At 72.6% G+C, this 42,366-nt stretch carries 32 protein-coding genes and 1 pseudogene (1 of these 33 running past the window's edge); 17 read left to right on the forward strand and 16 right to left on the reverse strand.

Annotated features, from left to right (window positions below):
* The 4 genes from AB0G84_RS26605 to msrB all read left to right on the forward strand — a co-directional run.
* Window positions 1-1,222, forward strand: the 3' portion of a protein-coding gene (locus AB0G84_RS26605; protein WP_361325709.1) for a sensor histidine kinase. 11 nt of this gene lie to the left of the window's left edge; 1,222 of the gene's 1,233 nt are visible here — the last part of the coding sequence; the start codon falls outside the window, past its left edge; the stop codon is at window positions 1,220-1,222.
* Complete coding sequence (locus AB0G84_RS26610) at window positions 1,219-1,851, forward strand: response regulator transcription factor (RefSeq protein WP_361325712.1); 633 nt, start codon at window positions 1,219-1,221, stop codon at window positions 1,849-1,851. The genes AB0G84_RS26605 and AB0G84_RS26610 overlap by 4 nt, the downstream gene beginning before the upstream one ends.
* A 170-nt stretch (window positions 1,852-2,021) precedes the next feature.
* Window positions 2,022-3,419 (forward strand): UDP-N-acetylmuramate--L-alanine ligase, encoded by a 1,398-nt coding sequence (gene murC / locus AB0G84_RS26615; protein ID WP_361325715.1) that lies wholly within the window; start codon window positions 2,022-2,024, stop codon window positions 3,417-3,419.
* 17 nt (window positions 3,420-3,436) lie between these two features.
* Window positions 3,437-3,844 carry a peptide-methionine (R)-S-oxide reductase MsrB gene (msrB, locus tag AB0G84_RS26620; RefSeq protein ID WP_361325718.1) on the forward strand — a complete coding sequence of 136 codons (408 nt, stop codon included), beginning with the start codon at window positions 3,437-3,439 and terminating at the stop codon, window positions 3,842-3,844.
* Window positions 3,845-3,970: 126 nt separating this feature from the next.
* Here msrB and AB0G84_RS26625 read toward each other — a convergent pair whose 3' ends face one another.
* A complete protein-coding gene (locus AB0G84_RS26625) occupies window positions 3,971-5,398 on the reverse strand; it encodes an amino acid permease (protein ID WP_361325721.1) in 1,428 nt (475 codons plus the stop codon).
* Window positions 5,399-5,542: 144 nt separating this feature from the next.
* Window positions 5,543-6,808, reverse strand: coding sequence for an ArgE/DapE family deacylase (locus tag AB0G84_RS26630; RefSeq protein ID WP_361325808.1), 1,266 nt, complete (start codon window positions 6,806-6,808; stop codon window positions 5,543-5,545).
* Window positions 6,809-6,988: 180 nt separating this feature from the next.
* Between AB0G84_RS26630 and AB0G84_RS26635 the strand changes: the two genes are divergently transcribed.
* Window positions 6,989-7,426 carry an Lrp/AsnC family transcriptional regulator gene (locus AB0G84_RS26635; protein ID WP_361325724.1) on the forward strand — a complete coding sequence of 146 codons (438 nt, stop codon included), beginning with the start codon at window positions 6,989-6,991 and terminating at the stop codon, window positions 7,424-7,426.
* A gap of 272 nt (window positions 7,427-7,698) precedes the next feature.
* On the opposite strand, the gene AB0G84_RS26640 is transcribed toward AB0G84_RS26635, so the two are convergent.
* The 5 genes from AB0G84_RS26640 to treZ all read right to left on the reverse strand — a co-directional run bounded on the left by AB0G84_RS26640 (window position 7,699) and on the right by treZ (window position 14,500).
* Window positions 7,699-8,976, reverse strand: coding sequence for an NPCBM/NEW2 domain-containing protein (locus tag AB0G84_RS26640; RefSeq protein ID WP_361325727.1), 1,278 nt, complete (start codon window positions 8,974-8,976; stop codon window positions 7,699-7,701).
* A 346-nt stretch (window positions 8,977-9,322) separates the two neighbouring features.
* On the reverse strand, window positions 9,323-9,982 hold the full coding sequence (locus AB0G84_RS26645; RefSeq protein ID WP_361325730.1) for a 4'-phosphopantetheinyl transferase superfamily protein: 660 nt from the start codon (window positions 9,980-9,982) through the stop codon (window positions 9,323-9,325).
* Window positions 9,979-10,884 carry a metallophosphoesterase gene (locus AB0G84_RS26650; RefSeq protein ID WP_361325811.1) on the reverse strand — a complete coding sequence of 302 codons (906 nt, stop codon included), beginning with the start codon at window positions 10,882-10,884 and terminating at the stop codon, window positions 9,979-9,981. The genes AB0G84_RS26645 and AB0G84_RS26650 overlap by 4 nt, the downstream gene beginning before the upstream one ends.
* 113 nt (window positions 10,885-10,997) lie before the next feature.
* A complete protein-coding gene (locus tag AB0G84_RS26655) occupies window positions 10,998-12,593 on the reverse strand; it encodes a PucR family transcriptional regulator (protein WP_361325733.1) in 1,596 nt (531 codons plus the stop codon).
* A 122-nt stretch (window positions 12,594-12,715) separates the two neighbouring features.
* On the reverse strand, window positions 12,716-14,500 hold the full coding sequence (gene treZ, locus AB0G84_RS26660; protein ID WP_361325736.1) for a malto-oligosyltrehalose trehalohydrolase: 1,785 nt from the start codon (window positions 14,498-14,500) through the stop codon (window positions 12,716-12,718).
* A 208-nt stretch (window positions 14,501-14,708) separates the two neighbouring features.
* Between treZ and AB0G84_RS26665 the strand changes: the two genes are divergently transcribed.
* Window positions 14,709-15,254 (forward strand): DUF1707 and FHA domain-containing protein, encoded by a 546-nt coding sequence (locus AB0G84_RS26665; RefSeq protein WP_361325739.1) that lies wholly within the window; start codon window positions 14,709-14,711, stop codon window positions 15,252-15,254.
* On the opposite strand, the gene AB0G84_RS26670 is transcribed toward AB0G84_RS26665, so the two are convergent.
* Window positions 15,233-17,320, reverse strand: a complete 2,088-nt coding sequence (locus AB0G84_RS26670; RefSeq protein WP_361325742.1) for a GTP-binding protein — start codon at window positions 17,318-17,320, stop codon at window positions 15,233-15,235. The two genes, AB0G84_RS26665 and AB0G84_RS26670, sit on opposite strands and share 22 nt — an antisense overlap.
* A gap of 173 nt (window positions 17,321-17,493) precedes the next feature.
* Window positions 17,494-18,897, reverse strand: coding sequence for a dihydrolipoyl dehydrogenase (gene lpdA / locus AB0G84_RS26675; protein ID WP_361325745.1), 1,404 nt, complete (start codon window positions 18,895-18,897; stop codon window positions 17,494-17,496).
* 97 nt (window positions 18,898-18,994) lie between these two features.
* Here lpdA and AB0G84_RS26680 point away from each other — a divergent pair, with 97 nt between their 5' ends.
* Window positions 18,995-19,885 carry a LysR family transcriptional regulator gene (locus AB0G84_RS26680; RefSeq protein WP_361325748.1) on the forward strand — a complete coding sequence of 297 codons (891 nt, stop codon included), beginning with the start codon at window positions 18,995-18,997 and terminating at the stop codon, window positions 19,883-19,885.
* A 6-nt stretch (window positions 19,886-19,891) separates the two neighbouring features.
* Here the strand turns inward: AB0G84_RS26680 and treY are convergent, their stop codons facing one another.
* Window positions 19,892-22,459 (reverse strand): malto-oligosyltrehalose synthase, encoded by a 2,568-nt coding sequence (gene treY, locus AB0G84_RS26685; protein WP_361325751.1) that lies wholly within the window; start codon window positions 22,457-22,459, stop codon window positions 19,892-19,894.
* Window positions 22,460-22,616: 157 nt separating this feature from the next.
* Complete coding sequence (gene glgX / locus AB0G84_RS26690; protein ID WP_361325754.1) at window positions 22,617-24,941, reverse strand: glycogen debranching protein GlgX; 2,325 nt, start codon at window positions 24,939-24,941, stop codon at window positions 22,617-22,619.
* 782 nt (window positions 24,942-25,723) lie between these two features.
* Here glgX and AB0G84_RS26695 point away from each other — a divergent pair.
* Window positions 25,724-26,974 (forward strand): SAV2148 family HEPN domain-containing protein, encoded by a 1,251-nt coding sequence (locus tag AB0G84_RS26695; RefSeq protein WP_361325757.1) that lies wholly within the window; start codon window positions 25,724-25,726, stop codon window positions 26,972-26,974.
* A 14-nt stretch (window positions 26,975-26,988) separates the two neighbouring features.
* Here AB0G84_RS26695 and AB0G84_RS26700 read toward each other — a convergent pair whose 3' ends face one another.
* Window positions 26,989-27,801, reverse strand: a complete 813-nt coding sequence (locus AB0G84_RS26700; protein ID WP_361325760.1) for an SDR family NAD(P)-dependent oxidoreductase — start codon at window positions 27,799-27,801, stop codon at window positions 26,989-26,991.
* A 199-nt stretch (window positions 27,802-28,000) separates the two neighbouring features.
* On the opposite strand from AB0G84_RS26700, the gene AB0G84_RS26705 reads away from it, so the two are divergent.
* Window positions 28,001-28,720, forward strand: a complete 720-nt coding sequence (locus AB0G84_RS26705) for an exonuclease domain-containing protein (protein ID WP_361325763.1) — start codon at window positions 28,001-28,003, stop codon at window positions 28,718-28,720.
* A gap of 71 nt (window positions 28,721-28,791) precedes the next feature.
* Here AB0G84_RS26705 and AB0G84_RS26710 read toward each other — a convergent pair whose 3' ends face one another.
* The gene (locus AB0G84_RS26710; protein ID WP_361325766.1) at window positions 28,792-29,682 is read right to left on the reverse strand and encodes an aminoglycoside phosphotransferase family protein; all 891 of its coding nucleotides are present in this window, start codon (window positions 29,680-29,682) and stop codon (window positions 28,792-28,794) included.
* 454 nt (window positions 29,683-30,136) lie between these two features.
* On the opposite strand from AB0G84_RS26710, the gene AB0G84_RS26715 reads away from it, so the two are divergent.
* The 4 genes from AB0G84_RS26715 (at window position 30,137) to AB0G84_RS26730 (ending at window position 35,202) form a co-directional block, all read left to right on the forward strand.
* Window positions 30,137-31,345 (forward strand): S8 family peptidase, encoded by a 1,209-nt coding sequence (locus AB0G84_RS26715; protein WP_361325769.1) that lies wholly within the window; start codon window positions 30,137-30,139, stop codon window positions 31,343-31,345.
* A 136-nt stretch (window positions 31,346-31,481) separates the two neighbouring features.
* Complete coding sequence (locus tag AB0G84_RS26720) at window positions 31,482-32,102, forward strand: TetR/AcrR family transcriptional regulator (RefSeq protein WP_361325771.1); 621 nt, start codon at window positions 31,482-31,484, stop codon at window positions 32,100-32,102.
* Window positions 32,099-33,541, forward strand: a complete 1,443-nt coding sequence (locus tag AB0G84_RS26725) for an MFS transporter (protein WP_361325774.1) — start codon at window positions 32,099-32,101, stop codon at window positions 33,539-33,541. Before AB0G84_RS26720 ends, AB0G84_RS26725 begins: the two co-directional genes overlap by 4 nt.
* Window positions 33,542-34,623: 1,082 nt before the next feature.
* The gene (locus AB0G84_RS26730; protein WP_361325776.1) at window positions 34,624-35,202 is read left to right on the forward strand and encodes a CAP domain-containing protein; all 579 of its coding nucleotides are present in this window, start codon (window positions 34,624-34,626) and stop codon (window positions 35,200-35,202) included.
* A 297-nt stretch (window positions 35,203-35,499) separates the two neighbouring features.
* Here the strand turns inward: AB0G84_RS26730 and AB0G84_RS26735 are convergent, their stop codons facing one another.
* A complete protein-coding gene (locus tag AB0G84_RS26735) occupies window positions 35,500-35,802 on the reverse strand; it encodes a hypothetical protein (protein ID WP_361325779.1) in 303 nt (100 codons plus the stop codon).
* A gap of 152 nt (window positions 35,803-35,954) precedes the next feature.
* Here AB0G84_RS26735 and AB0G84_RS26740 point away from each other — a divergent pair, with 152 nt between their 5' ends.
* Window positions 35,955-37,049 (forward strand): M20 family metallopeptidase, encoded by a 1,095-nt coding sequence (locus AB0G84_RS26740; RefSeq protein ID WP_361325814.1) that lies wholly within the window; start codon window positions 35,955-35,957, stop codon window positions 37,047-37,049.
* A gap of 157 nt (window positions 37,050-37,206) precedes the next feature.
* Window positions 37,207-37,713, forward strand: a complete 507-nt coding sequence (locus tag AB0G84_RS26745; RefSeq protein ID WP_361325781.1) for a DinB family protein — start codon at window positions 37,207-37,209, stop codon at window positions 37,711-37,713.
* Between the two features lie 145 nt (window positions 37,714-37,858).
* Here AB0G84_RS26745 and AB0G84_RS26750 read toward each other — a convergent pair.
* Window positions 37,859-38,095 (reverse strand): annotated as a pseudogene (locus tag AB0G84_RS26750) (transposase); the annotation flags it as partial.
* A complete protein-coding gene (locus tag AB0G84_RS26755; protein ID WP_361325784.1) occupies window positions 38,022-39,455 on the reverse strand; it encodes an MFS transporter in 1,434 nt (477 codons plus the stop codon). The pseudogene AB0G84_RS26750 and the gene AB0G84_RS26755, both read right to left, overlap by 74 nt.
* Window positions 39,456-39,731: 276 nt before the next feature.
* On the opposite strand from AB0G84_RS26755, the gene AB0G84_RS26760 reads away from it, so the two are divergent.
* Both AB0G84_RS26760 and AB0G84_RS26765 read left to right on the forward strand, forming a co-directional pair.
* The gene (locus tag AB0G84_RS26760) at window positions 39,732-40,742 is read left to right on the forward strand and encodes a hypothetical protein (RefSeq protein ID WP_361325786.1); all 1,011 of its coding nucleotides are present in this window, start codon (window positions 39,732-39,734) and stop codon (window positions 40,740-40,742) included.
* A gap of 268 nt (window positions 40,743-41,010) precedes the next feature.
* Window positions 41,011-42,084: a glycosyltransferase family 2 protein gene (locus AB0G84_RS26765; protein WP_361325789.1), complete on the forward strand. Its 1,074-nt coding sequence runs from the start codon at window positions 41,011-41,013 to the stop codon at window positions 42,082-42,084.
* Window positions 42,085-42,366: the final 282 nt, after the last annotated feature.

Raw genomic sequence — 42,366 nt, forward strand, 5'->3', positions numbered from 1 at the left:
AGCCAAGACCGCCCACACCCTCACCCCCGTCCTGCGGGCCCTGCGCAGCTGTCTGCACCTGATGGTGGCCGCACTGCTGGCACTGGCCTGCGTGCGCGCGGTCGCCGACCACGCCACCGCGGCCCCGGCCGTGATCGCCGCCGCGGCCGCGCTGTTCGCGGTGTACGTGACCGGCCCCCGGCTGCCCCGCCTCCGCACCTCCACCGGTGCCGCCGCCCTCTGGCTGAGCGCCGTCGCCCTGCTCTGGCTGGTGCTGCTCGCCCTGACCCCGGACGGCGTCTGGCTGGCCTTCCCGCTCTTCTTCGTCCAGATGCACCTGCTGCCGTTGCGCGGGGCGCTGCCCGCCGTCGCGGCCACCACCCTCGCCGCCATCGCCGGCTTCGGGTGGCACACCCACACCCTCAGCGTGGGCATGGCGCTCGGCCCCGTCCTCGGCGCCGCCGTCGCGGTCGCCGTTGTCCTCGGCTATGAGGCGCTCTACCGGGAGAGCGAACAGCGTCGCCGCCTCATCGAGGAGCTCACCGCGGCCCGCAGCGAGCTGGCCGCTGCCGAGCACGCCGCCGGGGTGCTGGCCGAGCGGGAACGGCTGGCCCGCGAGATCCACGACACCCTCGCCCAGGGCCTGTCCAGCATCCAGCTGCTGCTGCGGGCCGCCGAGCGCGCCCTGCCCGAGCGGCCCGGGCCGGCGCTGGGACACGTCCGGCAGGCCCGGACGGCCGCCGTCGACAACCTCGCCGAGGCGCGCCGCTTCGTCCGGGCCCTCAGCCCGCCCGACCTGGAGTCGGGGTCACTGCCCGCCGCGCTGGAGCGGTTGTGCGCCAGCACCGCCCGCACCTCCGGCCTCGCCGTGCACTGCCAGGTCTCCGGCGCGCCCACCGCCCTGCCCACCCCGCACGAGGTGGCCCTGCTGCGGATCGCCCAGTCCGCGCTCGCCAACACCGTCCAGCACGCCGGTGCCGCCCGCGTCGAGCTGACCCTCAGCTACATGGACACCGAGGTCGCCCTGGACGTCGTCGACGACGGCACCGGCTTCGTACCGGCCGAGGTGCCCGCACCGGGCTCCGCGCCCGCCGGCGGCGGCTTCGGCCTCGCCGCGATGCGGGCCCGGGCCCGGGCACTCCAGGGCACCCTCGCCGTGGAGTCCGGCCCCGGGGAGGGCACCGCCGTCGCCGTCACCCTGCCCTGTGCCGCAGCGCCGGCCGTCCCGGAGACCGCCCCATGACCGACACCCCCATCCGGTTGCTGCTCGCCGACGACCACCCCGTCGTCCGCGCCGGGCTGCGCGCCGTCCTGGAGACCGAGCCGGACTTCGCGGTGGTTGCCGATGTCGCCACCGCCGAGGGCGCCGTCGAGCTGGCCGCCGCGCACGCACCGGACGTGGTGCTCATGGACCTCCAGTTCGGCGGGATGCTGGGCTCCGAGGCCACCGCCGCGATCACCGCCCGCTCCGGCGCCCCGCGCGTGCTGGTCCTGACCACGTACGACACCGACGCCGACATCCTCGCCGCGATCGAGGCCGGCGCCACCGGCTACCTGCTCAAGGACGCCCCGCCGGAGGAACTGGCCGCCGCGGTGCGCACCGCCGCCGCCGGCAAGTCCGCGCTGGCGCCGACCATCGCGCTGCGCCTGATGGACCGGATGCGGGCCCCGGCCACCGCGCTCTCCCGGCGCGAGACCGAGGTCCTCCAGCTCGTCGCCGACGGCCTTTCCAACGCCGCGATCAGCAAGCGGCTCTTCCTGAGCCAGGCGACCGTCAAATCCCACCTTGTCCACATCTACGCCAAGCTGGGGGTGGACTCCCGTACGTCCGCGGTCGCCGCCGCAACCGCCCGGGGGCTGATCCGTCGCTGAGCCGGCCCACCGGCGGACGGGGAGGGCACAGGGACGGCCCGGCGGCCCGTGGAATCGAGCCGTGGCCCGGCGCTGTCGGTGCCGGGTGCGAGAATCATCGACAGCACGACCGGCGCGGCCGTACGACCCGCGCCACCGCTCGCGATGATCGACGATCAGGGAGACGCACCATGGCACCCGCCATCCCAGCCTCGATGGACCGGCCGCACTTCATCGGCATCGGTGGAGCCGGCATGTCGGGCATCGCCAAGATCCTCGCGCAGCGCGGCGCCCGGGTGGCGGGCAGCGACGCCAAGGACTCCGCGACCGCCCAGGCCCTGCGCGACCAGGGCGCCACCGTCCACATCGGGCACGCCGCCGAGCACCTCGCCGCGGACGCCACCAGCGTGGTGGTCTCCTCCGCGATCCGCCAGGACAACCCCGAGCTGGCCGCCGCCCACGAGCGCGGCATCCCGGTCGTGCACCGCTCCGACGCCCTCGCCTCCCTCATGGAGGGCCTGCGCCCCATCGCGGTGGCGGGCACCCACGGCAAGACGACCACCACCTCCATGCTCGCCGTCTCCCTCGGCGCCCTCGGCCTGAAGCCCTCGTACGCCATCGGCGGTGACCTGGACGCCCCGGGCTCCAACGCCGAGCACGGCGTCGGCGAGATCTTCGTCGCCGAAGCCGACGAGAGCGACCGCAGCTTCCACAAGTACGCCCCCGAGGTCGCCATCGTCCTCAACGTCGAGCTGGACCACCACGCCAACTACGCCTCGATGGACGAGATCTACGAGTCCTTCGAGACCTTCGTCGGCCGGATCCGTCCCGGCGGCACCCTGGTGATCTCCGCCGACCACCCCGGCGCCCGCGAGCTGACTGCCCGGATCTCCGGCCGCTACGACATCGAGATCGTCACCTACGGCGAGGCCAAGGACGCCGACGTCCGCATCCTCAAGGTCACCCCCCGCGGCCTGACCAGCGATGTCACGGTCACGCTCACCAGCGGCAAGATCCTCACCTTCACCGTCTCCGTCCCCGGCCGGCACTACGCGAGCAACGCCGTCGCCGCGCTGGCCGCCGGGGTCGCCGTGGACCTGCCGCCGCACAACCTCGCCTCCGCGCTCGGCAAGTACACCGGCGTCAAGCGCCGCCTCCAGCTCAAGGGCGAGGCGGCCGGCGTCCAGGTCATCGACTCCTACGCCCACCACCCCACGGAGATGACCGCCGACCTGGAGGCCATCCGCGGCGCCGCGGAGGACGCCCGCGTACTGGTGGTCTTCCAGCCGCACCTGTTCTCCCGCACCCAGGAGCTGGGCACCGAGATGGGCCAGGCGCTGGCCCTCGCCGACGCTTCCGTTGTGCTGGACATCTACCCGGCCCGCGAGGACCCGATCCCGGGCGTCACCAGTGCCCTGATCATCGACGCCGCCCGCGCCGCCGGCGCCGAGGTCACCCCCGAGAGCGACCAGGCCGCCGTCCCGGACGTGCTCGCCGGAATGGTCCGGCCCGGTGACCTTGTTCTCACCATGGGCGCGGGCGATGTGACCGACCTCGGCCCCGCCATCCTGGCCCGCCTGGGCCGCTGAGCTGAGGAGGCACCCCCATGCCGTACGAGATCGACAAGCCCGACGAGCAGTGGCGCGCCGAGCTGAGCCCCGCGGAGTACCAGGTACTCCGCCAGGCCGGCACCGAACCCGCCTTCGTCGGTGAATACACCGACACCAAGACCGCCGGCGTCTACTCCTGCCGCGCCTGCGGCGCCGAACTCTTCCGCTCCGACACCAAGTTCGAGAGCCACTGCGGCTGGCCGTCCTTCTACGACCCCAAGGACTCCGACGCGGTGGAGCTGGTGGCCGACCGTTCCCACGGGATGGTGCGCACGGAAGTGCGGTGTGCGCGATGTGGCTCGCATCTCGGGCACGTCTTCGAGGGGGAGGGCTATCCGACCCCTACGGACCAGCGGTACTGCATCAACTCGATCTCGTTGCGCTTGGTTCCGGACGAGGGGTGAGGGGCGGGTTCGCCAGCGTTCTGCGCATCCGGTAACTCGCGAAGTCGTGGGGTTCCGCCCCTTGCCCTTGCGGAAACCGCCCGCCGGTAGCCACCGCGGGTGGGGCAGGGCCGCCTCCCCCCGTCCCTATCGGCGGGCGGGAGCCGGCTGCGGGGCGCGCCGCTTGGTGGCTTGGTAGCCGATCGTGAGAATCGTGCACCACACGGCCCATACGTACAGTCCGAGGCGGGTGTCGCTGGAGGTGGCCATCAGCACGACCACGAAGACCAGCGCGGCGAGGGCGATCCAGTTGGTGACCGGGGCGCCGGGCATCCGGAAGTCAACGGCGGGCAGGAGCCCGGCGCGTGCCTTGGACCGGTAGCGCAGGTGCGCGATGAGGATCACGGCCCAGGTCCACAGGCCGGCGCAGGCGCTGACCGAGGTGACGTAGACGAACGCCTTGTCCGGGGAGACGACGTTGACGACGACGCCGATGCCCATGACGAGGGTGGACAGCACCAGTGCGGGCAGCGGGAGGTGGCGGCTGGTGAGGTTCCTCATGGCTTTGGGGGCCTCGCCGTTGACGGCCAGTCCGCGGACCATCCGGCTGGCGGAGTAGATGCCGGAGTTGCAGGAGGACAGGGCGGCGGTGAGGACGACGAAGTTCATGATCCCGGCGGCCCCGGGGATGCCGACCTGGGCGAGGACCTGGACGAAGGGGCTGACCCCGGGGGTGTACCGGGTCCAGCTGAGGACGGAGAGCAGGATGATCAGCGCGCCGATGTAGAAGACGGCGATACGGACCGGAAGGGTGTTGATCGCCTTGCGGAGCGTCTGCTTGGGGTTCTCCGCCTCGCCGGCGGTGAGGCCGATGAGCTCGATGCCCAGGTAGGCGAAGACGACGCCCTGCATGGCGGCCATGGTCTTCCAGGCACCGTGTGGCGCGAAGCCGCCGTCGGCCCACAGGTGCCGGACCGAGGCGTCCTGCCCGAGGGAGGAGAAGCCGAAGGTCAGTACGCCGACGCCGATCACGATCAGGGCGGTGATCGCCACGACCTTGATGGTGGCGAACCAGAACTCCAGCTCGCCGAAGAGCGTGACGGAGACCAGGTTCGCCACGAACAGCACGGTCAGGGCCCCCGCGGCCGTGGCCCAGACCGGGACGGCGGGCCACCAGTAGGCGATGTAGTGGCCGGCCGCGGTCACCTCGGCCATGCACGCGGCGACCCATGCGGCCCAGTACGACCAGCCGGTGATGAAGCCCGCGAACGGGCCGCAGAACTCGCGTGCGTAGTCCGCGAAACTGCCTGACGTGGGGCGGTAGGTGAGGAGTTCCCCCAGCGCCCGCATGACGAAGAAGATGACGATGCCCGCAGCGGCGTAACACGCCACCAGGCTCGGCCCGACCTCGGCGATACCGGTGCTGGAGCCGTAGAAGAGCCCGGTGCCGATCGCGCCTCCGATGGCCATCATTTGGATCTGACGGGCGCTGAGTCCCCGTCGGTAGCCCTCGTCGGGCGCTTCCGCGTCGGCGTCGCCGCCGAGACGGGGTGGTGCGGTCTTCGCTGAGGTCATGGTGGTGCCCTTTCGCTCCACGGCTCGATGCTCCACGTGCCGGTCCTGCTCCGGTGCGGCCGACTCCGCCGGCCCTCTCGCGGCCACCGTCCCGCCCGAGGGAGATGGCCCCAACACCTGCTCTGGGCAGGTGTGTTGTGCGTCCTATGCGGTGCCGACGGTGCGCAGTACGGCGAGTACGAGGGTGCGGGTCACCGCGACGATCTCGGGTAGCGAGACCTGCTCCCCGGGGCTGTGCGCCAGGCGCACGTCGCCGGGCCCGAACTGCAAGGTGGGGATGTCCGCGGCGGCGTACAGACGCAGGTCGCTTCCGTAGGGCGCGCCGCGCTCGCGCAGCCGCGGCCCGCCGACCGCGTCGGCGTGTGCGTCCCGGACCAGAGCCCCGAGCGGATGGCCGCTCGGCAGCCGGCCGCTCGCGAACCGGCCGCCGGGCCAGCTCACGGTCGCCGGGTGAGCGCGCAGCCACGGATCGTCCGCGCACGCCTCGGCCACGCAGCTCTCGAAGTCGGCCACCGCCTCGGCCGGATCCTCGCCGAGCCGGACGCCCAGCCTGCCCTCGGCGACGAGGCGGTCCGGCACGCTGCTCGCCCAGTCACCCGCGCGGAGCGTGCCGACGGAGAGCGCGTAGGGGATCCTGTACTCCGCCATCAACGGGTCGGCCGCTGTGTTGCGCCGGGCTTCCAGTCGGGCCAGCGCCCGATGGAGCGGCAGGTATGCGTCGATGGCGCTGACGCCGGCGTCGCGGGTGCTCGCGTGCGTGGCCCGGCCCGGGACCTCGATGCGGAAGGTCAGCGCTCCGGCGTTCGCGGTCACCAGCGTGCCGCCGGTCGGTTCGGTGATGAGGCAGGCGTCACCGGTGTGTCCGCGTTGGAGGGTGGCGAAGGCGCCGAGCCCGCCGTCCTCTTCGCCGACCACGCAGTGGGCAGCCACCCGGCCGCGCAGCCTGGCCCCGCTCGCGCGGATCGCCGCCAGGGCGGCGAGGTTGGCGACCAGTCCGGCTTTCATGTCGCAGGCGCCACGGGCATGGACGACGTTCCCGGCCACGCGCGGGACGAAGGGGTCGCCGTCCCACTGCCGGAGGTCGCCGGGCGGTACGACGTCGACGTGCCCCTGAAGGATCATGGCCGGTCCGTCACCGCCGTCCGACGTGGTCGCCACCAGCCCCCACGCTTCGTCGCGCGGTGCCTCGGTGCCGGGAAAGCCGGGCTGGGCACGCAGCGTGGGCAGGTCCATGGACCACAGATCGACGTCGAGACCGAGCCGGTCCAGATGTCGCGCCAAGCGGTGCTGTAGGTCGGACTCGGCGGCGCTCCCGGTCACGCTGGGGATCGCGAGCAGTTCCAGGAGCATCCGGGCGAGGGCGGCCTCATCGATCGCCGCCAGAGCGGCGGACTCCTCGGCACTGAGCACTGCGGTCAATGGTCACTCCCGACACATCGCGGCTGAGCGGATGGGTCCGGATGCTATGTTCGGGCCATTGGCGCAATCAATTGCTATAACTTGTCTGCTGAGCTCGTTTTCTTGCTCAATTTAAGCTGCTGTGGCGTTTTCTTGCGGCGCAGTGCGTGCTCCTCCCGCGGAGGTAACGGCGTGGACGCCATCGACGAAGAGATCATCCGCTGCGTGCTGCGGAACGCGCGGAGTACCTATGCCGAGATCGGTGAAGCGGCCGGGCTCTCCGCGCCGGCGGCCAAGCGGCGGCTCGACCGCCTCGTTGCCACGGGGGCGATCCGCGGGTTCACCGCCCTCATCGACACCCAGGCGCTGGGCTGGCGGACCGAGGCCTTCGTCGAGGTGTACTGCAAGGGCAATCCCACCCCCGCCGAACTGCAGCGGGCCCTGGAGGGGATCCCGGAGGTCGTCGAGGCGTGCACCGTCTCCGGTGCTGCGGATGCGATGCTGCACATGCTCGCCCGGGACATCGCGCACCTGGAGCAGGCCATTCAGCGGCTCCGTGAGGCCCCCGTCATCGACCGCACCGAGAGCGTGATCGTGCTGTCCCGCCTGCTCGACAGGCCCCGGCTGTGAGCGGCTGCGGCCCTGCCAGGGGAACCCACACGTCCGGCCACGGGCGAGGTCCTCGGTCGGAGCCTCGCTCTCGCTGCGGCTGAGCCCTGACGTGGGCTGAGCGTCGGTGCTGCGCTGCCGGGAAAGCGGCCCGGCAGCACCTGAGTTGCGCCTGGTGTGGTTTCCGAGGGGTGTTCAGTCCGGCCGCGATGCCGTCCAGGAGGCGGTCAAGGCCGGACTCCAAGCGGGACTCTTCGTCGTCGCGGGGCGGGGCGGCGCCGGTCGGCGTCACCTCACCGGCACGTGATGCGGGGCGCGCCCCAGACGGCGTGGTCGGAGTTGTTGCCGTTGCCGCCGTCGGTGACCACCAGCCGCAGTGTGGTGGCGCCGGTCAGGTCGGCGGTGAGGCGCTGGGCGGGTTGGCCGACCGTCACCAGTCCGCTGTCGGCGGCCTTGCTGCCGTCCCGGAAGATCTGGAACACCACGGAGCCGTTCGCGCCCACCTCGTCGTCGATGCCCACGTCCACGCCGAGGGCGGAGCAGCTGCCGTCGAGTTGGTAGGTGACCTCGCTGGAGGCGTGGACCCCCAGGCCGTCGGGGTACTGGACGCCCTGGATGCTGAGGGGATTGCCGTACGTGCTGCGATCGACCATCACCTGACCCCAGCCGTTCGCACTGGAGATGAACGGCCGGGCGCTCAACGGGGTGGTGCGGGCGGGCGAGGGCCTGCTCTTGGGGCCCTGATGCGTGGGGCGGGAGGACTTCTTCGGTGACGAGGGCCGGGGACTCGGCCGCTTCGACGCGGGGGTGCGGGTGGCGTCCGGTGTGCTCGACGCGGAGCTGGAGGCGCTCGCCGAGCTGCTGCGGGAAGCCGTCGGCGGCTGGTTCGGAGTGGGGGCCGACGGGAGGCCGGACCGTGCGGTGCGGGCGGTCGAGTCGTCGTGGTCTCCCCGGCCGAGCAGGGGGCCGACGGATATGGCAGCGCCGGCCAGGGCGGCGACGGCGACGGCGAGCACGACGAGGCGCGCCGGTGAGAGACGCGAGGGGCGGTCCCGGCGCTCCTCGGCGGACGGGGCCGACCCCACGGGCCATACGGCGGCCGTCCGGTCGCCGTCGGTGGAGGCGGAGGTCCCTCCGGCCTCGGAGGAGCCGGGTCCCTCCCCGGGTTGGGCGGCCAGCCAGGACGGGAAGTCGTCGTGCAGCTCGGTGCGTCGGGAACTGTGATGCCAGGCATCGGCGGTGTGGCGTACCGCCGTCAGCAGGGCGTCCCGCCAGGCCGCATCGGGGCCCTCTCCCGGGCCGGGGGAGTGCAGGACGCCGGCGATGGCCTCGGCCGCCAGATCCGCCGCGGCCTGGGAGGACCGGCAGCAGTCACGGGCGTAGGCCAGTACGGCGGCGTAGTGCCGGCGGTGGAACTCGTTGAGGGCTTCCTCGGCCGCGCTGCCCGGGGCCGGCGCGCCCGAGGGATCGGCCGGCGGCCGGCCGCCGGGCCGGGCCGCCGCACGGATGCGCCGCACCAGTTCGGTATCGGACGGTGCTGTCCCACCGACGGTGTCGAAGTGCTCTTGCATGAGTGGGCTACCGACCCTTCAGCGTCCTGACGATGGATGGGGGCGTGGACGGCTCCGGCGGCCGGCCCGTCGTCGCCTCCGACCGGCCCGGAAGAAACGGATGGTGATGCGGCGTGACGTGGCAGGACATCCGCGAGATGTGATCTTGCCATGCTCCGGCGGCCGCTGACGCCTTGTGTGGCGAGGCGGATAACACTAGGGCGGCCCGACCCCACGAGGGCCGCCCGCCAGCACGAGGGCCGCCCGATCCCGGCGGGCCGGCGGTGGCGGAAGGGGCCACGGAAGGGGGCCCGGTACCGCGGTCCCCCCCCCGTGGTCCCCCGCGGCTCGTCCGGGCCCCGCCGCCTCACGCCGGTACGGCGATGCCCGTCACCACCAGCCCCGCCTCGACCAGCCAGCCCCCGGTGAACTCGGTGACCTCGGTGCCGTCGACGACGGGGCCGGGGACGAGGAGGCGGGCGGTGAAGGTGGCGTTGGTGGGGTCGAGGGTGAGGAGGGCCTCCTCGAAGCCCAGCCAGCGCCGGGTGAGCGGGTACCACGCCTTGTAGACCGATTCCTTGGCGCTGAAGACCAGCCGCTCCCAGCTGATGTCGGGCTGAAGCGCAGTCAGGCCGCGGAGCTGGGCGCGCTCCTCGGGGAGCGTGACGAGGTCGACGACGCCCGGGTCCTCGATCGGCTCATTGGGCTCCGCGTCCAGTCCGACGGTCAGCACGTCCCGCCGGCGGGCCACCGCCACGGCACGGTAGCCGGCGCAGTGCGTCATCGCGCCGACCACGCCGTCCGGCCACTGCGGCGCCCGGTCACGGCCCGGGAGCAGCGGTGCGGGGGCGATGCCCAGCCGGGACAGTGCCTGGCGGGCGCAGCCGCGTACGGTGCCGAACTCCAGCTGGCGCTTGGGCACGGCGTCGGCCACCAGCGCGCGCTCCTCGGGGAACATCTCCGACAGCGGTGCGTCCTGGAAGGCCTCGGCCGTGACGACCGGCGCGGGCAGCAACTTGTCGATCATGCCTGGGCCCCGGAGGCCCCGGAGGTGACGGCGGCCGGTGCGGGGAGGATCCGTACCGGGCGGCCCGGCGTGGCCTGGCGGCGCTGCCACTCCCGCGGATAGCCGAGCGACACCTCCTGGTGGGGGACGCCGTCGCAGATCAGCAGCCGGGGAATGTGCAGATGGCCGTAGACCACGGTGGCGGCACGGAACCGGCGCGGCCAGTCGGCGGTGGCCTCCGTACCGCACCACAGGGCGAACTCCGGGTACCACAGCGGGTCGGTGGGCTCGCGCACCACCGGCCAGTGGTTGATCAGGACGGTCGGCAGGTCCTCCGGCAGGGCGGCGAGCCGGGCCTCGGTGGCCTCCACCCGCGCCCGGCACCAGGCCTCCCGGGTCGGATAGGGGTCCGGGTGCAGATGGAACTCGTCGGTGCACACCACACCCGCCTTCTCGGCGTTGGCGAGCGCGGCCTCCTTGGTGTGCAGACCCGGCAGCCGGAAGGTGTAGTCGTAGAGGAGGAAGAGCGGTGCGATGACGGCCGGGCCGCCGACGCCCTCCCAGACCGGATAGGGGTCCTCGGGGGTGAGCACGCCCAACTCCCGGCAGATCTGCACCAGATGCTCATAGCGTGCCACTCCGCGCAGCTGCACCGGGTCGTCCGCCGGCGTCCACAGCTCGTGGTTGCCCGGTACCCACACCACCTTGGCGAACCGGCTGCTGAGCAGGGAGAGCACCCAGCGGATGTCGGAGACGTACTCACCGATGTCACCGGCCACCAGCAGCCAGTCGTCGTCGGACTCCGGTTTGAGCCGCTCGACGATGTCACGGTTCTCTTTGTAGCGCACATGCAGATCGCTGACGGCCACCAAGGTGCCCCGGCCGCCACCGGGTGCCGAGCCGGGTGCGGGGGCGACGGGCACGGGGGCGGGGGCGGTGGAGCCGGGCGGGAGGGTGCGGATCTCGTAAGTCACCTTCGCAGTAAAGACGGTGCGCGGGTGAGAGTGAAGCGCGGGCTCGCGGTACGGAACGTCCGTCACCGGGCTGGTCGTGCCGGCGGCGGCGCGGGCGGCCCACCGGCCGCCCCGGTCGCGGCGCCGCCGCGGCGGATACGGGTGGCCAGCCACAGGTCGAAGCGGTCGTCGGGGTCGTCGAGGCGGCGGCCGGTGAGGTCCATGGCCCGGTCCAGGCGGTTGCGCACGGTGTGCCGGTGGACGCCCAACCGCCGGCTGGTGGCGTCCCAGGCGCCGCCGGACTCCAGCCAGGCGGCCAGCGTGGTGATCAACTCCTCGCCGTGGTCCGCCAGGTCGAGCGGGCCGAGCACGGCGTCGGCGTAGCCGTGCAGCGTACGGGGGTCGCCGAGGCCGAGCAGCAGCCGGCTGGCGGGGCTCTGCCGGGCCTCGGCCGGCTCCCCGCCGGACCGGCTGACGGCGAGCAGACCGGTCGCCTGACGCACCGACACCCGCACCGCTTCGGGGGCGGTGGCCGGGCCGATGCCGGCCGGGCAGCCGGGGGCGAAGCGGGCGAGCACATCGCGGATGTCCAGGTCCTCGCCGACCACCGCCTCGATGAGCCCGCCGGGCGTGCCGCCCGGTGCCGTGGGCGTGACCCGCACCAGGCCACCGGGCATCGCCAGCGCCAGATCGGCGGCCACCTCCTGCGCAGCGGCGTCCTCGGCGCCGCCGTCCCCGGCCCCCGGCTCCACCACCACGCCGCGCACCCGCTCGGCCGTCAGCCCCGCCGCGAGCAGCAGGTCCCGGGCTCGGTCGGCCGTCGGGTCCTCCTCGGCCAGCAGCTCGGAGAGCAGCGCCGACCTGCGGCGGCGCTCCGGCTCATCGCGCAGGTGGCGGCGCTCCAGTTCGAGGGAGAGCAGGGAGACCAGGCCGGGGACGACCGATCGGGCGGCGTCGTCCACCCGGCCGGTGAGCAGCAGCAGGCCGCGCAGCCGACGGGCGCCCAGCGGCTGGACCTCCAGCTGCTGCCCGCCGGCCGCACTGGACGCGCTGCCGCGCAGCCCGCGCGCCGCCACCCGGTCGATCAGGTCCCGCGCCTGCGCCAGCGGCGTCCGCGGCTCCGGCCCGCCCGCGGCGAGCAGCCGGCCCAGCGGGTCCAGCACCGCGGCGCCCACGCCGGTAGCGGCCGTCCACTCCGCCAGCATCGGCCGCAGACCGTCCGCCGCAGCGGCCGCGGTCAGCCGGCGCTGGGTGGCGAAGGCCCGGTGCAGCGCCGCGCGCTGTTCACCGGCCCGGGCGTCGAAGACCGCCTTGGTGACGGCGATGAACGGCACCTCGTCGGGCACCGTCAGCAGCGGCAGCCCCGCCTCCTCGGCCGCTGCCACCAGGGGCCGCGGCGCCTCCTGGTACGGCAGCCCCTGCCCCAACCCCAGCGCCAGACACGCCGCGCCGCCCTCGGCGACGTCCCGGACGTACGCCCGGCAGCCGGCCCGCTCCCTCGGCAGCAACAGGCCGATGGTCATCAGCAGTTCGCCGCCCTGCAGCCACTTGCCCGGCGTCAGCAGGTCCGAGACGGTCGCCGCCTCGATCGTGCGGGCCAGCAGCGGCGGCGGCACGTCGTAGGCGACCGACAGACCGAGGTCGGAGCGGGCCAGCAGATCGGAGAGGCGCAGCGGCATGGACATAGTGTCCATCACAAGGGCGGGGGATGGACGGTCGGGCGAGGCCGGACGGCGGTGTGCGGCAGGTGCGGTGGGGTGCTGCCGGGTGCGGGCGCGCCCGCCAGACCACCGGACGGTCCTCAGGGGCCCAGCACCACCACCGACTCCGGTGGCAGCCGCAGTACGCCGTCCGCACCGGGCAGCCGGGCCTCCGGCCAGCCCGCCAGCACCTGGAGCGCCGGCCCCGCCGTCCCCGCCGGCCCGTCCGCGACCGGGACGGCCGCCGTCGACCGCCCGAGGTTAACCGCCACCCGCACCGGTCCACGGCGCAGCAGCAGCCAGCGGGCGTCCTCGTCGAAGGCCACCTCGGTGTGGCGGGGGTCCGGGTCGGTCAGCGCCGGCAGCTCATGGCGGAGCGTCAGCAGCGTGCGGTGCCAGGCCAGCAGCGAGGTGTGCGGTTCGAGGACCGGCTCGCTCCAGTCCAGCACACAGCGGTCCCGGGTGGCCGGGTCCTGCGGGTCGGGCCACTCGGCGCTCTCGCCCGCCCAGTCGTGCGCGGCGAACTCGCGCCGCCGGCCGGCCCGTACCGCCTCCGCCAGCTCCGGGTCCGTGTGGTCGGTGAAGTACTGCCAGGGCGTGGTCGCCGCCCACTCCTCGCCCATGAAGAGCATCGGGGTGAACGGGGCGCACAGCACCAGCGCGGCGGCGCAGGCGAGCAGCCCGGCGGGCAGGTGCGCGGCGAGCCGGTCGCCGAGCGCCCGGTTGCCGACCTGGTCGTGCGTCTGGGCGTAGGCCAGCAGCCGGTACGCGGGCGTGGTGTGCAGGTCGAGCGGTGCGCCGTGCGCCCGCCCGCGGAAGGTGGAGAAGGTGCCGTCGTGGAAGAACCCGCCGGTCAGCGTCTTGGCGAGGGCGGCCAGCGGGGCCTGTGCGAAGTCGGCGTAGTAGCCCTGGGATTCACCGGTCAGCGCGGTGTGCAGGGCGTGGTGGAAGTCGTCGTTCCACTGGGCGTGCAGGCCCTGGCCGCCGCGCTCCCGGGGCAGGGTGGTGCGCGGGTCGTTGAGGTCGGACTCCGCGATCAGGAACAGCCGCCGGCCCAGCCGGGCGGACAGCCCGTCCACCGCGGCGGAGAGCTTGGCGAGGAAGTGCGGCGAACGGTCGTCGTGCAGCGCGTGCACCGCGTCCAGCCGCAGCCCGTCGAGCCGGTAGTCGCGCAGCCAGGCCAGCGCGCTGCCGATGAAGTAGCCGCGCACCTCGTCCGAGCCCGGGGCGTCGAGGTTGACCGCGGCGCCCCACGGCGTGCGGTGGGTGTCGGTGAAGTACGGCCCGAACGCCGGCAGCGGGTTGCCGGACGGGCCGAGGTGGTTGTGCACCACGTCGAGGACCACCCCCAGCCCCAGGCCGTGCGCCGCGTCCACGAACCGCTTGAGGCCTTCCGGCCCGCCGTACGGCTCGTGCACGGCCCAGGGGGCGATCCCGTCGTAGCCCCACCCATGGGTGCCGGGGAACGGGCAGACCGGCATCAGCTCGACATGGGTGATGCCCAGGTCGACGAGGTGGCGCAGCCGGCCGGCCGCGGCGTCGAAGGTGCCCTCCGGGGTGTAGGTGCCGAGGTGCAGCTCGTAGAGGACCGCGCCGGGCAGCGGCCGGCCCGCCCACGGGTGCCGCCAGCCGAACCGGTCGTGCTCGACGACCGCGGCGGGCCCGCCGGGGCCGTCCGGCAACCGGGCCGCCCGCGGATCGGGCAGCGGCGGACCGCCGTCGAGCCGGAAGGCGTAGCGGTCGCCGTCGACGGCCGGGGCCTCGGCGCGCCACCAGCCGGCCCGTTCGTCGTCCCGCTCCATCGGAATCGGGGGCGCACCGGCACGGTCACCCGCCCACTGCAGGGCGACCTGTCCGGCGCGCGGCGCCCACACCTCGAACAGCACGGCCGTCCCCTTTCGTTCGCGGTCCCGTCGACCCAAGCATGCCCACGCCCCGCCCGACAGCCCGACGGGGCGACACGGGCCGACATCGCGCCATCGAGCCACCCGCGCTGGGCCGTTCCGCCGAGCCGCCGGCCTCCCCAACCGGCCCGAACCGGCCCCGGACCTGCATCGTCTGGACACCGGGTCGCGGTGGCCCGACAATCTCCGCATGACTTCGCTCGAGTTCCCCGCGCGCCCCGCGCGCCCGTCGGACGCGGACCGGGAACGCGCCCTCGATCTGCTGCGCGACGGTGCGGCGCAGGGACGGCTGTCCCAGGACACCTTCTCGCGCCGCCTGGAACTCGTACTCACCGCCCAAGCACACTCCGAACTCGATCTCGCCACCGCCGACTTGGAGAGCCGCGGCAAGGTACAGGGCCTGCTGCTGGGGCTGGTCGGCCGGGCGTCGGCGTTCCACCTGCGGGTGCGCCGCGCCTGGCGCATGGAGCGGCTGCCCAAGCTGCTGCTGCCGGAGCCGGGCCCGCTTCCCCTGCTGATAGGGCGCGCCCCCGGCACGGGCCTGCGCCTCAACCACGAGACGGTCTCCCGCGCTCATGCCGAACTCCGCAGTGCCGGCAAGGGATGGATGCTGCGCGACCTCGGCTCCACCAACGGCACCTGCGTCAACGGCCGTCGGGTGGTCGGCGAGGTCCCGGTCGGCCCCGGCGACCACATCACCTTCGGCAGCGTCGACTACGTCCTCACCGAGCGCTGAGCCGCCGGGCCGCCGTCCGGCACCGGCCGGTCGCCGGACGGAGCCGACATCCACACCCCCTCGCCGTGTGTCAGGCCCGGCAACATCTCCTCGGCCTCCCGCACCCGACGCGCCGCCAGGACCCCGCCGAGCAGCCAGGTCCGCCGTCCGCCGCTCGGCTCGGACAGCTCCGCGCCCAGCGCGGCGAGCCGGGCGGTCACCGGCGCCAGCGCGGTGAGCGGGACCTCGGCCTCGAAGGCGTGGTACGGCTCGTACACCCGCGTCCCGGCCCGTTCCAGGGCGCGCAGCAGTACGCCGGGCGTGACCGTCCGGAAGTGCCCGGCCGTGCTGAGCGGGCCGACGAAGCCGGAACGGACCAGCACCACCCGGCAGTCCGTGACCGCCAGGCCGCGCGGGCCGCGCCGCAGGGTCACCAGCGCGGTCTCCTCGATGGCCTGGTGGAAGCCGTGCGGCAGCGCGCCGAGCTCGGTCTCGTAGGTGAAGACCGGCCCGGAGCCGCGGGCGCCCGGCTCGACCCGTAGCCCGACGGTGGCCCACGGGCCGATGTGCCGGCGCCCGGCGATCTCGTAGCAGGCCTCGCCGACCCCGCGGGGCCGTTCCACGCAGAGCACGCGGGACGGCGCGAAGTCGGCCTCGATGCCGTACTCCTCGCGCAGGGTGGCCTCGACGATCTCCCTCTGCACCTCGCCGTGCAGCAGCACCGAGGTGCCGCCGTCCGGCGCGGGGCGGACCTGGAGCAGCGGGTCCTGGTCGGCGAGCGTCAGCAGCGCGGCGCGCAGCGCGGCGGCCTGTGCCGGGTGACGGGCCCCGACGAGGGTCTCCAGGGTGGGGGAGGCGAACAGGGCGGCGCCGTACGGGACCCTGCCGTACGGGACCCTGCCGTCCGTTGCCCTGCCGTCCGTTGCCGTGCCGTCCGCGGCCGCGACGCTCGCCACCCCGCCGTTCGCCACCCTGCCGTTCGCCACCTCGCCGTTCGCCACCCTGCCGTCCGCGATCTCGCCGTCCGCTGCCTCAAGGGGCGGGCCGATCCGGTCGCCCGTCCGGATGCCCGGGAAGCCGCGGAGCACCGCGATGTTGCCCGGGGTGAGGGGTGCGTCGTCGCCGGGCGGCCGGCCGATGACGTCGAGCGCGGTGATCCGGCCGGTCAGCTCCCGGCCGGCGCCGCCCGGCCCGCCAGGCCGGTGCAGCACCAGCCGCTGCCGGGGCCGCAACTCGCCCGCGTAGAGCCGGACATGGGCCGTCCGCTCGCCGTTCGGCGGCTGGTGCACGGCGAAGACCGTGCCCCGGGGGGCCTCGCCCGGGCCGTGCGGCGCCGGCGGGACCAGCCGGACCATGCCCTCCAGCAGCGCGTCGATGCCCTGCCCGGCGAGCGCCGAACCGAAGTACACCGGGTGCAGCGAACCGTCCGCCGTGCGGGCGGCCAGCGCCGCAGCCAGTTCCTCGGCGGTCGGCGGCGGCCCGTCCACCACCCGCGCCAGGACCGACTCGTCGACCTCCGCCACCGCCTCCGCGATCCGGTCGCGGACCTGCCCGTCGGCCAGGTCGTACGGCACGGAGCCGGCCTCGGCGGTGCCCAGGCCGGTCACCGAGGTCAGCGGGACGACGGCGGGCGCCAACAGCCGGCGGACGTCCGCGAGCAGCGGCTCGCCCCGGGCCCCGGCCCGGTCGATCTTGTTGATGAAGAGCAGGGTGGGCAGCCGCAGCCGCCGCAGGGTCTTCATCAGCACCCGCGTCCTGGCTTGGACGCCCTCCACCGCGGACAGCAGCAGCACGGCGCCGTCGAGCACCCCGAGGGCGCGCTCGACCTCGGCGATGAAGTCGGAGTGTCCCGGGGTGTCCAGGAGGTTGACCTGGACGTCGCCGACGGTGAATGAGGCGACGGCCGAACGGATGGTGATGCCGCGCTGCCGTTCCAGCGCGCCGGTGTCCGTGCAGGTGTCACCGGTGTCGACGCTGCCGAGCCGGCCGACGGCGCCGGTGTCGAACAGCAGCCGCTCGGTGAGGCTGGTCTTACCCGCGTCGACGTGGGCGAGAATCCCGATGTTCAGGGTGTGACGGAGGTGCATGCGTGGTCGATTCCTCGGAGAGTGACGTCCAGTAAGGGCGCTGGGTGGTTCCGAGGAATCCGCGCATTCCGTGCTCCTGAGGGTGGGGGCGTGCGTACGGCGCCATCGTGTGCGGACCCGTGCGGGGACGCAACCGAATTAACCGGGGCGGGGCCGGCCGGCGCACCTGGGCGTCAGTGCTGGTGCAGCCCCCGTCCCGCCAGCGTCAGGAAGGTCTCGCCCACCGCCTCCGAGAGCGTCGGGTGGGCGTGCAGGAGCCCGGCGACGTCCGAGGGCTCGGCGTCCCAGGCCACCACCAGCTGGCTCTCGGCGATCAGCTCCGAGACGTGCGGCCCGACCAGATGGACCCCCAGCACGGGCCCGCCGTCCGCTGTCGCCACGACCTTCACCACCCCGCCCTGCCCGTGCACCAGCCCCTTCGCCATCGCGGTCAGCGGCAGCGAGTTGACGACGACGTCCAGCCCCCGCGCCCGCGCCTCGGCCTCCGTCAGCCCGACCGCGGCGGTCTGCGGCGAGGAGAACGTCACCCGGGGCACGGTCGCATAGTCCACCGGCCGCGACGGGACCCCGGCCAGCACCTCGGCGACCAGCAGCCCCTCCGCGAACGAGGCGTGCGCCAGCCCGAGGGACGGCGGCGGCAGCAGATCGCCGACCACATGGATGCCGGGCACCGCGGTCTCCAGACGGGACCAGTCGGCCGGCACGACGAAGCCGCGGGCGTCGGTGGCCAGCCCCGCGGCGGCCAGGTCCAGCCCGTCGGTCACCGGGGCCCGCCCCACCGCGACCAACAGCCGCTCGGCCTGCACCACCGTCTCCGCGCCGCCGGACGAGCGGACCGTGGCACGCACCCCGGCGTCCCGCAGCTCGGCGCCGGTGAGCGTGGCGCCCGTACGGACGGTGATGCCACGCTTTTTCAGCCCGCGCGCCAGGTGGCGGCTGACGTCCGCGTCCTCCTGCGGGAGCAGCCGGCCGGCCGCCTCGACGAGCGTCACCTCGGCCCCCATGGAACGGTGGAACGAGGCGTACTCGACGCCGATCGCGCCGCCGCCCAACACCACCACGGACCGCGGGAGAGAGTCGGCGAACAGCGCATCGTCGCTGGTGACCACCCGGTTGCCGTCGGGGGCGAGCCCCGGCAGCAGGCGCGGTGTGGAGCCGGTGGCCAGCACGATCCCGCGCCGCGCGGTGAACCGTCCGGCCCCCTCGACGACGACCGTACGGGGGCCGGTGAGCCGGGCCGTGCCCCGGACGACCCGTACCCCGGCCGCCGCCAAGTGCCCGCTCACCCCCTGGTGGTTGCGGGCGACCAGCGCGTCGCGGGTGGCCACCAGCGCGGACCAGTCCACCGAGTCCAGGGTGGCCTTCACCCCCCACCGCTCCCGTGCCTCGGCGATCCCGTCGACCAGTTCGGCCGCGTGCAGCATGGCCTTGCTGGGGATGCAGCCGCGGTGCAGGCAGGTGCCGCCGATCAGGTCGCGTTCGGCGAGCACCACCCGCAGGCCGAGCGCGGCGGCGCGCAGGGCCGTGCTGTAGCCGCCGGTGCCGCCCCCGATGACGATCACGTCTGTCTCATCCATGCCGACAAGCCTCGTCCCACCTGCGGCGATGAGTCCAAGGCAATGTTTCTATGGAAGCCATGAGGACCGTGCATGGCGCACGGCGGGAGGGCGGGGGATGAGCCTTCGACAGATGGAGTACCTGGTCGCGGTGGTCGAGGAGGAGTCCTTCACCCGCGCCGCCGAGACGCTGCACGTCACTCAGTCCGCGCTCTCGCACCAGATCAAGGCGTTGGAACGGGAGACCGGCGGCCCGCTGCTGGAGCGGATGCCGCGCGGGGTGCGGCTGACCGCGAGGGGACGGGCCTACTTCCCGCACGCCGAACTCGCGGTCCGCAGCGCCCGGCAGGCTCGCCGCGCCGCGCTGGCCGCCGGCGATGCGCAGAGCGGCGAACTGCACCTCGCCGCGGTGCACGGCCAGGCCGTCGGGGTGCTGCCGCGGGTCTGTGCGCACTGGGCCCGTGCGCACCCGGGCGTCCGCCTGGTGCTCCACGAGTACGCCACCACCGAGGAGCTGCACGAGCAGATGGCGCGCGGGGTCGCCGACATGGCGCTCGGACCGCGCCCCGCGGACTGGCCCGGGCCGGTGACCGTCGTGGGCCAGGAGCGGATGGTGCTGGTCCTGCCGCCCGGCGACCCGCTCGCCGCCCGGGAGTCGGTACGGCTCGCGGAGCTGGCCGACCGGGCCTGGGTGCGCTGCAGCCTGGAGCCGGTGGTAGCGGGACGGCGCTGGCTGGACCTGGAGTGCGAGCGGGTGGGCTTCACCCCGCGCACCGCCGTCCGCACCCAGCACAGCTCCACCGCCGTCCGGATGGCGAGCGCGGGCGTCGGCGTGCTGCTGACCGCGGCCCATGAACTGACCGGACTGGACTGTGTGGCGGTGCCCACCGACCCGCCGTGGCGCCGGGAGATCACGGTCTTCTCCCGTGTCGAACTGACCGGCGCAGCGGCGGAGTTCACCGCGCTGCTGCGCACCGTGAACGGGCCGGACGGCGCCGGGGACCGCTGAGGCGGGTCATGCGGCGGCGAACAGCGCCACCGGGGCCTCCGCCAACAGCTCGCTCAACCCCACCAGTTCCCCGCCGGCCACCTCCCGCCCGGTCAGCAGCTCGCGCCAGGGGCCGCCCGGCGGGATCCGCAGCCGGGTGTCCCACCAGCCGCCGGTCTCCACCAGGCGCAGTGCCAGCCGGGTCACCACCGTCAGCACCCGCCCGCTCCGGCAGAACGCCACACAGTGCTCGGCCGCCGGCCCCTCGGCGTACACCGGCTCGTACGACGCCTCGGTGCCGAACCACTGCGGACGCTCCCGCCGCAGCCGCAGCGCCGTGGCGGTCAGCCGCAGCTTCTCGCCGGACAGGTCGCGCGGTGCGGCGCCGCCGTCCAACTCGGCGAGCAGCTCCGGACGGAACCGCGCCGGGCCGCGGTTGTCCGGGTCGACCAGCGCCGTGTGGGTCCGCTCGCTGCCCTGGTAGAGGTCCGGGACGCCCGGCATCGTGAGGTGCAGCAGCGCGGCGCCCAGCACGTTCGCCCGGAGGAACGGCGCCAGTTCGGCGTCCAGCGCGGCCAGCGGAGCGGCCGGCGGCCCGCAGGGCCCGCTCCGGACGAACTCCGCCACCGCCTCCTCGTACTCCGCGTTCGGCTCCGTCCAGGAGGTGCGCAGCCCGGCCTCCCGTACGGACTTCAAGACCGCGGCCGTCACCCGTTCCGCGGTGTCCCCGTCGGGCGCCGGGCCCAAGCCGAAGGCGGTCTGCCAGGCCAGCCAGGACACCGCCGGGTCCGGCGGGCCCGCGGCGTCCGCCCCCAGGGACCCGGCCCCGCACACCGCCGCATCGGCCATCCCGGCCAGGACGTCGCGCCAGCGGTCCGGGCACTCCGACAGCACTGCGATCCGCGCCCGCACATCGGCGCTGCGCTTGGTGTCGTGCGTGGAGAGCACCGTTCCGGTCGCCGGCCAGTCCCGCTGCATCCGCGCGCTGTATGCATGGAAGGCGTCCGGGCCGAGCGCCGGATCCCCGGGGTCGCCGCCGACCTCGCAGGCCGACAGCAGCATCGGGTACCGGTAGAAGGCGGTGTCCTCCACGGACTTGGCGTGCAGCGCGGAGGCGGTCTGCGCGAAACGCGCGGCGAAGTCCGCCCGGTCCACCCGGTCCGCCGCGTCGGCGCGGTCGGCGTCGGCGTCGCCTCGCGCGCCGTCTGGACCGTCATCCGGACCGTCGGTCGGGACGTCGCAGCCCGGGCCGCCCACGCCGTCCGGGGGCAGGCCGTCCGGGGGCAGGCCGAGCGCCAGGGCGTGCACCAGATCCACCGCCCCCGCCTCCTCCGGCACCCGGAACGCACCGCGCGCCCGCACCGCGGCCCTGCCCAGCATCGCCGCGTCCGGCACCGCCCGCGCGGCATCGGCGGCGTAGGGCCGGTAGACCGGCAGCCGCACCAGCAGCTCCCGGACAGCCTGCCGCAGCGCCCAGGGCGCGTGGTCGCCCGGCCGGGGAGCGCGCGCGCTGATCCGCGCCGCGGTGCGCACCAGCCGCTCCACCTCCGCGGCCAGATCGTGCGTGACCACTTCGTACGAGGCCCGGCGCACCGTCTCCTCCCAGTCGCCGCCCTCGTCGGCGAGTGGGGTGACGAAGTCCCGGTAGTGCGAGAACAGCCGCCCGGAACCCTGGGGGCAGACGAACAGCCCGTCGATGTGCCGCAGTGCGTCATAGCCGGTCGTCCCGGCGCACGCCCAGCTCTCGGGCAGCCGCTCCGGGCCGGTGAGGATCTTCTCGACGACGGTCCAGCGGCCGCCGGTGCCCTCGTGCAGCCGGGCCAGATAGCCGGCGGGGTCCACCAGCCCGTCCGGGTGGTCGATGCGCAGCCCGTCGATGACGCCCTCACGGACCAGCCGCAGCACCGTGGCATGGGTCGCCTCGAAGACCTCGGGGTCCTCGACGCGCACCGCGATCAGCTCCGAAATGGTGAAGAACCGGCGGTAGTTCAGTTCGCTGCGGGCCAGCCGCCACCACGCCAGGCGGTACCACTGGGACTCCAGCAGGCGTGGCAGCGGCAGCTCCTCGGTGCCGGGGCGCAGCGGGAAGACCTGGTCGTGGTAGCGGAGCACGCCGTCCCCGGCCTCGATGCGCAGCTGCGGCAGCTCGTCGCCGAGCCGGCCCCCGAGCACCGGCAGCAGCAGCCGTCCGCCGTGCCCGCCGTCCCAGTCGATGTCGAACCACCGCGCGTACGGGGATGCCGGGCCGTGCCGCAGCACCTCCCACAGCGGCCCGTTGAGCGTCACCGGCGCGGGCACCGCCATATGGTTCGGCACCAGGTCGACGACCAGGCCGAGGCCGTGCGCACGGGCCGTCGCCGCCAGCGCCCGCAGCCCCTCCTCACCGCCCAGCTCGGCCCGTACCGCCGTGTGGTCGAGGACGTCATAGCCGTGCGTGGAGCCCGGGACCGCCTCCAGCACCGGCGAGAGGTGCAGGTGGGAGACGCCCAGCGCGGCCAGATGGGGGACCGCCCGCTCGGCGGCGGCGAACGGGAAGTCCGGCTGGAGCTGCAGCCGGTAGGTGGCGGTCGGCGACGGACTCGATGGCTGCGTCATGGGAACACCCGTACCCCGCCCGGGGCCCGTTGTGTCATCACCCGCCGCACCGATCCGCCGCACCGCCCGCTCCCTCCCCGAAAGCGCCCGCCCGCCACTACGCCCGCCACTACGCCGGCTACTAGGCCCGCCACTACGTCCGCCAGTACGCCCGCCACTACGCCGGCCGCTTGAGCACCAGCAGACTGCGGTCGGTCAGCGTCAGCCGGTCGCCGGCCTTGACCCGGGCCCCGCCGCCGTCCGCCACCGCATGCGGCCGGTCGGTGTCCACCACGACCTGCCACTGCCGCCCCAGATGTTCGGGCACCATGAACTCCTTCTCCTGGTCGTGGGCGTTGAACATCAGCAGGAACGAGTCGTCGGTGACCGTCTCGCCGCGCGGCCCCGGCTCGGGGATCGAGCTGCCGTTGAGGAAGACCGTCAGCGCCTTGGCGTGCACCGAATCCCAGTCCCGCGGCCCCATCTCCGCGCCGCCGGCCGTGAACCACGCGATGTCGGACAGGTCGTCGCTGGTGCCCTCCATCGGCTGTCCCTGGAAGAACCGCCGGCGCCGGAAGACCGGGTGGTCGCGCCGCAGCCACACCATCTGCCGGACGAACTCCAGCAGCTCCCGCTGCTCCGCGTCCGCCAGGTCCGCGGCATCCATACCGTCCGCCCCGTCGGCCTCGCCCGCCGCGCTCGCCCCGTACCGCCCGTTCGCTTCTCCCGCCTCGCCCGTCTCACGGGCCTGGGCGAGGCCCCCGGCGTCCTCGGCATCCTCGTCGGCATTGTCGTCACTGTCGTCCTCGACATCACCGAGGGAGGCGCCCGGCGACGACCCGGCGCTCCGGCCGGGCTCCGGCCAGCGCACCCACGACAGCTCGTTGTCCTGGCAGTAGGCGTTGTTGTTGCCGCCCTGGGTGCGCCCGAACTCGTCCCCGTGGCTGAGCATCGGCACGCCCTGGGACAGCATCAGCGTGGCGAGGAAGTTCCGCATCTGGCGGGCCCGCAGCCGCCGCACCGAGGGGTCGTCGGTGGGTCCCTCGACACCGCAGTTCCAGGACCGGTTGTGCCGCTCCCCGTCGCGGTTGTCCTCCCCGTTGGCCTCGTTGTGCTTGTCGTTGTACGCGACGAGGTCGGCCAGGGTGAAGCCGTCGTGGCAGGTCACGAAGTTCACCGACGCCAGGGGCCGGCGCCCGTCCTCCTGGTAGAGGTCCGACGACCCGGTCAGCCGGGACCCGAAGTCCGCCAGGGTGCGCGGCTCACCCCGCCACAGGTCCCGCACGGTGTCCCGGTACTTGCCGTTCCACTCGGTCCACAGCGGCGGGAAGTTGCCCACCTGGTAGCCACCCTCACCGACGTCCCACGGCTCGGCGATCAGCTTCACCTGGCTGACGACCGGGTCCTGGTGCACCAGGTCGAAGAACGACGACAGCCGGTCCACCTCGTGGAACTGGCGGGCCAGCGTCGCCGCCAGATCGAAGCGGAAGCCGTCCACATGCATCTCCTGCACCCAGTAGCGCAGCGAGTCCATCACCAGCTGGAGCACGTGCGGACTGCGCATCAGCAGCGAGTTCCCGGTGCCGGTGGTGTCCATGTAGTACTGCCGGTCCTCCGACAGCCGGTAGTACGAGGCGTTGTCCAGCCCCCGGAACGACAGCGTCGGGCCCAGATGGCTGCCCTCGGCCGTGTGGTTGTAGACCACGTCGAGGATCACCTCGATCCCGGCCTGGTGCAGCGCCCGGACCGCCGTCTTGAACTCCAGCACCTGCTGCCCGCGGTCGCCCCAGGACGCATAGGCGTTGTGCGGGGCGAAGAAGCCGATGGTGTTGTAGCCCCAGTAGTTCGTCAGTCCCGCGTCCACCAGCCGGTGGTCCTGGACGAACTGGTGCACCGGCATCAGCTCCAGGGCGGTCACCCCGAGCTTGGTGAGGTGGTCGATGACCGCCGGATGCGCCAGCGCGGCGTAGGTGCCGCGCAGCTCCTCGGGGAGCTCCGGATGGCGCATCGTCAGGCCCTTCACATGGGCCTCGTAGAGCACCGTCTCGTGGTACGCGGTGCGCGGCGGACGGTCGTCACCCCAGTCGAAGTACGGGTTGACCACCACCGAGGCCATGGTGTGCGGCGCCGAGTCCAGGTCGTTGCGGACCTCGGGCCGGCCGAAGTGGTAGCCGTAGACCGCCTCGTCCCAGTCGATCACCCCGCTCATGGCCCGTGCGTAGGGGTCCAGCAGCAGCTTCGCGGAGTTGCAGCGGTGCCCCTGGTGCGGTTCGTAGGGACCGTGCACCCGGAAGCCGTAACGCTGCCCCGGCATCACCCCCGGAAGGTAGGCGTGCCGCACAAAGGCGTCACTCTCCCGTAGCTCGACGGCGGTCTCCGAGCCGTCGTCGTGCAGCAGACACAGTTCGATGCGCTTCGCGGTTTCGGAGAACACCGCGAAGTTGGTGCCCGCACCGTCATAGGTGGCACCCAGCGGATACATCTGTCCCGGCCAGACCTGCATGCGTAGACTCTTGCACTTTCTCCTCGGGCGCTGCGGCGACTCCACGACACACGACCGCGGACCAAAGGGAAATCCTTCCCCAACGTGTCGCAATGTGTCGTACACGAGGAACTTTTCGCCATATCTCCGCTGAATGGTGGGCAACCTGTCGCGATGTCGGATCGTCCTACAGGTCGTCCTACAGGTCGTCCTCCAGGGCGTCCTACGAGGCTTCCTGCGGGGCGTGCCTGAGAGGCGTCCTGCGGGGCGTCCCATCCGGGGACGTGGGGACCCGGGGGAGCCCGAGAGGTCTGTTACGCACAGTGACAGCAGGGGTGTCCGTGCGCCGCGTGAGGCACCGCCACCTCGGTCCGGGTCCACCGGCAGTACGTTCGCCGGCCGCAGCTACACCCGGCATGACGTCCAGGCCGCCGAGTACAGCAGGTGCGAGCCGTTCACCAGCCACAACCTGGCCAACTGCGGCCCCCGCACCGGCGAGAGCGTCGACATCCGGGTCAACGGACAGCCGCTGAAACACCCCATCGCGTGGGTCGACATCGGGTTCCCCCACATTGCCAGGGAAGGGGGCCGGGGCTCGATACCCGTTCACCGGAAGGGCTTTCGGCCGGTCCCGCCCGACGTCACGGCTATGAATCCGCTCACTCCGCCCGCACGGTTCGATCGCAACGGGTACGAAAAACAAGGGGAGTTGGTGGACGACTCGACCCATCCTGCTGCACTGCCTCCCGCACCGCAGTAGTCTGCCTTGATCGTTGGCACGGGGGTTCGGAAGGCGGTGGCAGGTGAGTGGCGGGCTGGAGTTGCCCCCTGGTGACGAGAGTCATGAGGGTCACGAAGGCGGCTCCGTCGACGCACCGCCCGGCGCGGTGTCCCTGGCGCGACCGCTGGAGATCGGGGCGGAGCTGGACTGGGGCGCCGACGCCTGGAGCGAGGTGCGCACACGGGCCCGCCGGGCCGGCCGCGCCTACATCTGGCTGAATCTCGTCGAGCAGCGCCTGCGGGCGGTCGTCGCGGCCGTGCTGCGCCCCGTCTACGAGCCGGTGCACGGCGACGAGTGGGTGATCGCCGCGGCCGGCCCCGCGGGCCAGGAGTGGGTGCAGCGCGCCGTTGCCGTACGCGAGGTCAGCCGCCGCAAGGGCTACCTGCTCGACCCGGCCGACGACAACATCGTCAGCTTCCTGACCCTGCCGCAGCTCCGCGAACTGATGGTCCAGCACTGGCCCTGCTTCGAGCCGTACTTCGACGACCGCCGCGAGGTCGAGCTGGCCCTCGATGAGCTGGAGGTCGCCCGCAATATCGTCTCCCGCAACCGCGCGCTGTCCGGGACCGTCCTGGCCCAGGCCGAGCGCGCCTCCGCCCGCCTCCTGGACATCCTCGGCTCCGGCATCGGCACCCGGATCTCCGGACGGCTGCCCATCGACGCGATGGAGGACCTGGTCGGCGACCGCTACGCCGATGTCGTCGGGGTGCACCCCGACCGGGTCCGGCTGCAGCGCCAGCTGCCCGCCGAGGACCTCTTCGGCGGCGCCCGCCGGCTCGACGCCGTCGGCATGGGCCTCAACCTCCTCGTCCAGAACTACTCCGGCCGCCGACTGGTCCGGCTCGCCGAGTCCGGCTGCCGCGTCCGGCTGCTCTTCCTCAACCCCGCGAGCAGCGCGGTCCGCCGCCGGGAGCGCGAAATCGGCCTGAAGAAGGGCGAGATGAGCCGCTCCATCGAGATGAACATCCTCCATATGCGGCGGGTCCGGGCCCGGCTGCGGGACCCCGGCGCCTTCGAGATCCAGGTCTTCGACGAGACCCCGCGGTTCACCGCGTACCTCGTGGACGGCGACGGCCCCGACGGGATGGCCGTCGTCCAGCCCTACCTCCGCAAGAGCCGCGGCATGGAGTCCCCGGTGTTCGTCCTGCGCGGTGGTGCGCGAGAGGTCGTCCGGCCGGACATCCGGGACGGGCGGGACGGCGACCACGGGCTCTTCGAGACCTACCGGGAGGAGTTCGAGGGCATCTGGGCGGACTCCCGCCCGGTCTCCTGACCCCGGCCCGGCGGCTACGGCGTGCCCGTGATGCCTCCGTCGACCCGCAGCTCGATCCCGTTGACGTAGTCGGCGCGCGGGCTCGCCAGGTAGGCGACCGCTGAGGCGATGTCCTCCGGACGCCCCAGGCGGCCGACCGGGTTGGGCGCGTACGCGGCGACGATGTCCGCCTCGTCGGGACCGCCGGCCGCCCCCGCTCCGCGGTCGGCGCCGTCCTCGTCATCCGCGGCCCGCTCCTGGAGCATCCGGAACATCGAGGGGCTGACGATCACGCCGGGACTCACACAGTTCGCGGTGACACCGGTCCCGGCGAGGTGCCGGGCCAGGCTCGTGGTCATGTTCACCACGGCCGCCTTGGCCGCGGAGTACGTCACCATGTTCGGCAGCGGGGTCCGCACGGCCCGGCTGCCGATGGTGATCACCCGGCCCCAGCCGGCCGCGCGCAGCGAGGGCAGCAGGGTCTGGCTGACCCGCACCGTCGGCAGCACGTTCCCCTCGAAGGCGGCCCGCCAGTCGGACGGCCGGGAGGTCTCCCAGTCGTGCTCGGCGAACGGGCCCGCGTTGTTGACGAGGATGCCGGCCCCGAAGTCGCAGGCGGTGCGGGCGACCTCCTCGGCGACGCCCGGTTCGGTCAGATCGCCGAGCACCACCTCGGCCCGTACGCCGCGGGCCGCCACCTGCTCGGCGACCGCCGCCGCGGCCCCGGCGTTCCGCCCGTGGACGAGGACGTCGCAGCCCTCGTCCGCCAGCGTCTCGGCGATCGTCGCGCCGATCCCCGAACTGCTGCCCGTCACCAGCGCACGGTGTCCTGCCAGCCGTAGGTCCATGGCGTCAGCGTAGGGGCAGGCCCGGCTCCGGGCGCCCCCGCGGCGACGGGTGACCGGCCGGTTGTCAGTGGTGCGTGCAAGAGTGTGCGGGCAACGGGGGAAGTACCACCGAAGGAGGCCACATGAGCGAGTGCAGCGCGCGCGTCGAAGGACGAGGCACGCCGGGCGAGTGCCGGGCCGGGCGAAGCGAGGTTGCGGCATGAGCTGGCATCAGGAGCTGCTGGTCGGCTTCGACCTGGAGACCACGGGCACGGACGTCGAGCAGGACCGCATCGTCACCGCCGCCCTGCTCCGGCTGGAGGGGGACGGCAGGGCGGCGGAGCAGCAGACCTGGCTGCTGGATCCGGGCGTGCCGATCCCCGAGGAAGCGGCGGCCATTCACGGCATTTCGACCGCATATGTCCGGGAGCACGGGCAGGCGCCGGCGACCGCGATAGAGGAGATCACCCAGGCGCTGGCCGAGGCACTGCGCGCGGACATCCCGCTGGTGGTGATGAACGCCCGGTATGACCTCTCCCTCCTGGACCGGGAGTGCCGCCGGCACGGCGTACCCACCCTCACCGAGCGGCTGGGGCACGCCCCCGCACCGGTCATCGATCCGCTCGTCCTCGACAAGCACGTGGACCGCTACCGCAAGGGCAAGCGCGCACTCCAGGCGCTGTGCGGTCACTACGGCGTCCGGCTGGAGGGCGCCCATGAGGCGGGCGCCGATGCGGCGGCCGCGGCCGGCGTCGCCCGGCGCATCGGGGAGCGGTATCCGGCCGTCGCCATCCCCTCGCCGCGCGCCCTGCACGCCCTCCAGGAGCGGGCGGCCGCCGAGCAAGCCGCCTCGTTCCAGGCGTATTTGCGCCGCTCGGGAGACCCGGAGGCGATAGTCGAGCCGGCCTGGCCGCTGATCCCGTACCAGGCCCGGGCCTGACCGGACCGGGAGTGGGGCGGGCTGCCGGCCGGCCGGGGCTCACACCGGCCCGTTGCGCTCCGGGCCGTCCCTCAGAACGGGTACCAGCGCACCGTCGCGTCCTTCTCGCGCAGTGAGGCGATCCGGCGCCGGAACTCCTTGAGCGCCGCCGGGTTCCCCGGCGCGTGCTGGGAGACCCATGCGCAGCTCGCCGTCTCCCGGGACCCGCGCAGCACCGCACAGCCCTCCCAGTCCCGTACGTCCCAGCCGTAGACGGAGACGAAGCTGTCGTACGCCTCGGCGGCCAGGCCGTAGCGGTCGCGGCTCAGCGCCATCACGACCAGGTCGTGCTCGCGCAGATCGCAGGAGAAGGTCTCGAGGTCCACCAGCACCGGCCCGTCGGGACCGACGTGGACGTTGCGGGTCAGCGCATCGCCGTGGATCGGACCGCGCGGCAGATGCGGCTCCAGCGCGGTGGCCGCCGCGGTGAACGCATCCCGCCGGCCGCGCAGATACTCCGCATCCGACGCCGATACGGCATCGCCGGCCAGCCGAAGCCAGCGCTCCACACCGCCGAGGAGTTCCCGCCGGGCCAGCGCGAACGGCGGCTCCGGGAGGGCGTGCACCCGCTTCAGCAGGGTGGCGAGATCGCCGGGACCGGCGGGGCGGACCGCCTCCGGGAGCCGCTGCCAGTAGGTCACGGGGTGCCCGTCGACCAGGGTGGCGACGGACTCCGCGGCCCGGACGGCCGGCACGTCCTCGATGGCCAGCCACCGGGCGACCGCCAGCTCCCGCTCGGCGCGCTCCAGGAGTTCGGCGCTGCGGCCCACCCGTACGACCGGACCGCCGTCCCCGAGGGCGAAGACGGCGTTCTCGCCGAGCGAGAGCAGCCGGGCGTCGGCCGCCGCTTCCCGGTGCCCGGCCGCGGCCAGTACGTCCCGGGCGCGTGCCTCCGTGAAGGCGCCGGGGCTCGGTTCGGTCATGGTGATGCCTCCTGCGATGCGTGCTCACGACCAGTGTCGCAGGGCCCGGCCGGCCGCACCCGCGGACCGCTGCGGCGGGCGCCCCGGCCGTCCGGGGGCTCGCGGGCCGGGTCCGGCGGCGCAGGGACCCGGCGTCCCCCCACAGGGCGCGCCCCTGAATCGCGCGCCTCGAATCGCGTGACCCCGAATGTGCAGCCCCTCTTGTAACCCTGCGTTGCCCGTATGTAAACGGAGTTGAGCCGCTCTGGTTCAAGCAGGCGGAACTTTTTGACCATTTCTGCGACTCTTCTTCGAATTTGCAGGGCTGTTGCTTATCTCACACGGCGGGGACTCGCTTGAATTGCACCCATCAATCAGACAGGGTTTCGAACCAGCCCGACGCAGATTTCCCTGTGTCCATGGGCTGTTGACGCAACGCTTTCCCCCCACACCACCAACGAGGAGCACCCTCGCAATGGCTCACAAGCGTTCCAGCAAGAAGCGGCTTGTCACGGCGATAGCCGCCGCGGTTGCCGCAACTGGTATCGCCACCGTCACCGCGGTCACCGCGGGCGCGTCGCCGGCCCCCGTCGAGGGCAAGATCTACGGCGCCCAGGCCAAGGGCGCCGTGAACGGCAGCTACATCGTCATGCTGAAGAAGTCGATCCGTACGGCGGAGAGCGGCGATCTCGCCTCCAAGTACGGCGGCAAGGTCAAGCGGACCTTCTCCTCCGCCATCGACGGTTTCTCGACCACCGGCCTGAGCGCCGACGAGGCCAAGCGCCTCGCCGCCGACCCGGCCGTCGACAAGGTCGTGCAGAACAAGAAGTTCCACATCAACGAGACCCAGGCCAACCCGCCGTCGTGGGGCCTGGACCGCATCGACCAGAAGGAAACCCAGGGGGACAAGAAGTACAACTACCCCGACAGCGCGGGTGAGGGCGTCACCGCGTACGTCATCGACACCGGTGTCCACATCAGCCACAAGGACTTCGGCGGTCGCGCCTCGTACGGCTTCAACGCCGTCGACGGCAGCAACAAGGCCGAGGACGACAACGGTCATGGCACCCACGTCGCCGGCACCATCGCCGGTGCGAAGCACGGCGTCGCCAAGAAGGCCAAGATCGTCGCCGTGAAGGTCCTGGACGGTCAGGGCTCCGGCTCCACCGAGCAGGTCGTCGCGGGCATCGACTGGGTCACCAAGAACCACAAGGGCCCGTCGGTCGCCAACATGTCGCTGGGCGGCGGCGTCGACGAGGCGCTGGACTCGGCCGTGAAGAAGGCCATCGCCTCCGGCGTCACCTTCGGTGTCGCGGCGGGCAACGAGTCCAGCGACGCGGGCCAGAGCTCCCCGGCGCGGGTCAAGGAGGCCATCACGGTGGCCTCCAGCACCGACAAGGACGAGCAGTCCGACTTCTCCAACTTCGGCAGCGCGGTGGACCTCTACGCCCCCGGCTCCGACATCACCTCGGACTGGAACACCGGCGACGACGCCACCAAGACCATCTCCGGTACCTCGATGGCGACCCCGCACGTCGTGGGTGCCGCCGCGGTCTACCTGGCCGGCCACAAGGACGCCAAGCCGGCCGACGTGGAGAAGGCCCTGACCGACGGTGCCACCGCCGGCAAGATCACCAACCCGAGCGAGGGTACGCCCAACAAGCTGCTGAAGGTCACCGAGTAACCACTCGCCCTCCAGCTCCCGCGCCGGTCGTCGCGCTCGCCCCCACGGGGCGCGGCGGCCGGCGCCTTTGTGTGCGCCGGCACCGTGACACCCACCTGGCGTAGACACTGTCTATGCCAAGTGATAGACAGTGTCTATGCCCTCCCCACGCACACCTGAACCGGCGTCCGCGCCGCCCCAAGACCCGGGCCTGCGCGCCCGATTGATCGAGGCCGGCGCCGACCTGCTCGCCCACGAGGGCGTACAAGCGCTGTCACTGCGGGAGATCGCCCGCCGGGCCGGGGTCTCACACGGCGCGCCGCGCCGCTACTTCCCGACCCACCTCGCCCTGCTGTCCGCGATCGCGCGCCAGGGCTTCGCCGACCTGGCCGCCGAGGCCACCGGGGCGCTCGACGGCGCCGGGGCGGACCCACGCGCCCGCCTCTTGGCGCTGGGGCGGTGCTACCTCGGCTTTGCGCGGGCACGCCGTGGCATGTTCGAGCTGATGTTCCGCCATGACCTGCTGGAGAGCAACGAACTCGGCCTGCGAGAGACCAGCCTGCCGCTCTTCGGTGTCCTCGTGGATCTGGTCGCCCAGGTGGACCGGCCCGGCGACGCGCCGCCCCGTCTCGTCGCCGGGGCGCTCTGGGCGAACCTGCACGGCATCGCCCAGTTGTGGGGATGGGGCAGCCTCCCGCTGGCGACCGGAGCCGATGACGTCGAACCCCTGCTGCGCGCCGCGCTGGACGCGCACCTCGGGCGGGGGGAGCAGCGTTGACCTCGCTACGCCAACGGCGCACCACGCTCGCCGGCAGCATCACCGGAGCCGTGATCGTCGCTCTGGACGGCACCGTTCTGACGGTCGCACAGCCCACCCTGCAGCGCACGCTGCACGCCTCGTTCGCACAGGTCCAGTGGACCAGCACCGGCTATCTGATCGCGGTGGCCGGGCTGCTCGTCTTCGCCGGCCGCCTCGGCGACCGGTACGGCCACCAGCGGCTCTTCGCCCTCGGCATCCTCGGCTTCGGCGCCGCCTCGGCGGGCATCGGACTGGCACCCGGCATCGGCTGGGTGATCGGCCTGCGTGTCGTCCAGGGCGTCTTCGGGGCGCTGCTGCAGCCGGCCACGCTCGGCATGCTGCGCGCGGCCTACCCGCCCGACCAACTGGGCATGCCCATCGCGCTGCGCACCAGTGCCATCGGGCTCTCGGCCGCCGCCGGCCCGATCGTCGGCGGCGCGCTGGTGGCCCAACTGAGCTGGCGTGCGGTGTTCTTCCTCAATGTGGCCCCCGCCCTGCTGGCCGGCCTGCTGGCCCTCGCCGTCCGCCTGCCGAAACCGCCCGCACCCGCGCCCGCTCCGCCGCTCCCTGGACGGCACGCCCTCCCGCCCACCGCCCCGCCGTCCGGGCTCGATCTCCCCGGCGCCTTCCTGCTCTGCCTCACCCTGGGGACCCTGGTGCACACCCTCGTCACCCTCCCGGAGAGCGGCTGGACGCCGGTCACCGCATCGGGAGCGTTGTTGGCCGCCGCAGGCTGCGCCGCGTTCGTCCGGCACGAGCGGCGCACGGCGAGCCCCTTGGTGCCACCGGGCGTCCTCGGCTCACGACCGGTCGGTGCGGGGCTCGCGGTGCTCGTCTCCGCCTCCGCGGCGATGTTCGGTGCGCTCTTCATCGGCACTTACTTCCTCCAGGACGTCCTGGAGCTGGACCCGTTCCAGTGCGGCCTCCGGGTGCTGCCCCTGGCCGCGATGATGGTGCTCGCGGCGCCCGCCTCGGCCGTGGTGCAGCGCCGGTACGGCCCCCGCCGCACCACCACGACCGCGATGGCGCTCCTGGCTGCCGGCATCCTCACTCTCTCCCAACTGGACCGCACCGCCACCCCGTTGGCGATCGGCACGGGGTTCTTCCTCCTGGGTGCTGGATTCGGCGCGGTGATGGTCACCGCCACGTCCGTCATCGTGCGCCACGCCTCCGTGGACCACGCAGGGGTGGCCGGTGGTCTCCAGCAGACCGCGATGAACGTCGGCCCCACCCTGGGTGTCGCCCTCGCGACCATGCTGCTGACGCTGACCTCCACGATGGGCGTGGCGCTGCTGGCCTTCTCGGTCCTGGCTGTGGCAGGGGCACTGGTCGCCTTGGCTCTGCCGTCGTCCCACAGTGCCAACCCGACCCCGCCCGCGGCAGGTTATCCACAGGAGGAAGCCTCCAGAACCGCCTGAAGGGCGAGCTCGCTACCGTCGGTGACATGAACGGAGGACCGCAGCTCAGCTCACTCAGCCCCCTCGTCCACGTCCCGGCCGGCCTGATCGTCCTGGCCCTCGCCCTCCTGGCCCTCCTGATGGGCGCGATCGGCTCGATCGGCGCGATCGTTCGGCGAATTCCCCCTGCCGACCACGCGCACTTCGGGCCGTGCTGCACCCACAGGTCCTACGTGGCAGGGGCACCTCTCGGCCGGGTCTCCGGCAGGCCGCGGAGAGATCTCACGACCTCGGGCGGCTCTCGGACGGAGCGACGGTGCGGAGAATTCTCCGTACTGCCACTGGCCGTACTGCCGCTGACCATAGGGCGTATGAGGGCGCGGGGTCGGAGCAGGTTCCGGCCAACCTCAACTCGGCTGACCCGCAAGAGGGTTCAGGGTGCGCTTCGACTCCCGCTGCCGCTCCGGGGCCGTTCTCCTCCCTCGTGTGCAGGGGTGAATCCGGCCCCGAATTTCCGCGGCTCCCACCTGAACTCCCTACGGTGTTTCCTTGCCCGTGACGATCAACTCGCCGCCTTTAAGGGAAATTTCTACTCCACGGCGCCGAGCGTGACCGGCAGTGCCATATCCGATTTCCATTCCTTCCGGTAGTGCATCACTCGCCGCGGAGCTCCGCCGTCCTTGCAGGGTGGAGGGACTCGCCTGCCGGTTGCAAAACGGGGTGCTTTCCCTCCAAAACGGTACCTGTCGCTGGGTGATTGAGGAATGCGGTGACGGGTGGCGCAGGTGTGCCAATTACCTCCCCGACTCCCTGAAAACGGGGCATGAGGTGCCATTCTGTCCATGTGGGGCGGTGCGTGGCAAGTGATGGGTCCATAACCGGTGGTTGATGGTTTTGTTACGGTGATCCCTGCCCTCGGAATGGCGGTTAGGGTCTGCCGACGCGCCTATGGGGAGTGGAGTGAGAATTTGCTGTTCCCGGTCCATTTCCCTTCCATAACCCCCCTCATGGAGACGATTTAGTTGAACGCGAAATCCTCTACGTCGAAGCGCAATGCACGCGGCGCACACCGGCGCAGGGCACGGCTGATTCCGATCGGTCTGGTGGCCGCAGTGGGTGTGGCCGGCGGAACGCTGGCGATGTTCAACTCCCAGGACAACGCGCAGGCCCACGAGGCCTTCCCGCCGGCCGCACACAGCGCAACCCCGAGCGCCGGCCCGGGAAAGGGGTCCGCCACTCCGGCCGGCACGCCGACCGCATCCCCGCAGGGCAGCGGCAAGGGCAAGGCCACCACCAAGGTCGACCGGTACGAGGCAGAGATCAACCGGCTGGTGAACAAGGCGCGCGCGGAGCACGGCTGTGCCCCCCTGCGCCGTGATCCCCGCCTGGACAAGGCCGCCCGGCTGCACAGCCAGGACATGGCCGCGCACAACTACTACGCCCACACCTCCCTGAACGGCACCGGCCCCAAGGAGCGGATGGAGGCGCAGGGCTACGGCGATGCGTCGGCGGAGAACATCGACGCCTGGCCGCGGACGCCCCAGGGTGCGTTCGACGCGTGGATGCACAGCCCCGGCCACCGGGCGAACATCCTCTCCTGCAAGTCCAAGGCCACCGGGATAGGCGTCGCCCTGGGCGGCAAGCTCCGGGCCTACTGGACGCAGGACTTCGGCTACAAGTAAAGCCGGATCGCGGGGCGCCGCCCGCGCGGGGCACCGTTAAGCGAGGTCGCCGCGCGGGCGATTCCCCACGCGAGCAACACCCTGCGCCATGGTCGGTGCACCACCGGTCGTCCGGGCCGTACGGGTCCCGGGCGAGGGTGGGGTGTAGGTCTGCAGGACTCTGCGCCCGCGGCGGCGCTCAACCCTACGGGGGCGGGCGCCGACGCGGGCGCACGGTGTTCCTGCGGGTGCCGCCCGGTTGCTACGGTCCGGGCGACACCTTGCGAACGGACCGCCGAGGCCTGCCTGTTGCCGGCATCAGCTCAGTTCACAGGAGAGGACGTAATGGGCACCGTCCTCCCGGAACTTCAGCTCGTTGTAGCCGAGCAAGGGGACCTGCTCACCGAGGAGGTCGTCGGCGTCGGCGTCGTCGCTCTCGTACATGCGGACTTCGGCGACATCGCCCTCGAACCGGTAGGTCTTGTCGATGGTGCGCGTGCCGTCCTCGCCGATGCGGGTCGAGTAGACCCTCTTCCCGTTGATCGTGATGTAGATGTCGTCCTTACCGTTCCAGTCCTCCTGCTTGATGCATTCGAGCCGGTAGAACTTCACGGCACCCATGGGTTCCCCCTCGTCATCGGTGGAGTGTCTGTGCCTCTGATCCTTCCCGCCGGCGATCAACGGTCGCTAAACGGCGCGGCGGGGACGCCTTCGGCCAGCGGCATCGGCCTGCGACCGCGTCGGGGCGTACCAAGTACCCTTGCCCCGTGACGATGCACAAGGCGGCCAGGGTCAGCGTTGACGCGATGATCGAGGACCTCAGGACTCTCGTCGAGGTCGAGTCTCCCTCGCGCGACCTCAACGCCCTGACGGCCTCGGCCAAAGCGGTTGCCGGTGTCATCGAGAGCCGCCTCGGCGGGCGGGCCGTCCTGGTGGAGAGCGACGGCGGGCCGCACGTTCACTGGTCGGCCGGCGGCGATCCCACGGTGCTGATCCTCGGTCACCACGACACGGTGTTTCCGCTCGGTACCCTTGCACGCCGCCCGTTCACGGTCGAGAACGGCCGGGCCATGGGCCCCGGGGTCTTCGACATGCTCGGCGGTCTGGTGCAGGCCGTTCATGGGCTGGCGTCGCTCGATGACCCGTCAGGGGTGGAGATCCTGGTGACCGCCGACGAAGAGGTCGGTTCCGGCTCCTCCCGAGCGCTCATCGAAGAACGGGCCCTCGCCTGCGGCGCGGTGCTGGTGTTCGAGGGCGCCGCGGACGGCGGCGGCCTGAAGACCGGCCGCAAGGGCTGCGGCACGTTCCGCGTCTCCCTCACCGGCCGGGCGTCGCACGCGGGCCTGGAGCCCACGGCCGGGATCAACGCCCTGATCGAAGCAGCGCACCAGGTACTGGACATCGCGGCGCTCGGGCGACCCGAGAGCGGTACGACGGTCACCCCGACCGTCGCATCCGCGGGAACCCTGGACAACGTCGTTCCCGCGGAGGCGACCGTCATCGTCGACGTCCGGGTCGAGTCGGCCGACGAGAAGGAACGGATCGAATCGGCCTTCGCGGCACTGGCTCCGCACCTCGACGGGGCGGAGATCACGGTTCAGGGCGCCGTCAGCCGGCCCCCGATGCCCGAGTCGGCGTCGGCCGGCCTCTTTTCGCTGGCACAGCGGCTGCTCCCGGGCATCGAAGGCACGGCGGTCGGCGGCGGAAGCGACGGCAACTTCACCGCCGCGCTGGGGGTGCCCACGCTCGACGGCCTCGGGGCGGTCGGGGGCGGTGCCCACGCCGACCACGAGTACCTGGTGATCGACGCCATGGCCGAGCGGGCGAACCTCGTTGCCGGACTGGTGAACGGGATCCGGAACGCGTAGCAGAACGAGCGCGGGCGCGCCTACGAGTGACCGTGAGAGGTGTGGCCCTGGCATCGGCCGGATCGGTGGCACTGCGTCCCGGCCCGTCTCTCGTCACCTCAACCGCAGTTGCCGTACCAGGGTGTGTTCCGAAAACGGATCAAGCTAGGGTGCTTTGGTGACAGAGACTCAACCGCGCCCTGACGTGGGTCCACCCGGCAATGACTCCGGTGAGAAGTCGACTCTGCTTGCGTTCCTGAACTACCTGCGGGATTCCGTGGCGGCAAAGGCGCAGGGCCTTCGAGACGAGCAAGGCCGCGCTTCTGGAGTGCCCTCCGGCACCAGCGTCTTCGGCCTGGTCAAGCACCTGACTGCGGCGGAGCATTACTGGTTCGTCTGGGCCTTCGAAGGCGCCGACGTCGCACATCCGGACTCCAGCATGGAACTCGCCGAGGAGGACAGCGCGGAGAGTCTGCTTGCCGCCTATCGCGGCGCCGTCGAGCGATCCAACGAGATCATCGAGGGTTGTGACGACTTGAACGGTCCGTGCGCCCGGGCGGCCGGCAAGGCCGAGGCGGTGCGATCGATGCGTTGGGTGCTGGTACACATGATTGAAGAGACCGCCCGCCATGCGGGCCATGCCGACATCCTCCGTGAACAGGCTGACGGTTCCGTCGGCAGGTGACGTGCGCCGGTGCTCGACCGCCGGTGTTGCCCAGGTGCCGGGCGCATGGGGAACCACAGCCACGCGTTGCTGGCCGCGACGAGGACGGTTGCCGCACAGTGCGATCAGGTTCTTCGCAACGGCCCGAGCAACGCGGCTCGGTACAGACCCGTTTCCGGGTGCCGTCCCGCTGCCAGCGGCGGAACAGGCCGTACACCCGACCCCAGGGGCCGTAGCGCTCCGGGACCTCCCGCCACTGTGCCCCGGTCCGGATCCGCCACCGTACGCCGTCGATCAGCTGCCGCCGGGGCCGCGCCGTCGGCGGTGGCTTATCCGCGCGAACTCCCTGCCGTGGTGGGCTTCGTCGGCACGCATCGCCACGCGAGGCCCGCGGCGGCCAGATAGGCGAGTGCGCCGATGGCCATACTGGTGCGCAGCCCCGCGTTGTAGTCGGTGGCCGTGGCGAGCAGGGTTCCGCCGAGTGCCACACCGGTGGCGCTGCCGATCTGGCGGGTGGTGTTGAACAGCGCGGAGGCGGTCCCCGAGTACGCCGTGGGTGCGGCGCCCATCACGGTGGAGGTCGACCCGGTGAGGGCGAAGGAGGTGCCGAACCCGGCTGCCATCATCGGGGCCACCAGCAACGGATAGGCGGGGTCCGTCCCCGCCGCGGCCCAGCCGGCGAGCCCGAGGGCCGCCAGGAGCATCCCGGAGACCACCAGCGGGCGATCGCCGGTCGTTCGGGTCAGCCGCCCGGACAACACGGAGGCGAACATCGTCATCGCCACCGCCGGGAAGAGGGCGGCCCCGGTTCCCAGCGCGCTGAAGCCGCGCTGGTGCTGGAAGTCCAGGCTGGCGGTGAACACCATGCCGTAGAAGCCGAAGTTGAACAGCAGGCCGATCACGGCTCCGCCGCTCAGCGCACGTGAGCGCAGCAGGCTCGGCGGCAAGACGGGAGAACGGGCCAGCCGCTCGCGCAGTGCGAGCGCCAAGGCGGCCAGCGCGGACAGGGCCAACCCGGCGAGCACCGCCGGATCGGACCAGCCCCGACGGCCGGCCTCGTTGAGCGCGGCCGTCAGCAGCGCCACTCCCACCACGGCCGCGCACTGCGCCGGCAGGTCCAGTGCCCGGTCGGTGCGCCGGGGTGAGGGCGCCACCTGCCGTAGCGTCAGTACCAGGCAGGCCACCCCGACGGGCAGATTGATGAGGAACACCGACCGCCAGCCCACCGTGGACACCAGCAGTCCACCCAGCAGCGGCCCGGCGGAGGCCGCGATGCCAGCCATCGAGCCCCACAGTCCGAACGCCCGTGAGCGTGCGGCCGGCGCCGGATAGGCCTGCTGGAGCAGGGCCAGGGAACCGGGCACGATCAGCGCCGCGCCCAGCCCCTCCACCAGCCGGGCCGCCACCAGGAAGGGGGCGCTCGGTGCGAGCGCACATGCAGCCGAGGCCGCCGTGAACACCGCCACGCCGGTGCAGAAGACCCGGCGGTTGCCCAGCCGGTCGCCCAGCGCCCCGCCGGACAGCAGAAATCCGGCGAAGACCAGGGTGTATCCGTCGGTGATCCACTGGATGCCGGTCAGGGAGGCCGACAGGTCCCGGCCCACCACCGGCACCGCGACGTTGATGATCGTCACGTCCAGGATCACCATGAAATACCCGGCACACACGGCCAGCAGCGGCGCCACGGACCGTTGCCCGGAGTCCGGGACCGGCTCGGGAGGGGGTACGGCCTCACCGCCACCTGACGCCTCCGCGAACCTCACGTCGTCCACTCCATCCACCCGCGGCGGCCACGCCGAAAGCCACAGTAAGTGACGCATGGTGCACGATGTGGGAACCGTGCTGGCCCGCCGCGCTACCGGTACGGAACGAGCGCCGGCGCGCATTCGGCCAGCTCAGGCAGCTCTGCCCGCTCGGCTCGCTCGGCCGAAGCCCGCACCGGCACCCGGAGGCCCGACCGCGGGCGTGTCCCGTCCCGATCCAGGAGGATGGACAGCAGATCCCCTGTCCCCCGAGGCGGCCGAGGAGCACGGGCCCGGATGAACGGTGGCGAAGGAGTCGACGGTGGCTCACGCCCCTCCCACCCGCACGCGTCGGTGCGGGTAGAGGCACGGGCGCTGCTGCCGATGATCTGGGCCGACCCGCAGCACCTGCCCGAGCAGCTGGCGTACTTCGCCGTGCGCCGCTTCGGCCCGCGGGCCGCCGCCGCGGTGGCCCGTCGGAAGCGGCGCAGCCCCCACGCCGGCGTCGAAGAACTCAGCCAGGACGCCATCGCGCAGGGAACGCGGGTGACGATCATCGACGGCGCCGCCCTCGGCGGGCCGTTCGTGGTCGTCATGCCGGTGAGCTTCGTGGCCGCCCTGCTGTCCCAGGCACAGATGGTGCTCGAACTGGCCGCTCTCGCCGGTCACGACCCCCGCAGCGAGCAGCGGGTCGCCGACCTCCTGGTCCTGCAGGACGTGTACCCGTCGACCGAAGCGGCCGACAGGGCCATGACCGAGGTGCGGCGTCACCCCGCGGGTGGACGCGGCCGGCTTCCCCGGCGGACGCGGTGGGCGCTCATCGTCAGGATGGCCGCCGTCCTCGGCATCACCGGCGGTGGCGAGAAGCCCAGCAGACTGCGGCGGGCCCTGTCGACGGGCGCGATCGTCGCGCTGTTCCTCGTGGGCATGGTGCTCCCCCTCGTCTGGGTGCCGGCGCTCGCATTGATCTACCGGCAGAACACCCTTCGCCTGGCGGCCAAGGCGGTCCAGTACTACTCGCCGAGCGGTGCCGAGGGCCGACTCGGGGACCGCCGGTCGTTCACCCGCCTGCCCAGGGCGGCAGGCGTCGCGGTGATCCTCCGCTTCCTGGCACTCACCCTGCTGCCCTTCCTAACCGCCGCCGCGATCGTCCTGGCGGGGGTGCGGCTGGGCGACGGACCCTGGGGCACCGGGCTGCTCACTCTGGTGGTGCTCTCCCTGCTCGGGGGAGGCCTCTGGTTCCTCTGGCGTCGGTCGCGCACCGCCAACGGATCTTCGGAGTCGCGCGAAGGGCGGCGGAAGCCGTGATTGTGCGGAAGCCGGAAGCCGGAAGCCGGAAGCCGGAAGCCGGAAGCCGGCGGTCGGAGGTCGGAAGCCGGCCATGGGTCGGGCGGGTAGGGCTTTGACGGTTATCCACAGGAGGCGGCCTCCGGAAACGCGTGAGGGGTCACCCCGGCTACGGTCAGTCACATGCACGGAGGACTGCCGTTCATCGGTATCAGCACCATCGTCTACGGCCTGATCGGACTGATCGCCGTCGTAGTCGGCACCATCCGCACGACAGGGGGAACTCGCCATGCACACCGTCACCGTCATCGTCCCAGCTCACAACGAGGAGGAGGGGCTCCCGGCCACACTGGAGTCCCTCGCCCGACAAACGGTCCGGCCTGACCGCGTCCTGGTGGTGGACGACGCCTCCACGGACCGCACCGGCCAGGTGGCGGCAGCACACGGCGTCACGGTCCTACGCCCGCCGCGCAACCTTGGCAGCAAGGCCAAGGCACAGAACTACGCCCTTCCGCACTGCACCACCGACCTCGTCCTCGCCGTCGACGCCGATACCGTCTTGGCACCGGACTACATCGAGACCGTCGTCCCCGTCTTCGACGACCCGGCGGTATCGATCGCCGCCGGCACGGTCCGCACCCGCCATACCCGCACCCTCTGGGAGCGTGGCCGTTCCACCGAGTACCTCTTCGGTTTCCACTGGCACCGTCCCATCCAAGCCCTGGCCAACAGCCCCATGGTCTGCTCGGGTTGCTGCTCGGTCTTCCGCCGCGACGATCTGATGGCGTTCGGCGGTTTCCCCGAACGCACCATCGTCGAGGACATGGACTTCACTTGGTCCCAGCAGATCGCGGGCAGACGCGCGGTCTACGTCTCGGACGCCGTCGCCCTCGCTGCCGACCCGGAAGACCTGACCTACCTCCGCAAACAGGTCTGGCGCTGGATGGCAGGCTTCTGCCAGAACGTCCGCCTCCACCTCGGGCAATTGCTTTTCCGTAAGCCCCTGTTGGCGGTCTGGGTACTGCTGGCCCTCCTGGAGATCCTCACCGCACCGTTGTGGTGGGCGACCCCGTTCGTGATCGCCGCGACCACCGATCAGCCACCCGCGCTCGCCTTCCTCTGGTGGGCCGGCGCCGAACTCCTGCTGACGACACCACCACTCCTCTACGCCGCTCGTCGTCGCAAACTCCCGCTGGGGCAGGTGCTGTTGAACGTCCCTTGCGTCTACGCGACCAAGGCCGTCAATCTCGTCTACGCCTGGAAGGCCCTCATCGTGGAACTGCTGTTGGTACCGCTCCATCTGGCCCGGGGCTTGACGGTCTACGAGAAGGGGCGGGCTGACACGGTGGCTGCGCTTGGCTGAGCTTCCCACGTTGTCGCCTCACCCGCCGTGGTGGTTGTTCGCCGGGGGCCCGTTCGTTGTCGGTTTTGCCGCGGTGGCCTGGCGGCCGGGTGCGTTCCGATGTCGTTGGCCCTCTCGCCGTGCCTGCTGCTCGCCGTGGCTCCCCCACTGCCTTAAGGGCGTGGGAGGTACCCCCACGCGGCGGGCGGGTCCGCTGCGCGGGGCTGTTAGGCGCGGTGGTGGTCCTGCGGGGGTGGGTTGTGATAACTCGAGTTCGATAATATAGTCAACCAACCCCCCCCA

Source organism: Streptomyces sp. NPDC020742 (assembly GCF_040641675.1).
Classification (GTDB): domain Bacteria; phylum Actinomycetota; class Actinomycetes; order Streptomycetales; family Streptomycetaceae; genus Streptomyces.

Coding starts and splice junctions, on each gene's coding strand:
- AB0G84_RS26715 (WP_361325769.1), top strand. CDS start 30,137: ATGGCTCACAAGCGTTCCAGCAAGAAGCGGCTTGTCACGGCGATAGCC.
- AB0G84_RS26720 (WP_361325771.1), top strand. CDS start 31,482: ATGCCCTCCCCACGCACACCTGAACCGGCGTCCGCGCCGCCCCAAGAC.
- glgX (WP_361325754.1), bottom strand. CDS start 24,941: ATGCAGGTCTGGCCGGGACAGATGTATCCGCTGGGTGCCACCTATGAC.
- AB0G84_RS26640 (WP_361325727.1), bottom strand. CDS start 8,976: ATGCAAGAGCACTTCGACACCGTCGGTGGGACAGCACCGTCCGATACC.
- AB0G84_RS26655 (WP_361325733.1), bottom strand. CDS start 12,593: ATGCCGCTGCGCCTCTCCGATCTGCTGGCCCGCTCCGACCTCGGTCTG.
- AB0G84_RS26610 (WP_361325712.1), top strand. CDS start 1,219: ATGACCGACACCCCCATCCGGTTGCTGCTCGCCGACGACCACCCCGTC.
- AB0G84_RS26700 (WP_361325760.1), bottom strand. CDS start 27,801: ATGGACCTACGGCTGGCAGGACACCGTGCGCTGGTGACGGGCAGCAGT.
- lpdA (WP_361325745.1), bottom strand. CDS start 18,897: ATGGATGAGACAGACGTGATCGTCATCGGGGGCGGCACCGGCGGCTAC.
- AB0G84_RS26625 (WP_361325721.1), bottom strand. CDS start 5,398: ATGACCTCAGCGAAGACCGCACCACCCCGTCTCGGCGGCGACGCCGAC.
- msrB (WP_361325718.1), top strand. CDS start 3,437: ATGCCGTACGAGATCGACAAGCCCGACGAGCAGTGGCGCGCCGAGCTG.
- treY (WP_361325751.1), bottom strand. CDS start 22,459: ATGACGCAGCCATCGAGTCCGTCGCCGACCGCCACCTACCGGCTGCAG.
- AB0G84_RS26705 (WP_361325763.1), top strand. CDS start 28,001: ATGAGCTGGCATCAGGAGCTGCTGGTCGGCTTCGACCTGGAGACCACG.
- murC (WP_361325715.1), top strand. CDS start 2,022: ATGGCACCCGCCATCCCAGCCTCGATGGACCGGCCGCACTTCATCGGC.
- AB0G84_RS26735 (WP_361325779.1), bottom strand. CDS start 35,802: ATGGGTGCCGTGAAGTTCTACCGGCTCGAATGCATCAAGCAGGAGGAC.
- AB0G84_RS26680 (WP_361325748.1), top strand. CDS start 18,995: ATGAGCCTTCGACAGATGGAGTACCTGGTCGCGGTGGTCGAGGAGGAG.
- AB0G84_RS26765 (WP_361325789.1), top strand. CDS start 41,011: ATGCACACCGTCACCGTCATCGTCCCAGCTCACAACGAGGAGGAGGGG.
- AB0G84_RS26710 (WP_361325766.1), bottom strand. CDS start 29,682: ATGACCGAACCGAGCCCCGGCGCCTTCACGGAGGCACGCGCCCGGGAC.
- AB0G84_RS26665 (WP_361325739.1), top strand. CDS start 14,709: ATGACTTCGCTCGAGTTCCCCGCGCGCCCCGCGCGCCCGTCGGACGCG.
- AB0G84_RS26645 (WP_361325730.1), bottom strand. CDS start 9,982: ATGATCGACAAGTTGCTGCCCGCGCCGGTCGTCACGGCCGAGGCCTTC.
- AB0G84_RS26740 (WP_361325814.1), top strand. CDS start 35,955: ATGCACAAGGCGGCCAGGGTCAGCGTTGACGCGATGATCGAGGACCTC.
- AB0G84_RS26670 (WP_361325742.1), bottom strand. CDS start 17,320: ATGCACCTCCGTCACACCCTGAACATCGGGATTCTCGCCCACGTCGAC.
- AB0G84_RS26760 (WP_361325786.1), top strand. CDS start 39,732: ATGAACGGTGGCGAAGGAGTCGACGGTGGCTCACGCCCCTCCCACCCG.